This window comes from Streptococcus sp. E29BA (assembly GCF_041807805.1).
GTDB classification, from domain to species: Bacteria; Bacillota; Bacilli; order Lactobacillales; family Streptococcaceae; genus Streptococcus; species Streptococcus entericus.
Map to the genome: position 1 here is coordinate 1 of NZ_JBGTZA010000020.1, position 43,114 is coordinate 43,114.

Annotated in this window: 45 protein-coding genes and 6 pseudogenes; 45 read left to right on the forward strand and 6 right to left on the reverse strand. The window is 44.6% G+C overall.

Translation table 11 applies throughout. The features are described 5' to 3' along the window. Both ACERC8_RS06150 and ACERC8_RS06155 read left to right on the forward strand, forming a co-directional pair. Window positions 1–356: pseudogene (locus ACERC8_RS06150) on the forward strand (transposase); the annotation flags it as partial. After that, window positions 347–549: pseudogene (locus tag ACERC8_RS06155) on the forward strand (transposase); the annotation flags it as partial. The pseudogenes ACERC8_RS06150 and ACERC8_RS06155, both read left to right, overlap by 10 nt. A 56-nt stretch (window positions 550–605) precedes the next feature. Here the strand turns inward: ACERC8_RS06155 and ACERC8_RS06160 are convergent. Genes ACERC8_RS06160 through ACERC8_RS06170 form a run of 3 tightly spaced genes read right to left on the reverse strand, consistent with a single transcriptional unit; the run spans window position 606 to window position 2,398 of the window. Further along, window positions 606–1,181 (reverse strand): ECF transporter S component, encoded by a 576-nt coding sequence (locus tag ACERC8_RS06160; RefSeq protein WP_373659020.1) that lies wholly within the window; start codon window positions 1,179–1,181, stop codon window positions 606–608. Continuing rightward, window positions 1,159–1,719, reverse strand: a complete 561-nt coding sequence (gene coaC, locus ACERC8_RS06165; RefSeq protein WP_373659021.1) for a phosphopantothenoylcysteine decarboxylase — start codon at window positions 1,717–1,719, stop codon at window positions 1,159–1,161. Before coaC ends, ACERC8_RS06160 begins: the two co-directional genes overlap by 23 nt. Beyond that, window positions 1,712–2,398 (reverse strand): phosphopantothenate--cysteine ligase, encoded by a 687-nt coding sequence (locus tag ACERC8_RS06170; RefSeq protein ID WP_373659022.1) that lies wholly within the window; start codon window positions 2,396–2,398, stop codon window positions 1,712–1,714. The genes coaC and ACERC8_RS06170 overlap by 8 nt, the downstream gene beginning before the upstream one ends. Before the next feature lie 351 nt (window positions 2,399–2,749). On the opposite strand from ACERC8_RS06170, the gene ACERC8_RS06175 reads away from it, so the two are divergent. The 32 genes and pseudogenes from ACERC8_RS06175 to ACERC8_RS06330 all read left to right on the forward strand — a co-directional run bounded on the left by ACERC8_RS06175 (window position 2,750) and on the right by ACERC8_RS06330 (window position 29,279). Beyond that, on the forward strand, window positions 2,750–3,571 hold the full coding sequence (locus ACERC8_RS06175) for a pneumococcal-type histidine triad protein (RefSeq protein WP_373659023.1): 822 nt from the start codon (window positions 2,750–2,752) through the stop codon (window positions 3,569–3,571). Continuing rightward, entirely contained in the window at window positions 3,558–4,169 is a 612-nt protein-coding gene (locus ACERC8_RS06180) for a hypothetical protein (protein ID WP_373659024.1), read from the forward strand. Before ACERC8_RS06175 ends, ACERC8_RS06180 begins: the two co-directional genes overlap by 14 nt. 38 nt (window positions 4,170–4,207) lie before the next feature. Then, window positions 4,208–4,570: pseudogene (locus tag ACERC8_RS06185) on the forward strand (leucine-rich repeat domain-containing protein); the annotation flags it as partial. A gap of 471 nt (window positions 4,571–5,041) precedes the next feature. Further along, entirely contained in the window at window positions 5,042–6,280 is a 1,239-nt protein-coding gene (locus tag ACERC8_RS06190; RefSeq protein WP_373659063.1) for a pneumococcal-type histidine triad protein, read from the forward strand. A 2-nt stretch (window positions 6,281–6,282) separates the two neighbouring features. Next, window positions 6,283–7,374, forward strand: a complete 1,092-nt coding sequence (locus tag ACERC8_RS06195; protein WP_373659025.1) for a hypothetical protein — start codon at window positions 6,283–6,285, stop codon at window positions 7,372–7,374. Next, window positions 7,355–7,498 carry a hypothetical protein gene (locus tag ACERC8_RS06200; RefSeq protein WP_373659026.1) on the forward strand — a complete coding sequence of 48 codons (144 nt, stop codon included), beginning with the start codon at window positions 7,355–7,357 and terminating at the stop codon, window positions 7,496–7,498. Before ACERC8_RS06195 ends, ACERC8_RS06200 begins: the two co-directional genes overlap by 20 nt. 268 nt (window positions 7,499–7,766) lie before the next feature. After that, window positions 7,767–9,008 (forward strand): GTPase HflX, encoded by a 1,242-nt coding sequence (gene hflX / locus ACERC8_RS06205; RefSeq protein ID WP_373659027.1) that lies wholly within the window; start codon window positions 7,767–7,769, stop codon window positions 9,006–9,008. Next, window positions 8,998–9,639, forward strand: coding sequence for a cystathionine beta-lyase (locus tag ACERC8_RS06210; protein WP_373659028.1), 642 nt, complete (start codon window positions 8,998–9,000; stop codon window positions 9,637–9,639). The genes hflX and ACERC8_RS06210 overlap by 11 nt, the downstream gene beginning before the upstream one ends. Window positions 9,640–9,641: 2 nt before the next feature. After that, the gene (gene rnz / locus ACERC8_RS06215) at window positions 9,642–10,574 is read left to right on the forward strand and encodes a ribonuclease Z (RefSeq protein WP_373659029.1); all 933 of its coding nucleotides are present in this window, start codon (window positions 9,642–9,644) and stop codon (window positions 10,572–10,574) included. Further along, window positions 10,571–11,335: an SDR family NAD(P)-dependent oxidoreductase gene (locus ACERC8_RS06220; RefSeq protein WP_373659030.1), complete on the forward strand. Its 765-nt coding sequence runs from the start codon at window positions 10,571–10,573 to the stop codon at window positions 11,333–11,335. The genes rnz and ACERC8_RS06220 overlap by 4 nt, the downstream gene beginning before the upstream one ends. Before the next feature lie 247 nt (window positions 11,336–11,582). Next, window positions 11,583–13,790 (forward strand): single-stranded-DNA-specific exonuclease RecJ, encoded by a 2,208-nt coding sequence (gene recJ, locus ACERC8_RS06225; protein WP_373659031.1) that lies wholly within the window; start codon window positions 11,583–11,585, stop codon window positions 13,788–13,790. After that, window positions 13,791–14,645, forward strand: a complete 855-nt coding sequence (locus ACERC8_RS06230) for a metallophosphoesterase (protein WP_373659032.1) — start codon at window positions 13,791–13,793, stop codon at window positions 14,643–14,645. It begins immediately after the preceding gene. Continuing rightward, a pseudogene (locus ACERC8_RS06235) lies at window positions 14,638–15,238 on the forward strand (HD domain-containing protein). Before ACERC8_RS06230 ends, ACERC8_RS06235 begins: the two are co-directional and overlap by 8 nt. A 21-nt stretch (window positions 15,239–15,259) precedes the next feature. Further along, complete coding sequence (locus tag ACERC8_RS06240) at window positions 15,260–15,625, forward strand: TIGR02328 family protein (protein WP_373659034.1); 366 nt, start codon at window positions 15,260–15,262, stop codon at window positions 15,623–15,625. A 74-nt stretch (window positions 15,626–15,699) separates the two neighbouring features. Further along, entirely contained in the window at window positions 15,700–16,218 is a 519-nt protein-coding gene (locus ACERC8_RS06245) for an adenine phosphoribosyltransferase (protein ID WP_018367321.1), read from the forward strand. A gap of 115 nt (window positions 16,219–16,333) precedes the next feature. Continuing rightward, the gene (gene metA, locus ACERC8_RS06250) at window positions 16,334–17,278 is read left to right on the forward strand and encodes a homoserine O-succinyltransferase (RefSeq protein WP_018367320.1); all 945 of its coding nucleotides are present in this window, start codon (window positions 16,334–16,336) and stop codon (window positions 17,276–17,278) included. Between the two features lie 9 nt (window positions 17,279–17,287). Then, window positions 17,288–17,983 carry a DnaD domain-containing protein gene (locus ACERC8_RS06255; RefSeq protein ID WP_373659035.1) on the forward strand — a complete coding sequence of 232 codons (696 nt, stop codon included), beginning with the start codon at window positions 17,288–17,290 and terminating at the stop codon, window positions 17,981–17,983. 69 nt (window positions 17,984–18,052) lie between these two features. Next, window positions 18,053–18,736, forward strand: coding sequence for a tRNA (adenine(22)-N(1))-methyltransferase TrmK (locus tag ACERC8_RS06260; RefSeq protein WP_373659036.1), 684 nt, complete (start codon window positions 18,053–18,055; stop codon window positions 18,734–18,736). Beyond that, on the forward strand, window positions 18,726–19,520 hold the full coding sequence (locus ACERC8_RS06265; RefSeq protein ID WP_373659037.1) for a Nif3-like dinuclear metal center hexameric protein: 795 nt from the start codon (window positions 18,726–18,728) through the stop codon (window positions 19,518–19,520). The genes ACERC8_RS06260 and ACERC8_RS06265 overlap by 11 nt, the downstream gene beginning before the upstream one ends. A gap of 202 nt (window positions 19,521–19,722) precedes the next feature. Then, window positions 19,723–20,829 (forward strand): NAD(P)/FAD-dependent oxidoreductase, encoded by a 1,107-nt coding sequence (locus ACERC8_RS06270; protein ID WP_373659038.1) that lies wholly within the window; start codon window positions 19,723–19,725, stop codon window positions 20,827–20,829. A 45-nt stretch (window positions 20,830–20,874) separates the two neighbouring features. Then, window positions 20,875–21,744 carry a glucose-1-phosphate thymidylyltransferase RfbA gene (gene rfbA / locus ACERC8_RS06275; RefSeq protein ID WP_373659039.1) on the forward strand — a complete coding sequence of 290 codons (870 nt, stop codon included), beginning with the start codon at window positions 20,875–20,877 and terminating at the stop codon, window positions 21,742–21,744. Continuing rightward, a complete protein-coding gene (locus ACERC8_RS06280) occupies window positions 21,744–22,337 on the forward strand; it encodes a dTDP-4-dehydrorhamnose 3,5-epimerase family protein (protein ID WP_373659041.1) in 594 nt (197 codons plus the stop codon). Before rfbA ends, ACERC8_RS06280 begins: the two co-directional genes overlap by 1 nt. 1 nt (window position 22,338) lies before the next feature. Next, window positions 22,339–22,818: a phosphoribosylanthranilate isomerase gene (locus ACERC8_RS06285; protein WP_373659042.1), complete on the forward strand. Its 480-nt coding sequence runs from the start codon at window positions 22,339–22,341 to the stop codon at window positions 22,816–22,818. Between the two features lie 32 nt (window positions 22,819–22,850). After that, a complete protein-coding gene (gene rfbB, locus ACERC8_RS06290; protein WP_373659043.1) occupies window positions 22,851–23,897 on the forward strand; it encodes a dTDP-glucose 4,6-dehydratase in 1,047 nt (348 codons plus the stop codon). A 97-nt stretch (window positions 23,898–23,994) separates the two neighbouring features. After that, complete coding sequence (murA, locus tag ACERC8_RS06295) at window positions 23,995–25,266, forward strand: UDP-N-acetylglucosamine 1-carboxyvinyltransferase (protein WP_373659044.1); 1,272 nt, start codon at window positions 23,995–23,997, stop codon at window positions 25,264–25,266. Then, a complete protein-coding gene (locus ACERC8_RS06300; RefSeq protein ID WP_373659045.1) occupies window positions 25,266–25,454 on the forward strand; it encodes a DNA-directed RNA polymerase subunit beta in 189 nt (62 codons plus the stop codon). The genes murA and ACERC8_RS06300 overlap by 1 nt, the downstream gene beginning before the upstream one ends. Before the next feature lie 9 nt (window positions 25,455–25,463). Then, window positions 25,464–26,321: a DNA/RNA non-specific endonuclease gene (locus tag ACERC8_RS06305; protein ID WP_373659046.1), complete on the forward strand. Its 858-nt coding sequence runs from the start codon at window positions 25,464–25,466 to the stop codon at window positions 26,319–26,321. A gap of 64 nt (window positions 26,322–26,385) precedes the next feature. Then, the gene (locus ACERC8_RS06310) at window positions 26,386–26,883 is read left to right on the forward strand and encodes a phosphatase PAP2 family protein (protein ID WP_373659047.1); all 498 of its coding nucleotides are present in this window, start codon (window positions 26,386–26,388) and stop codon (window positions 26,881–26,883) included. 64 nt (window positions 26,884–26,947) lie between these two features. Then, window positions 26,948–28,492, forward strand: a complete 1,545-nt coding sequence (locus ACERC8_RS06315; protein ID WP_373659048.1) for an ABC-F family ATP-binding cassette domain-containing protein — start codon at window positions 26,948–26,950, stop codon at window positions 28,490–28,492. A gap of 3 nt (window positions 28,493–28,495) precedes the next feature. Beyond that, complete coding sequence (locus tag ACERC8_RS06320) at window positions 28,496–28,666, forward strand: hypothetical protein (RefSeq protein WP_373659049.1); 171 nt, start codon at window positions 28,496–28,498, stop codon at window positions 28,664–28,666. Then, complete coding sequence (locus tag ACERC8_RS06325) at window positions 28,667–28,924, forward strand: hypothetical protein (protein ID WP_373659050.1); 258 nt, start codon at window positions 28,667–28,669, stop codon at window positions 28,922–28,924. Continuing rightward, entirely contained in the window at window positions 28,914–29,279 is a 366-nt protein-coding gene (locus ACERC8_RS06330) for a hypothetical protein (protein ID WP_373659051.1), read from the forward strand. Before ACERC8_RS06325 ends, ACERC8_RS06330 begins: the two co-directional genes overlap by 11 nt. Before the next feature lie 41 nt (window positions 29,280–29,320). Here the strand turns inward: ACERC8_RS06330 and ACERC8_RS06335 are convergent, their stop codons facing one another. Beyond that, window positions 29,321–30,325, reverse strand: coding sequence for a LacI family DNA-binding transcriptional regulator (locus tag ACERC8_RS06335; RefSeq protein ID WP_373659052.1), 1,005 nt, complete (start codon window positions 30,323–30,325; stop codon window positions 29,321–29,323). A gap of 167 nt (window positions 30,326–30,492) precedes the next feature. Between ACERC8_RS06335 and ACERC8_RS06340 the strand changes: the two genes are divergently transcribed. Beyond that, window positions 30,493–31,665 (forward strand): galactokinase, encoded by a 1,173-nt coding sequence (locus ACERC8_RS06340; RefSeq protein WP_373659053.1) that lies wholly within the window; start codon window positions 30,493–30,495, stop codon window positions 31,663–31,665. A 279-nt stretch (window positions 31,666–31,944) separates the two neighbouring features. Beyond that, complete coding sequence (gene galT, locus ACERC8_RS06345) at window positions 31,945–33,429, forward strand: UDP-glucose--hexose-1-phosphate uridylyltransferase (RefSeq protein WP_373659054.1); 1,485 nt, start codon at window positions 31,945–31,947, stop codon at window positions 33,427–33,429. Window positions 33,430–33,522: 93 nt separating this feature from the next. On the opposite strand, the gene ACERC8_RS06350 is transcribed toward galT, so the two are convergent. Beyond that, window positions 33,523–33,738, reverse strand: coding sequence for a hypothetical protein (locus tag ACERC8_RS06350; RefSeq protein ID WP_373659065.1), 216 nt, complete (start codon window positions 33,736–33,738; stop codon window positions 33,523–33,525). On the opposite strand from ACERC8_RS06350, the pseudogene ACERC8_RS06355 reads away from it, so the two are divergent. Continuing rightward, window positions 33,694–34,301: pseudogene (locus ACERC8_RS06355) on the forward strand (helical hairpin domain-containing protein); the annotation flags it as partial. The gene ACERC8_RS06350 and the pseudogene ACERC8_RS06355 sit on opposite strands and share 45 nt — an antisense overlap. A gap of 39 nt (window positions 34,302–34,340) precedes the next feature. Here the strand turns inward: ACERC8_RS06355 and ACERC8_RS06360 are convergent. Beyond that, window positions 34,341–35,204 (reverse strand): helix-turn-helix domain-containing protein, encoded by an 864-nt coding sequence (locus ACERC8_RS06360; protein ID WP_373659055.1) that lies wholly within the window; start codon window positions 35,202–35,204, stop codon window positions 34,341–34,343. Window positions 35,205–35,420: 216 nt separating this feature from the next. On the opposite strand from ACERC8_RS06360, the gene ACERC8_RS06365 reads away from it, so the two are divergent. The 8 genes and pseudogenes from ACERC8_RS06365 (at window position 35,421) to ACERC8_RS06400 (ending at window position 42,949) form a co-directional block, all read left to right on the forward strand. Then, on the forward strand, window positions 35,421–35,573 hold the full coding sequence (locus ACERC8_RS06365) for a PhrA family quorum-sensing system peptide (protein WP_373659064.1): 153 nt from the start codon (window positions 35,421–35,423) through the stop codon (window positions 35,571–35,573). A gap of 172 nt (window positions 35,574–35,745) precedes the next feature. Beyond that, complete coding sequence (locus tag ACERC8_RS06370) at window positions 35,746–36,039, forward strand: hypothetical protein (RefSeq protein ID WP_373659056.1); 294 nt, start codon at window positions 35,746–35,748, stop codon at window positions 36,037–36,039. A 36-nt stretch (window positions 36,040–36,075) separates the two neighbouring features. Next, a complete protein-coding gene (locus ACERC8_RS06375; RefSeq protein WP_373659057.1) occupies window positions 36,076–38,250 on the forward strand; it encodes an ABC transporter permease in 2,175 nt (724 codons plus the stop codon). Between the two features lie 4 nt (window positions 38,251–38,254). Continuing rightward, window positions 38,255–38,905 (forward strand): ABC transporter ATP-binding protein, encoded by a 651-nt coding sequence (locus ACERC8_RS06380; protein ID WP_373659058.1) that lies wholly within the window; start codon window positions 38,255–38,257, stop codon window positions 38,903–38,905. A gap of 247 nt (window positions 38,906–39,152) precedes the next feature. Continuing rightward, window positions 39,153–39,491 (forward strand): annotated as a pseudogene (locus ACERC8_RS06385) (helical hairpin domain-containing protein); the annotation flags it as partial. A 409-nt stretch (window positions 39,492–39,900) separates the two neighbouring features. Beyond that, entirely contained in the window at window positions 39,901–40,197 is a 297-nt protein-coding gene (locus ACERC8_RS06390) for a lactococcin 972 family bacteriocin (RefSeq protein WP_373659059.1), read from the forward strand. Window positions 40,198–40,299: 102 nt separating this feature from the next. Next, complete coding sequence (locus ACERC8_RS06395; RefSeq protein ID WP_373659060.1) at window positions 40,300–42,315, forward strand: bacteriocin-associated integral membrane family protein; 2,016 nt, start codon at window positions 40,300–40,302, stop codon at window positions 42,313–42,315. A 1-nt stretch (window position 42,316) separates the two neighbouring features. Beyond that, on the forward strand, window positions 42,317–42,949 hold the full coding sequence (locus ACERC8_RS06400) for an ABC transporter ATP-binding protein (protein WP_373659062.1): 633 nt from the start codon (window positions 42,317–42,319) through the stop codon (window positions 42,947–42,949). Window positions 42,950–43,114: the final 165 nt, after the last annotated feature.

Below are 43,114 nucleotides of genomic sequence, written 5' to 3' on the forward strand. Positions count from 1 at the left end.
TTGACTAATCAGGAGGTTGTCACTAAACTGCTCGGCTATTCTCAAGAGCTAAAAGAACACTACGAACTTTATCAACTATTCCTGTTTCATTTTCAAGAAAAGCAAGCTGACCAGCTCTTTGGGCTGATTGAGGAGACGATTTCAAGCGTTAATCCTGTCTTTCAGACGGTTTTTAAGACTTTCTTGAAGAATAGAGACAAGATTGTCAACGCCTTGAAACTGCCTTACTCAAACGCTAAACTAGAGGCGACAAACAACCTTATCAAGGTCATTAAACGGAATGCCTTTGGTTTCAGAAACTTTGAAAAGACAAAACTCGCATTTTCATTGCCATAAACATAAANAGACTTTCTTGAAGAATAGAGACAAGATTGTCAACGCCTTGAAACTGCCTTACTCAAACGCTAAACTAGAGGCGACAAACAACCTTATCAAGGTCATTAAACGGAATGCCTTTGGTTTCAGAAACTCTGAAAAGACAAAACTCGCATCTTCATTGTCATAAACATAAAACGAGAGAAGACAAGAACTGTCCTCTCTCGGTGTTAAATTGGTCAACCCACTACAGTTGACAAAGAGCCGGTTTATTGATGTGTTTTAGTCAATTAGTGCTTTAGCGACCGCAATCTCGGCACTAAAATCACGGTTAAGGCAGTAGCGATGGCGACTTCGACCAATGAGTTGGTTGCCAGTACAGCCGCTAAGAAGCTCTGCACATTGCCTCCGAAGCGGTCAGGGAAGAGGAAGAAGATACCACCCAGCACAAAGAGGGTGTTGGTCATGCTGCCAACAGCGCCAGCCATGCCCAAGCCGATAGTGTTGTGAAGGGCTTTGTAAATCAGATAGGGAGTGACACCGATAAGAACCCGTGGAACAATCGCAATCAGAAGAGAGTAAAAGTTTCCATCATCAACAAACGGTGAGAAAATGTAACTGGCGGGCGTAACTAAGATGGTGTTGCGCACCACGCTCATGATGCCCATAAAGGTTCCGATCCCTGCGCCGACTTTGGGACCATAGTAGATGCTGGCGATAATGACAGGGATATGGGTCAGTGTCGGTTTTAGAGGGAGGGCGGGAATGGCTGCAAAGATGGACTGGCTGACAATTTCGATGACCAGCATGACAGCCATAAAAATAGCAATAGCAGCGATTTGTTTAGTTTCTTGACGTCTGTTCATGTAAAATCTCCTCAATCGTGTGAATAATATCTGATAGGTCAGCTAGGGCACCGCGCCCCACATCACCGCAAGCTAAAAGGGCAGAGCGAGGTGGAATTTCCCTGTATCCTTGTTGGGTCAGGACGGCCATGTTCTGTTGCGTGATGGGGTTGTCGTACATTTTTGTGTTCATGGCTGGCGCAAAGAGCTTTGGTGTTTCGGCTGGCAAGGCAAGCGCAGTGGCTGTCACCATATTGCTCGCCAGACCGTGTGCCAAATGCGCGATGGTATTAGCAGAAGCGGGAGCGAGGATAAATAAGTCAGCTTCCTTGGCTAAGTCGATATGGTTGATTCGGTCTGCTAATTTTTCAGTCATCACATCTACATGCACAGGTTGTTTAGAGAGAACTTGTAAGGTCAAGGGCGTGATAAATTGAGTGGCAGCCTCTGTCATCAAGACGTGGATCTCGTAGCCTAGCTTGGTTAATTGGCTGGTTAAATCCGCTGCCTTATAGGCAGAAATGGAGCCTGATATGGCTAATAAGAGTCGTTTAGGCATGAGTGGTCACCTTTTCTAAAATCAGCTGAGCGATTTGTTCTTTTGTCTCTGCTTCAAACACCTCGTCAGCTGTCAGCAAATAGCCGCGATGCTTGTCTTGGTTAATCTCCATTAAATCATTAGCCAGAATAAAATCAGCACGATTTTTCATCAGACTAGATTTCGCTACCGCGAAAAGCTCGTCACGACTAACATCAACCAAGAGCTTGAACCCCACTAACTTAATGTTCGGATTCCAATCTTTAATGTGACCGATAACCTTAGGCGTTTTTTTCAGAAGAAGAACTTGATAATCACTATGAGATGAGATTTTCGTCTCATTATTTTTTTTGGTCAATAGCTGGCGCAGATCTGATGTTTTTTCGACCTCTTCCAAGTCAGTCATATAGACAGGGGTGTAATCAGAGACGGCCATGCTATGAATGCAGACATCATGTGATTGAACCAGAGGCTTGAGCACGGTGATCAGGCTTGCCACGTCAGAGATGATTGTCACAGATAATTTGGGGTGAGCATCAGGCTTAACGGCTTGCTTGGTTGTCACAAGTGTCACCTCATGACCAGATGCTAAGCAGGTTTCTGCCATGATTTTTCCAAGCCAACCACTGGCATGATTGGTAATCCCTCTCACCTGATCAATCGGCTCTGTCGTGCCGCCGGATGTGATTAAACATTTCATATCTGTATTATAGCATAAGTCTTTTACTAGGCAAAATGTTTTGTAAAAAGCTTGCAAAAATCGGCTTTATACGATAAAATAAACTGGTTAAGCATAAAATTAACTGGTTTTTAATCGGTGTATCATCAAGGAGGCTATATGGCTAAGCATAAATGGCTAAAACTAACTGGGCTTGTCCTAGCAAGCCATCTTGTTTTATCGGCCTGCCAAACCAAGCAGGAAGCTAAAACAACATCTTCAACAACCTAGACCAGCTCTTCAACAAAACAAAAAGAGAGCAAAAAAGATAAACAAGACAAATCATCCGATAAGAAAAACACCAAAAAAGAAAAAGATATCCCGGGTGTAACAGTGCCGACCAGTGCCGGCTTTATCCTGACAGATCAATCAAAAATTCTTTCGCATACGAGAGACGGTATTGTCGTTGACCATAATGGGCATTCTCATTTTATCTTTTATGCTGATTTGCAAGGCACTAAATTTGCCCACCTGATTCCAGCAGGTACGGTTGTGACAGCAGCCCCAACTCAGCAAAAACCGCTAGGAGATAAGCAGCAGACTACAGCAGATCATCATTATGAGTTTAATCCAGCTGATATCGTCGCAGAAGATGCTCTGGGCTACACTGTTCGCCATGGAGACCATTACCACTATGTTTTGAAATCCAGCTTGTCAAATCAACAGCAGGCTGCAGCGACGACTCATGTTCAGACTACCCCGCTAGCACCGTCTACTGGAGGAAGAGCTGACCAGGCAAATCCATCCCAACAAGGTGGTATTGCAGGGATTGACTTTCCAACCAGTGATGGGTTCTTGTTTGATGGAACTGGCGTTCACGGCTGGACAGAGGCAGGGTTGTTGGTTAATCATGATAGACACCTGCATGTTTTATTGACATCAGATTTGGCTAGATCAAAATGGGCCTACCTTTTGAGGAACTCATCGACAGCCCCATCAATGCCATCTGTATTAGATAAGCCAACTCAACCAAGTTCCCCTATACTATCTGAGCAGCCAACAGTACCGAGTGGGTCTCCTCAAGAACCGAATGAGCATCATCAGGATGAGGTTGCGGTAAAACGTGCCTATTTGGCTCAAGCAACAGGGCTAAGTGAAAATCAGATTGTTCTACTTAAATACGCCAGATGGTCCAGGGTTCATGTACCCTCATGATGACCATACTCACTTTGTCCTCTTGTCTAAATTGGACATCACGAAATCTTATGATGACGGTCATGGCAATCAGGTGAAGCCAGCAGTTCCAGAGAACCCTCAAGTGCCAACGTCTCCATCTCTTCCAGCACAACCAAGCACACCAGAAATACCAGCACAACCGTCTGAACCAAAACCATCTGAACGTGATGAGTTGGAGGCCAAACGTCAGTATCTGGCTGAGAAACTTGGTCTTCGTCCAGAAGCGATTCAGGTGACAGATGGTCCAACAGGACGATTGTTTATCTATCCCCACGACAACCATCATCATGACATTGCTGTTGACAAGGTTGTGATCGGGGAGCCGATTGAAGATCCTCATGCGGATCCTCATGCTCACCAAGCTGTCGGTCGTGAGACCCTCAAGGCAATCGGTTTTGACGAGGAAATTATTGCAGATATCTTACATGCTGATGCCCCAACACCTTTCCCAGCAGATGAAACAGATCCTGAGAAGATGAAGGCCTGGTTGGCAACTGTAACTAGTTTGAACATCGGACAACGCCAAGACCCGCTCAAACGCTTTGGTCTGGACTTGATGCGTCACAAAATAGCTTAACCTCATTAGCTTTTCTCAAAGGTTACCCACAGTTAAAAACACTGGCACTTGCAGGGAACGATCTCACAGACATCAGTGCGCTAGATGATTTGCCAAACCTTGAGTTTGTGAATCTGGACTACAACCGATTAACTGATTTGTCTGCCTTATCCCAAGCTAACCATCTTAAAGTGCTGAGTGTGGAACACAATCAGTTGAAAGATTTGTCTATCTTGTCTAACAAGTCTGAATTGCAACGTATCTTTGTATCCCACAACAAAGGTCTTGATTTGTCTACGCTTCAGGCGCCAAATCTGGAAGAATTAACAGCAGAGCACAACGATTTGACTAATCTGAACTTTGTTTCAGGATTGCCATCGCTGGTTAGCTTGTCTGTAGGAAATAATGCGATTTCTGATTTATCAGGACTTGAAAAAGCAACCCAACTCCGCACATTAAATGTGTCGGATAACCAAGTGACCAGCTTGCATTTACCTGCTAGTCAAGCTAGCCTAGATAACCTTAACATTAGCAATAACTTGCTGACGACTTTGGAAGGTATCCAGAACTTTAGCGCATTGACAAGTTTGAATGCTGGTCATAATCATCTGAATACATTAGTGGTCAGCCAACCAAATAAAACCATTACCTTTATCGAAGTTAATGATAATCATATTCCTGCTGAAGAATTGACGCCAAACAGCCAAAATATCCCACAAGGCATTGCCCAGTATTTCCCAGCAGCAGAAGGTGGCAATACATCAAACAACACGCCTAACGAGCTAACAGAGCCAGCTGACGAAGTAGCTGCTAAAAGAGCTTACCTAGCACGTGAAACAGGTCTCAGCGAGGATAAGATTACCGTTTTGGAGACCAAGAATGGTCCAGGCTTCATGTATCCTCACGATGACCATATTCACTTCGTTTTACTGCGTGATTTAGACATCACTAAGCCTTATGATGACGGGCACAGCGACCATGATCAGCCGGCAGATTCGGAAAAATCGGTTAAACAAGATAAGCTAACTGAGCAAGAAAAACCAGCTGTCGCTCCTAAACCAAGTCGTCCAGAGAAACCGGCTGTTCCACCAAAACCAAGCCGTCCAAAACCATCGCCTGCTCCAACGCCTATTCCTGAAGAGCAAGAAACACCTGTGTCAACAACCGAAGCACCAACTAAAGAAGGTGTGGCTGGTATTGATTATCCAACTAGCGACGGTTTCCTCTTTGATGGCACTGGTATAGAAGGCTGGACTGATGCGGGCTTGATGGTTGACCATAAGGGGCATACTCATATTTTACCAAAAGACGCTATTGCTCGTTCAAAATGGGTACACTTATTGCCTAAGGAAACCCCTAAAGTGCAAGCGGAGTCTCCTGTTTTGTCTGAGAAGCAAGCAAAGCAAAGAGCAGAGTTAGCCCAACAACTGGGTCTACCTGTAGAGAGTATTCGTCCTGTGACCGCTGATGGCAAAGTTGTTGGTTTTGAATACCCTCATGAAGACCATACTCATATTGTCCATGTGACAGAAGAAGCGCCAACTAAAGCCCCTCTGACTGACGAGGAAAAGCGGGAATTAACGGCTTATATCCGTAAGGCTTATGGATTGCTCCAAGGGACGCCTGTTCATTTCCATGATTCCTTTGTTGTCTTTGCCATTCCTCATCCTCATCAAGACTACGATGCGAAGCGTGATTACTATACTGACGTGCTAGACCCACTTTATGATGCAGGTCACGTTCACCCCTACTCTGTATCACTGGATTTGTTAAACATTCCAGCTAAAACGGATAATTTGGAACTTGATTTTGAAAATGAGTTACAAGCTGCGGCTGAACGTTTGGGCGTACCAGTCATCCAAGTGAACATCAAGGATAAAAAATATTTTGTTCTACCAGGGAAAGATCACTACCACTACCTCAATATCTTAACGCCAATGGCTGGTTATGAGGCTTACATGGCCAATAAATTACCTGAAATTAAGGCAAGCTTTTCAGCAGGCGAGTTTTCAGCAGCACCGGTGACGGACGAGATTGCCCGTGTGCTGGAAGATGCCAAGTCCAAGTTTGGTGAAACAAGTGCAGACTATCGACGTATTGCACGAGCCTTGGATGACTCAAGGTTGACCTAGCAGTGCCAACAACATCTACACAAGCTTATATGGCAGCCTTACAGGATTTTGATAGCCGTTATATCAAGGGAGACAAAACAAAAGAAGCAGCACCAGTGGTTGAAGATGAGCTGACCGCACGTTATGAACAGCTGGTTGAGCAGTACAAGACATTAGGTTCAAGAACCTTACGTAGTTTTGGCTTACGTCAAGAGGAAGAAGTTGAAAAACTAAAAGCCCTAGTTGTCGCAAAAGACAAGGCAGGTTTAGAGCGTGTCGCAAATCACTTGTCAGCTATTGCACGCGTTGATAAGGCGCCTAGTGACCAAGGTCCGCGACTAGCTTATATGGACTTTCTCTTGAGACATATGGACGATGAAAAGGTTTCGCCACAATTGCGTCAACGCCTTCAGGAGAAAGTAAAAGAACTCTATGGTGTTCCGCGCGTGTTTGAATCTCATCTGGGAGAAACCTCTGCCTTGAAAGAAGAATTGAAAGCGGCTCTGTCGACAGAGAAAGCCCCAGTTCACACAGCTGATGCGGATGTTCCGAGTGGCTCAGTGTTCAACCGTAAAGACATGGCGTCATATGTCAATAATCTGCGTGATTTTCTCATTCGAACAAAAGTTATGACGGACGAGGAATTGTCAGAAGACTTTACTGAGGCCTTGCCGTTATTCCTTGAACAGCCTGCTAAACATCTTGAAGACGGCACTAACAAACCGGCTGATTCAACGGAAGCCTCACCATCATCGCCAACCCCAGACTTTCCAGCTGAGCCATCTGAGGAGAAACCATCTGACGTCGTTGATAATGATGTCGATGACGAGGAAGACGAAGAGGACATCTTTGATGGTGCTTCTGCTGAGGAGTTAGAAAAACTGTTAGCAGAACTAACTCGCCTGAAAGCAGAACGTGACGCCTTTGAAGAAAGTAATCCATCTAATTCAGATGAAATACCTGCTACAAAAACTACGCCAACCTCCCCATCAACTACTCAGCCTGAAGAACATAAAGCTGAGGAGACATCAACCCCAGACTCTCCAGCTGAGGCGTCTGAGGAAACCACAGCTGACGCCGTTGACAACGATGTCGATGATGAAGACGACAGCTGACGCCGTTGACAACGATGTCGATGATGAAGACGACAGCGAATGGGACGAGGACGAATTAGATGAATTTCTAGCTGGTTGGGAAGCCCTAAAGAAACAGCGTGAATCGATTCATTTTGAACCTTAGCCTAATAACAAAAAGATAAATGCAAGGTCATCATCGCTTAGAGACAAACATCAGGTTGGTGTTTGTCTTTTTCGCCATTAAAAGCACCTTGTAACGTAAAATTGCTATCATCGGAATAAGAGGTAGTTTTTGTCTATTTCTATCTCTCTGTTCAATCTTTAACGAATTCTTTGAAAATAGCAGACTCTGTTCAATCTTTAACGAATTCTTTGAAAATAGCAGAGCCCAAAAATATGGTATAATGGAAATGATGCAAGGAGGTGGGCAGATGATTGAGACGCAAGAAAAGACTGAGCAAGCTATTTTGGTTGGCGTAGAGTTACAGACCAGTGAGCATTTTGCCATGTCTATGGAAGAGCTGGCCAGCCTAGCCAAAACAGCAGGTGCGGAGGTGGTGGCGAGCTACACCCAGAAACTGGAGCGCTACAACAGCAAGACATTTGTCGGCTCTGGTAAGTTAGAAGAACTAAAAGCAGTCATCGAGTCCGAGGAGATTGACAGTGTTATTGTTAATAACCGCCTAACCCCTCGTCAGAATACGAATCTGGAGATGGAACTGGGGGTTAAGGTCATCGATCGTATGCAGCTGATTTTAGATATTTTTGCCATGCGGGCACGGAGCCACGAGGGCAAGTTGCAGGTGCATCTAGCCCAGCTCAAGTACATGCTGCCACACTTGGTTGGTCAAGGGATCATGCTTAGCCGTCAAGCAGGTGGCATCGGTAGTCGTGGTCCTGGGGAGAGCCAGCTGGAACTCAATCGTCGTTCCATTCGTCATCAGATTTCAGATATTGAGCGTCAGCTCAAGCAAGTTACCAAGAACCGTTCCACGGTACGGGACAAGCGTATCGCTTCTCAGGCTCTCAAAATTGGGCTTATTGGCTATACCAATGCTGGCAAGTCTACCATCATGAACGTTCTAACGGACAAGAGCCAGTATGAAGCCGATGAGCTTTTTGCAACGCTGGATGCGACGACCAAGAAAATTTACCTCCAAGACCGCTTTGAGGCGACCTTGACCGATACGGTTGGTTTTATCCAAGATCTGCCGACGGAGTTGGTTGCGGCGTTCAAGTCGACTTTGGAGGAGAGCCGACAGGTGGACTTGCTATTGCATGTCATTGATGCCAGCGACCCCAATCACGCCGAGCAGGAGCAGGTGGTTTTGGATATCTTGGCTGATCTGGATATGGCAGATATCCCTCGGCTAGCAGTTTATAACAAGATTGACAAGGTCACTGAGTTTACCCCCAGTCTTTTTCCTTACGTGACCGTGTCATCTCAGTCGGAGACCGCAGCCAGTGACCTGCGCCAGCTGATGATCGAGGCGATCACTGACCAGATTTTTGAGCCTTTTGCAGTGCAGGTTAAGCCAGAAGACAGCTACAAACTCTATGAACTGAGTAAGGTTGCCCTACTAGACAGCTACGACTGGGACAGTGACCAGCCCGTGACGGGCTACATCAGTCCTCAAAACAGATGGCGATTGGAGGCTTTTTATGACCAATGAGATTGACCTAGCCTTGACCTACGGTGGCTACACCAGTTTGGACAGGGTCTACCTGACCCGCCAGTTGCAGGGGCTGAGCAGAGTTGAGCAACTCAAAATCATCACCCCACCGCCTAGTGTGGTCAACGCTTATTTTGCCGAGCATTATCAGAAAACCTCGCCCAAAGCTGCCTGCGATTACCTGTTGGAGCTGAGTACGGCGCTCGACCTCTTTGAATCTTACCCCAGCTTTGCGGCAGAGGATAAGCCCTTTGTCCGTCTCAACCTGTCTGGACGTGCCTTTGGTTTTGCCTTTGTTAATGCCCAAGGGTTAGCGACTGTTTTTGCAGAGGACGAGGGGGAGGTGGTAGACCTGACCCTACTAGAGCTGGCAGAGCTCTTTCCCCATTTGGTGGTTTACCGAGAGGGTGATAGGGTCTATCTCGATACCTTGTTATGGGAGGAAGAAGGGGCAGAGCCCTTCACCTGCGACGGCGCATTCCTGACGACGGGTCACCGACTAACAGATGGTACCATCAAGCTGTCCAGTTACAACAGGCAAGAATTGCTGGACGTCGCCAGCCAGTTGTCAGGAAAACAGGTCTTTGGCTATACCCAAAGGCAATCCCTTATCTATGTGTTAGAAAGTTAAGTATGGAAATTCAATTTTTAGGGACGGGTGCCGGTCAGCCGTCCAAGGGACGCAATGTGTCCAGTCTTGTCCTCAAACTTCTTGATGAAATCAATGAGGTCTGGATGTTTGACTGTGGGGAAGGCACCCAGCAGCAGATTTTAGAGACGACCATTCGTCCTCGTAAAATAAAAAAGATCTTTATCACCCATCTGCATGGGGATCACGTCTTGGGCTTGCCAGGTTTCCTATCCAGCCGTGCCTTTCAGGCCAGCGAGGAGCAGACGGATATTGACCTCTATGGGCCTGTGGGGATTAAGCAGCTGGTCCTGACTAGTCTGCGCGTGACAGGTACTCGTCTGCCTTATCGGATTCATTTTCATGAGTTTGACGAGAACACCTTGGGCTTGATTTTGGAGACAGACAAGTTTACTGTCCATGCGGAAGCTCTTGACCATACAGTGTTCTGTGTCGGTTATCGCGTGACCCAGAAGGACTTAGAAGGGACCTTGGATGCGGAAGGTCTCTTGGCGGCTGGTGTGCCCTTTGGACCGCTCTTTGGTCAGGTCAAAAATGGTCAGGATATCCTTCTGTCTGATGGCAGGCAAATCATCGCTAAAAACTATATTTCTGAGCCTAGAAAGGGCAAGGTAGTGACCATCTTAGGGGATACACGCTTGACGGACGCTAGCATTCATCTAGGGTTGGGAGCGGATGTCCTCGTCCATGAGTCCACCTACGGCAAGGGAGACGAGGCTATCGCCAAAAAACATGGACACTCGACCAATATGCAGGCGGCCAGTGTTGCCAAGCAAGCCTTTGCCAAACGGCTCTTGCTCAACCATGTATCCGCTCGCTTTTTGGCTCGCGATGTTCGGCAGTTGGAAAAAGACGCTCAGTCGCTCTTTCCAGATACCCATGTGGTGCGTGATTTAGAGGAGGTAGAGGTTTTATGACAGGACGTGTGATTGTCATGACAGGGGCTAGCGGTGGCTTGGCTCAGGCGTTGGTGGCTCAGCTGCCAGCTGCTGACCAACTGGTTCTCCTGGGACGTAGTCGGGAGCGGCTCATGACCCTCTATGGGGAACGCCCCAAAACCCTCTGTCTGGGACTAGATGTTCGTGACAGCTCGGCTATTGTCCAAACCATCGACAGCATTTATGCTCAGTTTGGGCGCGTGGACATCCTCATCAACAACGCTGGTTTCGGTGAGTTTCAGGCTTTTGACGCTTACGAGGTGGCGCAGATCAAGGAGATGTTTGAGGTCAATACCTTGGCGACTATTCATTTTTCGCGGCTGATTGCTGGGAAAATGGCAGAGCAGTGTTCAGGGCATGTCGTCAATATTGCCAGCATGGCTGGGCTAATTGCGACAGCTAAGACCAGTATTTATTCGGCCACCAAGTTTGCGGTCATCGGCTACTCGAACGCCCTGCGACTAGAAGTGGCAGATAAGGGCGTTTATGTGACCACAGTCAACCCAGGACCGATTGCCACCAAGTTTTTTGAGACCGCAGACCCATCGGGCGACTACCTCAAGAGCGTTGACCGCTTCACGCTGTCTGCGGATGCAGTGGCTAGTCGTATCGTAGCCATACTGGGTAAAAACAAGCGCGAACTCAACCTGCCTTGGCTTTTAGCTCTGGCTCATAAATGGTATACCCTCTTCCCCACCCTGTTTGACTGGTTAACACGAAAAGTGTTTAACTATAAATAAGCCATTTTCACCTATACCAGTGGAACTGATTGGATAAGACATGACAATTCGCGAAAATCATTAAAAACCTGCCTTGGCAGTTTTTTATAATAGTTACTGATGCTGTCGTGTTCGTTTTTATCTGGTAAACAGTAGTTTTTATGTCATTAGCGTGACAATGCATACGAGCCTTTCCCTAGGTCAGGCAGTTTGTTTTTCGCTTGTTTTTTGATAAAATAAAGGAATAACGATCCAGAAAGTGACTGATATGATTTCTTCTAAATACACTTGGCAACTTGATGAACGATTGCCTGATGAGGGCTTTTTGAAGCTGGCAAAAAAAGAAGGTTTGGACAAGCTGGCAGCGACCATCTTGTTTAACCGTGGGGTGCAGACTTGGGAAGAACTAGTGGCTTTTTTGCAGGCAGATTTGAGCCAGTTACATGATTCTTATCTCCTAAACGATATGGATAAGGCGGTCCAGCGTATCCGCTCTGCCATTGAACAAAATGAAAGAATCCTCGTTTACGGGGACTACGATGCGGACGGGATGACGGCGGCGTCTATCGTCAAGGAGACCCTGGAGATGTTGGGGGCCGAGGTGGTGACCTACCTGCCCAACCGCTTCACGGACGGCTACGGGCCCAACCTGTCGGTCTACAAGTACTTTATCGAGCAGCAGGGCGTGTCTCTGATTGTGACGGTGGACAATGGGGTGGCGGGCCATGAGGCCATTGCCTATGCGCAAGGGGATGGTGTTGATGTGGTGGTGACGGATCACCACAGTTTACCAGCAGAGCTGCCAGAGGCTTACGCCCTTGTCCATCCTGAGCACCCTGGCGCTGATTATCCCTTTAAGTATTTAGCAGGTTGTGGGGTGGCCTTTAAATTAGCGACAGCCCTGCTTGAGACGGTTCCTGTAGAGATGCTCGATTTGGTAGCTATTGGAACCATTGCTGATATGGTTAGCTTGACGGATGAAAACCGCATCATGGTCAGGGCTGGTTTGCAGGTGCTCAAGGAAACTGAGCGACTGGGCTTACAGGAGTTGCTCAGGTTGGCTGATGTTGATTGGGCAAGTCTGACTGAGGAGACCGTTGGTTTTACCATTGCTCCCCAGCTCAACGCCTTGGGGCGGCTGGACGACCCCAACCCTGCCATTGAACTCTTGACAGGCTTTGATGATGAGGAAGTCCAGCAGCTTGCCCTTATGGTTAAGGCCAAAAATGAGGAACGAAAAAACCTAGTCGCTCGGATTTATGATGAGGCTAGACAGATGGTTGATCCAACGAGCCCTGTTCAGGTGCTGGCCAAAGAGGGCTGGCACCCTGGCGTTTTGGGCATTGTGGCTGGGCGCTTGCTGGAAACGCTGGGGCAGCCTGTCATCGTCCTCGGCATCACGGACGGTCAATCCAAGGGGTCGGCACGCAGTCCAGAAGCCTTTGACCTCTTTACGGCCCTCAGTCCTCATCCAGAGCTTTTTGTGGCTTTTGGGGGCCATAGCGGAGCGGCTGGCATGACCCTCCTAGTGGAGCAGTTACCAGCACTCAAGGCGGTCTTGTCTGAGGCTCTGGCAGAGCAGGTCATTGACCTTAATCAGAAACCACCCCTACCTGTGGCTGGTCAGCTCACCCTGTCTGAGCTATCGCTTGACACCATCAAAAGCCTAAGTAAACTAGCGCCTTTTGGTATGGATAACCGCAAGCCTGTCTTTCTCCTCAAGGATGTTAAGGTGACCCAGGCTAGAACCATGGGACAGGGGGGTGCCCATCTCAAGCTCAAGGTGCAGGAGGGTGAGACGGCCTACGATGTCGTTGCTTTTAACCAAGGGCAGCTGGCTCAGGAGTTTCAACAAGCTAGGGGCTTGGATCTCTTGGTTACCCTATCCGTCAACCGTTGGAACGGAGCCACTACTCTCCAGCTCATGCTGGAAGATGCTCGTGTTGACGGGGTTCAGCTTTTTGACCTGCGGGCTAAAACAGCTCTCCTGCCAACTGGTGTGCCTCTGTTGACGGCTGAGACAAGTAGCCCAGTCGTGGTGGTGGCTGATTTGCCAAACACCTTGGCAGACTTACAAGGGCTCTTTGAAGGGAAAACCTTTGAAGCCATTTATTTCAAAAACACCATCAACACCCCTTATTACCTGTCTGGTTATGGGACACGAGACCAGTATGCCAAGCTCTACAAGACCATCTACCAGTATCCAGAGTTTGATGTCCGCTACAAGCTCAAGGAGCTCAGCCATTTCCTCAAAATTGACCAGATTCTTTTGGTCAAGATGATTCAAATCTTCGAGGAACTTGGCTTTGTCAGCATCTCTGACGGTGTGATGACGGTCAATAAGGAGGCTGACAAACGACCGATTGCCGACAGCCAAATCTATCAGGAGTTGGTGGCAAACGTCAAGTATCAGGAGTTGATGGCACTAGGGACACCTGAGGAGATTTACCAAACCTTGACGAGGAAAGAGGACTAAATGGAAAAGATCGCTGTTTTATCAGACATTCATGGTAATAGCACAGCCTTGGCTGCTGTCCTGGCAGACGCCAAAGCTCAAGGGGCGACGGAGTACTGGCTTTTGGGTGATATCTTTTTGCCAGGACCAGCAGGAGATGAACTGTTAGAGTTCTTACAAGATGTGCCTGTGACGGTGTCCATTCGTGGCAACTGGGACGATGTGGTTCTAGCCTTGAAGGAGAGGAAAGCCACTGGGATTGTTGATGCTAAACAAGCAGAACATCTGGCGCTGTACAGACAAGGCCAGTACCTGCTTGAAACCCTATCGCCAGCAGGGCTCGATTACCTCAGCCAACAAAGGGCAACGGCGCATGTGACCAAGTCAGGTCTAAACATTCAACTCTCGCATAATTTTCCAGATAAGAATCATGGTGGAGGACTGTATTGGCAATCGCCTCAGGAAGAGTTTGATAGGCTTTGTGCAGATCATGCAGTGGCTGTTGCCATCTACGGGCATGTGCATGTCCAGACCATGCGCTATGCGACCAGCGGTCAGCTCATCCTAAATCCAGGCTCCATAGGACAGCCTTTCTGGACTTGGGAAGCCTTGCGACAAGACCAGCGTTCCCAGTATGCACTCCTGACCTTTGATGGACAAGGTTTGGCTGGTGTGGATTTCCGTAAGGTGGCCTATGATGTCAAAAGAGAGTATGCCATCGCCAAGGAGCGAGGTCTGCCCTACTTAGAACTTTACCAAGAACTGCTCGAGACAGGTGTCCTGCACACCCATGACAATGAGCTCCTAGCTCAGTACAACGACCGCTACGGTTATGAAGAGGAGGTTCGTGCTTATTTTAGCCGACAAGATGATTGACGAGGAACGTATTATCCAAGCGACAGCAGAGCATGTGAGAAGACTGATGGAGACAGAAGGTAGCGGCCATGATTGGTGGCACATTGATCGTGTTAGAAGAACGGCAGTGACCATCGCGCATGAAGAAGGCGCTGACCTCTTTATCTGTCAGATGGCAGCGCTCCTTCATGATGTCGCAGATCATAAGTTTAATGCCAGTCTGGCGACTGGCTTGGCAAAAGTTTCGGACTGGCTGGAGCGTCAGCAGGTTGATGAGCGTGACCAGCGGCATCTTTTAGCCATCATTGAGACACCAGTCAGAGACAAGGAAAACAAGTCCCTAGCCTAGAAGGGCGGGTAGTGCAGGATGCAGACCGCCTTGATGCGGGGCTATCGGTATCGCTAGAACGATGGCGTATTCTGGACATACGGGTCGGCTGATTTATCAGCCAGACGGCGATAAGGAGACGGCTATCCAGCATTTTGCTGATAAATTACTACACTTAAAGGCTCTGATGACCACGGCTTACGGTCGGAAAATGGCAGAGCAACGCAACACCTTTATGCTGACCTATCTGGAGCAGTTTCACGCTGAGTGGTCAGGTTTGCGTTAGAAAGGAAGGAGGAAAACACCTATGCGCCTATGGCACCAAGCCATCATTTCAAAACTTCCTCGCCAGCAACTCTTGGGACAGCACCGCGAGTGTGCGGCCTTGCGAGGGCGAGGCTGGGGTAAACCTCATGCCACGGTCAACTATGTTTTTGACCACAATCCCTATAAGCTCTACCAGTACCATGTGCTTATCATGGATGAGATGGTCGCTCGTGGCTACCAGCCTGACAGGGCTTGGTATGACCCTGCCTATCGCGGAAAAACCGCTACGCCCCACGCTCAAGTAGACCCCACCGAGCAGACCAGCCCTATCTATACCGAACACGATGAGGCCTATCTCTTTGACTGTCTGGATAACCTGCGTGAAAAGGGCATTGAATTGGAGTAAGTTAGTTTATTTCCCAAAAAGTGAAAAGAATGTGTTATAATTGTTTGTAAAACCATTTTTTAGAAAGTCAGAAGATGAAATTAGAGAACTATATCGCTAGCATTGAAAACTACCCTAAAGAGGGGATTACTTTCCGAGACATTAGCCCTTTGATGGCTGATGGCAATGCCTACAGTTACGCTATTCGCGAGATTGTTCAGTATGCGGTGAGCAAAAATATTGACATGATTGTTGGCCCTGAAGCGCGTGGCTTTATCGTGGGCTGCCCTGTAGCTTTTGAGTTGGGCATCGGTTTTGCGCCTGTCCGCAAGCCTGGTAAATTACCGCGTGAGGTCATCTCAGCTGATTATGAGAAAGAGTATGGTCTTGACACACTGACCATGCATGCTGATGCCATCAAGCCAGGTCAGCGCGTGTTGATCGTTGATGACCTTTTGGCGACAGGTGGTACGGTGAAAGCGACCATTGAAATGATTGAAAAACTAGGTGGTGTGGTTGCTGGCTGTGCCTTTCTGATTGAGCTAGACGGACTTGGTGGTCGTGAAGCCATCGGCAATTACGACACGAAAATTTTGATGAATTTTCCGGGATAAGCTCGGTTACGGGTATAGCTAAAAACTATAGCCCGTTCTAAAAAATAGATATTTGAAAGATTGAGCTCCCCACCGTATACTAGAAGTAGTATCTTCTAAAGAAAGTGAGGGGCTTATGCCAATTACACTCGATAAAAAGTTACCAGCAGTTGATATTCTTCGGGCGGAGAATATCTTTGTCATGGACGACAACCGTGCTGTTAGTCAGGATATTCGTCCTTTGAAAGTCTTGATTGTAAACCTGATGCCAACCAAAGAGGCTACAGAAACGCAATTATTAAGGCTTCTATCTAACACACCTTTACAGCTAGAGATTGACTTTCTCTATATGGCTAGTCATGAGTCGAAAAACACTGGTTTTGACCACTTGTCAACCTTTTATAAAACCTTTACAGATATTAAAAATAAGTTTTATGATGGCATGATTATCACTGGGGCTCCTGTGGAGACCTTGCCGTTTGAGGAGGTTGACTATTGGGAAGAATTATGCCAAATTTTTGAATGGCAAAAGTCGCATGTTTATTCAACCCTGCATCTGTGTTGGGGGGCTCAGGCAGCGCTCTATTACCGTTATGGTGTTGAAAAATCGCAAATGGCTGAGAAGTTGACGGGCGTTTTCTCGCAGGTAGTGTCTGATAAGCGTTGCCCGCTTCTGCGTGGATTTGATGACGAGTTTTTTGCGCCCCACTCACGCTACACCGAAGTTGATGAGGTGCAGGTTCTCAAACAGACCCCTCTACAGATTCTTGCTAAAGGGGTTGATGTCGGCTTATCTATCCTAGCGAGTTCGGACCTGAGAGAGGTTTATAGCTTTGGGCACTTGGAGTATGATCGTGAGACCCTAGATAAGGAATACCGCCGAGATATCTTATCTGGTAAAAGCTCTGCTATGCCTAAAAACTACTACCAGAATGATGATGCTAGCCAGCCGCCAATCATGCGTTGGAACCTGCCTGCGGCGACTTTTTTCAGTAATTGGATTAACTATGGGGTCTATCAGGAGACGCCTTATCATTTGGAGCAGTTGCAAGAAGAGTTCTTGGAGTCTGCGCAACTTTAGGAGGGCGAGATGACAGCTGTCACTTATTATCAGTCAGGGCATGTGGTGCTACCCAGTCAGTTGCTGTTTAACTACCACCACTTGTTTAACAACAGTGAAGACTTTCTTGTTTGGCAATTTTGCTACTTGCAAAACACGACCAATTTACAAGATTTATTACCTAGCCAGATTGCTCAGGCCATTGGTAAGACAGTTGCAGATGTTAATCGGTCCTTTGAGCGTTTGACTGAGGCAGGTCTTTTAGTCATTAAAATCATTGATATTGCTGGGGAGATTGAGACTATTTTTGACACCAGCCCAGCTTTTGAAAAATTAGATACCCTATTACATCAAGGAAAGCCACAGGGTTCTGAATCCGTGGACACCTTGCCTTTGTTTGATGGGTCAGAGTTGAAGTTACTTGTGGACGACTTTCAACGAGAACTGGGGCGTTTGCTCAGTCCTTTTGAACTGGAAGAGTTGGACAAGTTGCTTAAGGAAGTTCAAACCGATCCAGCTTTGATTAGAGAAGCACTAAAAGAAGCGGTGTTTAATGGTAAGACCAATTGGAATTATATCCAAGCCATTTTACGTAATTGGCGCAAAGAAGGTATCTTGACCGTTAGGCAAATTGAGGAGCGCCGCCGTGAGCGTGATCGTCACAAGGTGGAAGAAGTGGCGATTGATGAGGATTTCCGTTTGGCATCTAACCTCTGGGTGGATTAGTTCGTCACAGACTGATTGGCATGTTATGCTTTAATAGTCTTGATTAGAGAACAGTTTAGAAAGATAGCTATGACGATATTACTTTCAAAACGTTTGCAGCAAGTTGCTAGCTTTGTGCCGCAAGGTGCAAGGCTTTTAGATGTTGGCAGCGACCATGCTTACCTGCCTGTCGCCTTGATTGTTGCAGGGCAGATTGAGACAGCAGTCGCAGGTGAAGTGGTTGCAGGTCCATATCAGTCTGCTGTAGATACGGTTGGCTCAGCTGGACTGGAGGATAGGATAATCGTCCGTCTAGCGGATGGTTTGGCTGCTATGAAACCCAGCGATAGGATTGACACCATCACGATTTGTGGGATGGGAGGGCGCTTGATTGCGGAGATTTTAGACAAGGGCAGGGCTGAGCTGTCGACTGTCCGCCGCTTGGTGCTCCAGCCCAATAATCGTGAAGATGATCTCCGCCGTTGGTTGACAGCGCATGGCTATGCTATCGTCGCAGAAGACATCTTAGAAGAAAATGGCAAACGCTATGAAATCATCGTAGCAGAGGCAGGTCAGCAAGAGTTGTCTGAGTTGGATATTCGGTTTGGTCCTTTTTTACGGCAGGACCAATCTCCTATTTTCCTGCAGAAGTGGCAGCAAGAGTGTGCCAAACTGGAAGAAGCTCTTGCAGGTATTCCCATCCAACATGAGGAGACCCGCTCTGCTATTTCCCAAAAAATCCAAGCGATCAAGGAGGTACTGCATGAAAGCTAGTGAGGTGATTGCTTGCTACCAAATCTTTTGTCCGCCTAGTCTGTCTATGGAGGGCGATGTTTCAGGTCTTCAGATAGGAACTCTGGACAAGGATATCCAGCGGGTCATGGTGGCTTTGGATATTCGAGAGGCGACGGTGCTTGAAGCGATTGAAAAGAAGATTGACTTGATTATCGTCAAGCATGCGCCGATTTTTAAGCCCTTAAAACACTTAGTGGCAGATGATTTGCAGACTCAAATTTATTTGAAGTTAATCAAGCATGACATAGCGGTTTATGTCAGCCACACCGATATTGATGTCGTAGATGGTGGGCTCAATGACTGGTTTTGTGAGATGCTGGGCATTCAAGTGACAGATGTTCTGCATGAGACAGCTGACGGTCAGGGGATTGGTCGTGTAGGTGTTATTGAACCTGTGACCTTAGAGGAGTTGGCGCTCAAGGTCAGATCCGTCTTTTCATTAGATAGTGTTCGGCTAGTGACCTATGCACACGATAAGCAGCGTTACATCGAGCGAGTAGCGATTTGTGGCGGTAGTGGCGGCAGCTTTTACAAGGAGGCTCTTGCCAAGGAGGCTGATGTCTATATTACAGGAGACATCTATTACCATACAGCTCAGGAGATGCTGACAGAAGGGCTCTTGGCCATTGATCCAGGGCACCATATCGAGGTTCTCTTTGTCCAGAAAGTCACAGCGCTACTGGAGAGCTGGAAAGCAGATTTGGATTGGTCGGTTGATGTCTATCCATCAACAGTCTCTACCAATCCATTTAGACATTTGTAAGCTGAGGCTAGGACGAAGGTTCTAGTCTTTTTAGCAATGTTCGGTAGATGCCCAAGATGTGGTAAGCTCTTCCGATTGACACAGCTTGGATGATCCGACTAGGTCTTTCTGAGATGGGCAACGAACTCTTTTTATTTATCGAGTTCGAACGCACTCCCTTGTGGTATAATAAAATAGAAATCGCATGAAAAAGGAGAAAATGATGAAAGTTGCCGTTATTGGTGCAGGGATTGTCGGATCAACAGCCGCCTATTACTTGTCAAAAGAAGATGGGATAGAAGTGACCGTTTTTGATGAGGGGGTCGGTCAGGCGACCAAGGCTGCAGCAGGGATTATCTGCCCTTGGTTTGCCAGAAAACGTAATAAAAATTGGTACAAAATGGCGCGTTTAGGGGCTGATTTTTACCAGAACTTGGTAGCTGATGTAACGGCCGATGGCTATGACAGCCGTTTTTACGAGCAGGTGGGGGTTGTGGTCATCAAGTCTCGTCAGGATTTTTTGGAGGAGACTTTAGCTTTAGCCTTGACAAGACGAGAAGAGTCGCCTTTGATGGGGGATGTTAGACTCATCAGTCAGGAAGAGTTGGATCGTCATTATGAGGGGATTGCTGGCTTTGACCAGTACCTCTGGGCATCTGGTGCTGCTCGTGTAGAGGGGTCGGAGCTGACCAAGACCTTACTGGCAGCTAGTGGTGTGTCTGTCGTGACGAAAAAAGTTGGCTTTACTGTCTTGTCTGATGGTCGCTACGAGGTGGATGGGCAGGTCTTTGACCGCTTGATCTTGGCTTGTGGGGCTTGGTTGCCTTTTATTTTGGAGGAACACGGTTATACGGTGGCTGTTCGTCCGCAGAAGGGGCAAATCATTGATTATCAGTTTCGTGAGTTGGACACAGGGAGCTATCCTGTCATCATGCCACACGGTGAGGGAGACATTATTCCGTTTCGTGAGGGCGAGTTATCTGTCGGGGCCTCGCATGAGGATAAGATGGGGTATGATTTGACCTTAGACCCTGAGGTGCTTGCGGGACTGGAAGCCAAAGCTCTGCCATTTTTTCAAAAAATTGCTGGCGCAGACAGCAAGAGCTACCGTGTCGGTATCAGGGCCTACACGCCCAATTATGCGCCCTTTTATGGGCAAGTGCCGGGGCTTTCAGGCGTGTATGCCGCTAGTGGGCTGGGGTCGTCTGGCTTGACGACAGGTCCTTTGATTGGACGTGAGCTGGTGCATTTGCTGATGGGAGAGACAGGGCAGCTCGACCCTAGTGACCATCCGATTGGGACGGTGGTGGTAAGAGCTGACAAATCTTAAAAAGTGTGGTATAGTAAAGAAGATTACATGACAAGGAGCTTACCGATGAAAGGTATTATTCTGGCAGGTGGGTCAGGGACTCGCCTCTATCCGTTGACAAGAGCCGCTTCCAAGCAGCTTATGCCGATTTATGATAAGCCGATGATTTACTACCCATTGTCAACCTTGATGTTGGCTGGGATTAAAGAAATTTTGATTATTTCGACACCTCAGGATTTGCCTCGCTTTGAGGATATGTTGGGAGATGGGTCTGAGCTGGGAATTTCCCTGTCTTATGCGGTGCAACCAAGTCCAGATGGTCTGGCTCAAGCCTTTATCATTGGTGAAGAGTTTATCGGAGATGATAGTGTTTGCTTGATTTTAGGAGACAATATTTACCACGGTAATGGTCTGACCAAGATGTTGCAACGTGCGGCTTCTAAAGACAAGGGTGCGACCGTCTTTGGTTACCAAGTCAAAGATCCTGAGCGCTTTGGCGTCGTCGAATTTGATGACAATATGAACGCCATTTCTATCGAAGAAAAGCCTGAACAGCCAAAATCAAACTTTGCGGTGACTGGGCTTTACTTCTACGATAATGATGTCGTGGAAATCGCTAAGAACATTAAGCCAAGTCCTCGTGGTGAACTTGAAATTACAGATGTCAATAAAGCTTACCTTGACCGTGGCGATTTGTCTGTCGAGCTGATGGGGCGTGGTTTTGCTTGGTTGGATACAGGAACGCATGAGAGTTTGCTAGAGGCATCTCAGTACATCGAGACGGTGCAACGCCTGCAAAATGTCCAAGTAGCAAACCTCGAAGAAATTGCCTACCGCATGGGCTACATCACAGATGATCAAGTCAGTGAATTAGCGCAGCCATTGAAGAAAAATGAATACGGGCAGTATTTGCTCCGTTTGATTGGAGAGGCTTAATGACGGAACAATTTTTTGATAAAGAATTAGCCTGCCGCAAGATTGAAGCTATTCCAGGTCTCTTGGAATTCGATATTCCAGTACGCGGGGACAATCGTGGTTGGTTCAAAGAAAATTTCCAGAAGGAAAAAATGGTGCCCCTGGGCTTTCCAGAGAGCTTTTTTGCAGAAGGTAAGTTGCAGAACAATGTCAGCTTTTCCCGTAAGCATGTCTTGCGTGGCCTTCACGCTGAGCCTTGGGACAAGTACATCTCGGTAGCAGACGGCGGTAAGGTTCTGGGGACTTGGGTTGACCTTCGTGAAGGGGAGACTTTCGGTAATACCTACCAGACCATCATTGACGCCAGCAAGGGGATTTTTGTGCCTCGGGGTGTTGCCAATGGTTTTCAAGTTTTGTCAGACTTCGTTGCCTATAGCTATTTGGTCAATGACTACTGGGCCTTGGAGCTCAAGCCTAAGTATGCCTTTGTCAATTATGCAGATCCAAGTCTTGGCATTGAGTGGGAGAATCTCGCAGAAGCCGAAGTCTCAGAAGCTGATAAAAACCATCCGCTACTCAAAGACGTCAAACCTTTGAGAGCTGAGGATTTGTAAGATGTATCAAGAATTTTTAATGATTGCCAGAGAATTAAATCAGATTGGTATCGTTCCACTTCTGATGGGGTCGGTTGGACTAGAGCAAGTGACTGGTCGGGATTGGCAATCCAGAGACTTAGATATTCATGTGCCGAGTGATCTGCGTGGCTGGGAAGCTCCTGATGAGGGACGGATTTATCGCTTTGATGAGCTGAATGCCATCATGGAAAGGCTAGGTTATCAGTTGGTTGACCGCCACGAGCATGAGTTTCAAAAAACTGGAAAATCTGTTGAATTTGGTGGGCTACATTCGCTGCCGAACTTTGCTGGTGTAGACCTAGAAGAAGTAGAAGATGAGGGCGTTCATTATTATTTGCCAAACGTGGAACAGTACCTCAAGATTTATCTGGCATCCTCAAAAGATAGCTACCGTGCTGAGAACAACAATCAAAAAGATTTTGCAAAAATTGCCTATCTGAAATCGATAGTAAATCGTTAGAGTAAGTCATTCTAATAAAAATTGGAGAAAACATGTCAACATTTAAACACATCATCGTCACAGGTGGAGCTGGTTTTATTGGCTCAAACTTTGTGCATTACGTTTACAACAATCATCCAGATGTCCATGTGACGGTCTTGGATAAATTGACCTACGCGGGTAACCGTGCGAACTTGGAAGCCATCTTAGGTGACCGAGTGGAGTTAGTGGTCGGTGACATCGCAGATGCCGAATTGGTGGACAAGTTGGCTGCAAAGGCGGATGCTATTATCCACTATGCAGCTGAAAGTCATAACGATAACTCCCTCAATGACCCATCGCCGTTTATCCACACCAACTTCATCGGGACGTATACCTTGTTGGAAGCGGCTCGTAAATACGATATTCGTTTCCACCACGTATCAACTGATGAAGTTTATGGTGATTTGCCATTGCGTGAGGACCTGCCAGGTCATGGCGAAGGTCCAGGTGAGAAATTCACAGCGGATACCAAGTATAACCCTAGCTCGCCTTACTCCTCTACCAAGGCAGCGTCTGACTTGATTGTCAAGGCTTGGGTACGTTCATTTGGCGTGAAGGCGACCATTTCCAACTGTTCAAACAACTATGGCCCTTACCAGCACATTGAGAAATTTATCCCACGCCAGATTACCAATATCTTGTCTGGTATCAAGCCAAAACTCTACGGTGAAGGGAAAAATGTCCGTGACTGGATTCACACCAACGATCACTCATCAGGTGTCTGGATCATTTTGACTAAGGGACAAATCGGTGAAACCTATCTGATTGGTGCCGATGGTGAGAAGAACAACAAGGAAGTGTTGGAGCTGATTTTGGAGAAAATGGGTCAACCGGCTGATGCCTATGACCATGTGACCGACCGTGCAGGGCACGACCTTCGCTATGCGATTGACGCTAGCAAGCTCCGTGATGAACTGGGTTGGACACCAGAATTTACCAACTTTGAAGCGGGTATCGAAGAAACCATCAAGTGGTATACCGATAACCAAGACTGGTGGCAGGCAGAAAAAGCAGCTGTTGAAGCCAACTATGCTAAGACTCAAGAAGTGATTAAGTAAGTAAAGACGGGAAACCGTCTTTTTACATGCAGGAAAATGTTAAAACAATGGAAATCATGGTATAATAGAACTGAATTAATGTCTAAGGATGGAGAATATGGAACAAATAATCATCGACGGCGGTCAAACTCGTTTACAGGGAGAAGTGACGATTGAGGGAGCAAAAAATGCAGTTTTACCGCTGTTAGCTGCAACGATTTTGGCCAAAGATGGTCAAACTACCCTGCGTCATGTCCCTATTTTGTCAGATGTGTTTGTTATGAATGACGTGGTTAGAGGCTTAGGTATCACGGTAGACTTTAACCAAGAGCAAAATGAAATCACAGTAGATGCGACAAACTTTATTGACCATACCGCTCCGTATGAGTATGTTAGTCGGATGAGAGCCTCTATCGTTGTTCTTGGACCAATCTTAGCACGTTGTGGCGAAGCCGTTGTATCAATGCCAGGGGGCTGTTCTATCGGCAGTCGTCCTATTGATTTGCACTTGAAAGGCTTAGAAGCGATGGGAGCTGAGATTACTCAGTTTGGTGGAGACATTACCGCTAAGGCGGCCAAACTCAAGGGAGCCAATATCTACCTTGATTTCCCGAGTGTTGGAGCCACTCAGAACCTAATGATGGCGGCAACCTTGGCTGAGGGCAAGACAGTCATTGAGAATGCAGCGCGCGAGCCTGAAATTGTCAATTTAGCTGTCTTACTCAATAAGATGGGGGCAGATGTTAGAGGAGCTGGTACGGAAACGCTGACCATCATAGGAGTGAAACATCTCCACGGAGCAGAGCATGATGTGGTTCAAGATCGCATTGAGGCTGGTACATTTATGGTAGCAGCAGCGATGACAAGCGGTGATGTCTTGGTAAAAGACGCTATCTGGGAGCATAATCGACCCTTGATTTCTAAGTTACTGGAAATGGGTGTTGAAGTGACAGAAGAAGCAGGGGGCATACGAGTTCGGTCAGCTGTGCAAAACTTGAAACCTGTCAGTGTTAAAACCTTGCCACATCCAGGTTTTCCAACCGATATGCAAGCCCAGTTCACAGCACTGATGGCTGTTGTCAAAGGAGAGTCATCAATGATTGAGACTGTCTTTGAAAACCGCTTCCAGCATCTCGAAGAGATGCGCCGTATGGGACTTCACACAGAGATTTTGCGAGATACCGCCCTTATCCATGGTGGAGGTAATTTGCAAGGTGCTAAGGTCATGTCAACCGATTTACGAGCCAGTGCCGCTCTCATTTTAACAGGTCTAGTTGCAAAAGGGCAAACAACGGTGACTAAATTAGAACACTTAGACCGTGGCTATTATCAATTTCATGAAAAACTAGCAGGTCTTGGAGCCTCTATCCGTCGTGAAGGAGGTGCTTAGTGGAAACTGGCTGGAAATATGTTGTCAAGCGTCTAGGGATGATGCTGTTTGTTGCCCTTCTTTGCTTGCTTTTTCTGTCACTTGGCTTGATGATTGGCTATGGTGCTCTCGGTGATGGTGACAATGCCACAGCAATTTTATCCCTTGAAAAATGGCGAGAGCTCATTGGTAAGTTTACTGGACAATAAGGAGTCGTCATGTCATCACCAAAAAAATTAAAATCATCGTTGACCTCCGTACTAGTTCTAATCGTTGTCACCATTCTTGGCTTATCCAGTGGTCAGCTTGATTCATTCAAGCAGTTACTTGGAGATAACTCATCGGGATTAGTGACAAAGACTTGGTCTGCTGCCGTTGACCCACTAGAAGAGGATCCAAGCAAAGCGTTGGCAGAGTCAGTCTTGACTGACCGGGTGCTTGAGCAGTTAGGAAATGATATTGCTTGGAATGGCGTTGGCGCATTTGTCATCAATGGTAACAAGACCAATCTCAATGCGGCTGTTGCTAGCTTGCCTTATGTCAATAATGAGACAAAGACTATTCAAGGTCGCACAGTTCCTTGGCGAGCCAATGCCTTGCTAAACAAGTCAACCCGCCAGTATCGGGATCGGAGTAGTACAGGTCAGGGAGGAAATGACTACCGGCCACCAGCTTGGCATCAACGCCATGATTTACCTGGGGAGTATGACCATGCCGTGGATAGAGGACACCTCATCGGTTATGCTTTAGCAGGAGGTTTGGCAGGGTTTGATGCCTCAACGAGCAATCCCCAAAACATTGCAACGCAGACAGCTTGGAGCAACCAAGCCAATGATGATGGCTCAACTGGACAGAATTACTATGAAACTATTATCCGAAAAGCTCTGGATAATAATAAAACAGTGCGTTATCGGGTGACACTTATTTATGATGGTGAGAATCTACCTTCAAGTGGTACCCATCTGGAAGCCAAGTCTTCTGATGGACAAGTGGAGTTTAACGTTTTTGTTCCCAACGTTCAGGAAGGATTGACCTTTAACTATCATAACGGTCAGGTCTATCTAGATAAAGTTTAATAACAGTCCTAGACTAGAACGCTCACAAAGCACACGAGAAAGAAGACAATAGACAAATAAGGCGATGTCAACAAAAAATTATAAGCAATTTTATGAGCAAATCGCTGCTCCATGGCAACATAACCCAAACATTCTTGAGCTGAGCAATCGGTTATTGACCTACTCTATCTATTTGCTCTACCCTGCGGTATTGCTTTATCGCTTTTTTGGAGTTGGTTTTGGGGCAATAGCAGAGCTAATCATCTGGCCAGCTGTTGGATTTTTACTTGTTTCTGGGCTTCGGCGATTGTTCAATCAGCCCAGACCCTACGAAACTTGGAACATTCAGCCCTTGATAAAAAAAGACACTAGTGGTCAATCTTTTCCCAGTCGACATGTCTTTTCAGCTACAGTGATTGGGACGGTATTTTTGTCCGTTCAGCTTGGATTGGGGTTTTTTGTTCTGTCTTTGGCTGCCTGTCTGGCAATGGTCCGAGTGGTCGGTGGGGTTCATTATCCCAGAGATGCCATCGCAGGTTTTTTACTGGGGATTTTGCTAGGCCTACCTGTTTTTTTCTGGTAAAACATGATAAAATAGACATTAAGCTAGGTGTTGCTCAGCTATTTTTTAAGGAAAAAGAAAACACATGAGTATTTTAGAAGTAAAGAATTTAAGCCACGGTTTTGGTGACCGAGCGATTTTTGAGAACGTGTCCTTCCGCCTGCTCAAGGGTGAGCATATCGGCCTTGTCGGGGCAAATGGCGAGGGGAAGTCGACCTTCATGTCCATCGTGATGGGCAAGCTCCAGCCAGACGAGGGCAAGGTTGAGTGGTCCCGTTATGTGACGGCGGGTTATTTGGACCAGCATGCGGTCTTGAAAGCAGGAATGACGGTTCGTGATGTCCTAAGGACAGCCTTTGATGAACTCTTTAAGACCGAAGCCCGCATCAATGAAATTTATATGGCAATGGCAGATGAAGGTGCGGATATGGATGCCTTGATGGAGGAAGTCGGTGAGCTACAAGACCGTCTGGAGAGCCGTGATTTTTATACCTTGGATGCCAAGATTGACGAGGTGGCACGAGCCCTTGGGGTCATGGACTACAGCATGGATAAGGATGTGACCGAGCTGTCTGGTGGCCAGCGTACTAAGGTGTTATTGGCTAAATTGCTGCTTGAAAAACCAGACATTCTGCTCTTGGACGAGCCGACCAACTATCTGGATGCTGAGCATATTGACTGGCTCAAGCGCTACCTGCAAAACTACGAGAATGCCTTTGTCCTCATTTCCCACGATATTCCTTTCTTGAATGATGTCATTAACATCGTCTACCACGTGGAAAACCAGCTCTTGACCCGCTACTCTGGTAACTATTACCAGTTCCAAGAGGTGCACGCCATGAAGCGTGCCCAGCTGGAGGCGGCTTACGAGCGCCAGCAAAAGGAAATTGCTGACTTACAGGACTTTGTCAATCGCAATAAAGCGCGTGTTGCCACCCGCAACATGGCCATGTCCCGCCAGAAAAAGCTGGACAAGATGGATCTCATCGAGCTACAAGCAGAAAAGCCAAAGCCGAGCTTTGACTTTAAGATGGCTCGTACACCTAGCCGCTTTATCTTCCAGACCAAGGACTTGGAAATCGGCTACGATCGTGCCCTGACCAAGGCACCGCTCAATCTGACCTTTGAGCGCAACCAGAAGATTGCCATCATCGGTGCCAACGGTATCGGGAAATCGACCCTGTTGAAGAGTTTGCTGGGCATTATTCCTCCGATTGCTGGCGAGGTGGAGCGAGGCGAGTATCTGGAGTTGGGCTACTTTGAGCAGGAAGTGGCTGGTGGCAATCGTCAGACCCCGCTAGAAGCGGTCTGGGATGCCTTTCCAGCGCTTAACCAAGCCGAAGTCCGTGCTGCCCTTGCCCGCTGTGGCTTGACCAGCAAGCACATCGAGAGCCAGATTCAGGTCTTGTCAGGTGGTGAGCAAGCCAAGGTGCGTTTTTGTCTGCTCATGAACCGTGAAAACAATGTTCTGGTGCTGGACGAGCCGACCAACCACCTGGATGTGGATGCCAAGGACGAGCTCAAACGCGCCTTGCAAGCTTATAAAGGCTCCATTCTCATGGTCTGCCACGAGCCTGATTTCTACGAAGGTTGGGTCGATGCCGTTTGGGATTTTAATGAGATGAGTTAAGTGATGCCAAACGAGATTTACGGTGCTATTTTAGATAGTGGTGAACGGGCTTATACCTTAATGAGTGAGGTCTTTGCTCCTCTGAGTCTAAAGCTTGAAGACTATAACTGGCTGGTATCACATTATTGGATTTATCATATAGATGAAATTCCCTGGGATAAGGATTATACATAGTTGACCGGTGAACAATTGAGACAGGTCTTTGAAAAGTATCCAGCACATCAATGGATTTGGGCTGTTCTATCAGGTAGTGAAGAATTGTGGCAGCTGCCTCTAACTTGCCTTCATCCCTTAGCTCGCCATGAGATAGTTGCTTGGGACTCTACCCTGACCTTGGTTAAAAGTGTTCAGAAAGAAGTGGTTGACAGTTTTCGAGAAGCCTTCCCCCTGAGTGACGATTTGAAAGATTGCATAACATCTTATGAGCTGTGAGGAGGAGAAAACAGTAATGAGTGTTGAGGATAATTTAGTGTTATTAAAAGTGACTAAAGCGCATCAGGGAGAAGGTTTATTTCCTACTTTTTCAATCGGAACACCCGTCCACCACATGACCCCTTGTGGGAAGTATCCTAACTGGTTTTCTTGTGACATAGCGGGGCACAAAACCTATATTCCCAATCATTTCGTGGTTGCTAATCGTTTGATCGTTGATTACAATCCCACGGAGTTAGTTGTCGCAGTAGGTGATCAGGTGGCAATGCTAGAATGCCATGACCAGTGGGCTCTTGTTGACCATGATGGACAAATAGGATGGTTACCAGTGGAGATATTGCAAAAGAATGACTAGACATAAAGAATCCCTCGCTAAACTTTAGCGAGGGATGATGCTTATAAGCTGCTGTCTCTAATGGTTAATTTTGTTGCTAACTTAATCAGAGTTGGAATGGCGTGGCTGGGTTTTACAAGGGCTTGGTGAATCATATCCACAGCAGTTTTCCCCATTTCTTCAGTGTAGACGGTAACGCTGGATAAGGCTGGATAGACCTGCCTAGTAATTGGCGTGTCGTTAAATGAGATGAGGGAGACGCGTTCTGGAACGGCAATCTGGTGCTCTTGGAGCGCCCTTAGGGCACCGAGTGCCATGGTGTCATTCGCGATGAAAAAGGCTGTTGGGAGTTGATCGCCTAATTCTTCGATAGCTGCTGACATCAATTGATAACCAGATGGTGCTGAAAATTCGCCAACATAGACATATTTTGGTTGGTAGATGCCAAGCTCAGTCATGTAATTTTTGAAGGTACGAAAACGCTGATCGACTAGAGTTAACTCCCCGTCAGTGGTTTGTTCCTCACCAGCTAGCATACCAATGCTGCTCAGCTTTTTGTCTAAAAAGTAATCCAAAACACGCACTACCGCATGATCAAAATCAGTGGTCACACAGGAATAACCTACCTCGAGCGTATCGCTGTCCACAAAAATTAGATTGGGGCAACGGCTTTCGAGGTCCTTAATTTGCTTAGGGCTAAATTTTCCAAGAGCAATAATGGCAGCAATGTCTTTGTCCAAAGCGTAAATATCATTGTTAAAAAAGCGTAAAATATCATAGCCTAGCTCTTCAGCCCGTCGTTCAACGCCTAAACGAATGGCGTAGTAGTAGAGGTCATTGAGTTCCTCTTGTTCACTGTACCATTGCAAAATGGCGATGGTCTTTGATGAGGTCAAAGGTGAAGAGGCTGGTCGAAGGTGTTTGGTGTAGTTCAGCTCGTTGGCAACAGCCAAAATCTTTTCACGTTTTTCATCGCTGACAGATAGGTTGGGGTCTTGATTAAGAACGCGTGAAACAGTAGCTGTTGACACCTGTGCTTTTTCTGCAATGTCTTTGATAGTTGTCATGTTCATTCTCCTTGGCAAACTTTTAGTCATATTATAGCATAAAAATAAGCAATCTTTAGTAAAATTATATCACAAAAACATTTTTAGTAAATGTTTAGTAAAAACTTGTTTTTAATTGATTGCTATGCTATAATAACAGTGACAGAATAAACAAAAGGAGTCTCACGATGAACACTATAGAACTAAATCAACAATTCACAGATATCTTTTTCACAGAAGCAGATGCAACCTTTTTTTCACCAGGACGGATTAACCTGATTGGTGAGCATACGGATTACAATGGTGGACATGTTTTTCCTGCGGCTATTACGCTGGGAACTTACGGGGCAGCTCGCAAGCGAGATGATCGAAAAATCCGTCTTTATTCCGCTAATTTTGAACATCTTGGGATTATTGAGATTGATTTGGACAACCTGACGTTCAACAAGGCAGACAACTGGACCAATTATGTCAAGGGAGTTATTAAATTTTTGCAAGAAGCAGGGCATGCGATTGAGACAGGCTTTGAAGCCTTTGTCTATGGTACCATTCCAAACGGTGCAGGACTGTCCTCATCGGCATCGCTGGAGCTCTTGATTGGCATCATTGCTGAAGAGCTCTATGGTCTCAAGCTGGATCGTCTGGACTTGGTCAAAATCGGCAAGAAAACCGAAAATGAGTTTATCGGAGTGAATTCTGGTATCATGGATCAGTTTGCCATCGGGATGGGAGCGGATAATCGCGCCATTTACTTGGATACCAATACCTTGGATTATGAGCTGGTGCCACTGGACTTGGGTGACCACGTCATCGTTATCATGAATACCAACAAACGCCGTGAATTAGCGGATTCCAAGTACAACGAACGCCGTGCGGAATGTGAAAGAGCTGTCGAAGAGTTCAATGCTGTCTTGAACATCCAGACCCTTGGTGAGTTGAGTAGTACGGAGTTTGACCAATATGCCTACCTCATCAAAGATGCCAACCGCATCAAACGGGCTCGCCATGCGGTGTCTGAAAATGAGCGCACGCTTCGTGCTTTAGAGGCTCTCCAAGCGGGCAAACTAGAAGAATTTGGTCGTCTGGTCAACGCGTCCCATGTCTCCTTGGAGCATGATTATGAGGTCACGGGGCTAGAGTTGGATACGCTAGCTCATACCGCTTGGGAGCAAGAGGGCGTGCTTGGGGCTCGCATGACAGGAGCTGGCTTTGGCGGCTGTGGCATTGCCATTGTGAAAAAAGATAAGGTAGATGCCTTTACGGAAAATGTAGGTCGGACCTACACCGAGATTGTTGGTTATACCCCATCATTCTACATGGCAGAAATCGCTGGCGGCAGCCGTGTCCTATCAAGGAAGTGAGAGTAGGACAGAAATCGTGATGTTACCGCCGATTTCCCCTCGTGTCTTCTTTTTATGACTCGGGCTGAAACAGTCTCTCAGACTGTTTCACTCCTACCTCCGCATAGCTCAAACAGCCTGGGAATAGGCTGTTTGAGGTTGGAAATTTAGCGAGTGAAACTTACCACAGACGCAAGGGTTATCAAAGCCTTAAGGCGAAGATAACCCAGTCAACTACTGCGTCTTGTTTATCTGATAAAAATTGGTTACCAACTGATTTTGAAATAAAGGAAAAATATGATGGCAAAACTAATCAATACCTTTGTAGAGCAGGTCATTGAGAGCTCTCATTCTGTCTACACAAAGATGGACAGCATTTATCTGGTCAATCGGGTTCTCGCGCTTGTCGGAGAAGAAGAAGCTGATCGTGAAACAGCTGCCGCAGAGTTGATTGCGCTCAAGGAAGAGTTGGTAGATGTGGCGGTTGAAAATGGCCGTTGCGGCTCGCTTTTTGAAGAGCGAGACTGCCTTGGTGCGGAGCTGATGAATGTCATCACACCACCGCCAAGTGTGGTTAATGAACGCTTTTGGACAACATATGCGGAGCAGCCAGAGCAGGCCATTGCAGAATTCTACGACCTGTCCCAGAAAAATGACTATATCAAGCTGGATGCCATTTCTAAAAACATCGCCTTTGAGACGCCGACGGCCTATGGGAACTTGCAAATCACCATCAACCTATCCAAGCCCGAGAAAGACCCTAAAGCGATTGCGGCGGCGAAACTCCTCAAGCAGTCTAGCTACCCATTGGATCAGCTGGCTATGGAAAATGAGGGTTATCAGGGTCGCCTTGACCACCCGGCTCGTGCCAATCACCGGATTATCCGCGTGGATCTGGGGGAGGAGCGGTGGGGATTTCAGTATTCGCCCTATGCTTATTTCAACGAGCACTGCATCTTTCTAAACACCGAGCATGTGCCTATGGTCATCAGTCGCACCACCTTTGAGCAGCTCTTGGAGTTGGTAGAAATTTTTCCAGGCTACTTTGCAGGCTCCAATGCCGACCTGCCCATCGTAGGCGGTTCTATCCTGACCCACAACCACTATCAGGGTGGTCGTCATACCTTTCCTATGGAAATGGCAGAGCTGGATCATCAGTTTGCCTTTTCAGGATATGAAGACATCACAGCTGGTATTGTCAAATGGCCGATGTCGGTGATTCGTCTGACAGGAGCGGACAAGGAGCGGTTAGTGGATTTGGCGGATAAGATTCGACTGGCTTGGTCAGGTTATTCTGATCCAGACTTAGATATTATTGCTAAAACAGGCGATGAACCACATCACACGGTGACACCGATTGCGAGACGGCGTGGGCAACTGTTTGAGCTAGACCTTGTCCTGCGTGACAATCATACCTCAGATGACCACCCAGACGGGGTCTACCACCCCCATAAGGATGTCCAGCACATCAAAAAAGAAAATATCGGTCTCATTGAGGTCATGGGCTTGGCGATTTTACCTCCACGATTGAAAGAAGAACTAGCAGAAGTTGAGAAGTACCTGCTTGGTCAGGACAATCAGCTAGCAGACTATCATAAAGATTGGGCAGACCGTATCAAGGCGACACAGCCAGATCTGACTAAAGATACGGTCACCACCATCGTCCAAGGAGCTGTTGGACAAGTCTTTGCTCGTGTACTGGAAGACGCTGGCGTCTACAAGCGAGATAAGGAGGGACAATCAGGTTTTTTGCGGTTTGTGGAGAGTGTTGGAGTAACTGGATAATAAATTAAGTTAAACAGTACAATAGGGCATCTCCTGTGATTGACTTAAAATCACAAGGGATGTCCTATTTTGACGTTGACTAAATATTTTTAATCATTTTGGCCAGAGATCCTTAAGTGTCTCCATCAGTGGTGTTAGTCGCTTCTTTTCTGAAATGAGGTGGGTCATATAAAAGGGGAGACTAGCACGTTCATCGGTAATCAAAAGCATTTTGCGATTGTTATTCTTAATCGAATGTCCAGAGAGATTGGTCGAGAAGTATGCCAGAACTTGGATATTCATGAGAGCGATCAGGACAAGACCTACCATGTCTTTATCCGAGAGACCGCCCAGTTTTCATCTACAATAAAGAGAACTCTGACCTCAACCGCTACATGCGAGGACGTGAACTAATCCGCCAACTCACTCACGACAGCAAGTATATCCCTAGACGCAGACGACCGAATATGACCAGTCTTAAAGAGAAAATAGCAGAGCTTAATCTTCTTATTGAATTAGACCTTAACAACCAATCTTACCAGGAAGTCAAAGACGAACTCATCAAAGAAATTGCCCAGCTGGATTTGACCATCACGGATTTACAGGATAAGGTCGCTCATCTCAACAAGGTAGCAGAGGTTCTGCTTAATCTCAACAACTCCGACTCAGAAAACAGACGGCTAGCCAGGTATGATTATGCTAAGATGAATCTGACCGCAGCTATAACACTTGAGCAGCTAGAGCTAGAAGTAAGAATGTTTCAAAAAAATCTTGGAGAAGCCATTGATTTTTACGAATATAAAGTTAGAAGATTAGAGAAATTTTCCAACATACTTGATAAAACAAAGTATCAAAATATCACCAATTTAGAACATGAAACTAAATCAATCTAGTTATTTAACGTTTAAGAAGAACTTAAAAGTCAAAATCAATTAAGTAGCATCTAATTCCTTTAAATAATTCTCTATTTTCATAAGCATTAAGGGATTGTTATAAATCTTGCATAACTCTCGTGCTTCTATATAATAATTTTTGACTTGTTCTTTGTCTAGAAATTGAGCTCCAGCATTTCCGACAAGAATGAGTAGGGGAGCTAGTTGGTAGCTTGTTTGCCGCTCTTTACAGATCTCGATCGTTTCAAGAGCTTCTTGGACGGCTTCGTTATATTTTTCCTTTGACACTAAATAGTGAGCGTAGTTGTAGCGAACTCTGATGTAACCAAATAAAAACTCTTGATGATCTAGATTTTTTGTCTGATACAACTCCATTAAATGAGAGTAGTTTGCTTTATATTCTTGTTCACGGCCAACGAGGGAGTAGAAATTAGATAGTGTGTTCAGTGCCTTTAAGTAAATTAAAGTAGTTGAGGATACTTTTGATAATATATTTTCCAAGTGGGAGATGGCCTCAAACTGAAGGTTATATTGGTAGAAGTCAATGATAGCTTTAATCCATTCAAGGTAAGTTCGGTCTTCTAGTGTTAGAAAGGTGCTTCGGCCAACCTCTATTTTATAAAGATATTCTAAATCGTCATAATTCCTATCGTCTAGTAGACTGGAAGATAGGTGTTTGAAGTTGGACAGGTTAGACTTGATTTCAATTTGTTCATTGAAAAAGTAATCTAATGGGACTTCAAGTCGCTGAGAAAGTTTAAACAAAAGGTCAGCGGATGGAATGAAGTGTCCCCTCTCAATCTTACTGATCTGGCTCTGTTCGCAAATCCCTTCTGCCAGGGTTTGTTGGGAGAGTCCTAGTTCTTTTCTTTTTAATCTGAATTTTTCAGCGAGTATACTCATAAAAACAATATTTCCTTCTATTTTTCTGAATCCAGTATATAACATTTAGTTAAAAATGGCAAATTCCCATGAAATAACATTACTGTTTATAATAATAAAAAAAAAGTAAAAAAACGCATAAAAACAATTGACTAAATAAAATGTATCTGTTAAGATAAAGACAAGGAAACAGAAAGGGGTTTCACAAATGAAGAAAAATCGTGGAATTCACGTGGAATTCAAAAATTAGCTATATTAGTATTATTAGGGTTTTTTACGTTTAGTAATACAATTCCTTACCAACAGTTTATTCAGAAGAATAAACGATTGGAGATTCGAGTAGAATCACAAAAGAAGTCTGATGGTCTTGATGTTGGGAAGGCTGATTAGTTGATTAGTTGATTAAATGATAAAGATACTATTAACTTTATAGTATTTCTGTTTTATCTAATTTTTAATTAGAAAGAAGGGATTCCAATGTACTAGGATGTGATTTGTAGAAACTTTTAAACACAGTCGTTGCTATTGTTAGATTTTAAGTGAAAGAAATGGGGACTTTACGATGAAAAAAAGTATTAAAAAAATGGTTACAACATCTTTACTTACACTGACTTTGGCGGGTGCAGGTAGTTCTATCGTTTCAGCTGCAACAGTTTGGTATAATGGTACTGCAGTTTATTGGGATTATGGTCGTACCGCTGGTCTTTGGAGCTATTCACACGTTCAATCTGGTGTTTACGAACATTCAGCAACTGCGAATGGAGCATTCTCAGGATGGAAACGACCTGGGGTTGAAGCACGTGCATCTAAATACATCGGAACTGATACTGCCGAATGCTATTGGAATTGTCGGTAAGTGCATATGATTTACAAAAACATGTTATTAGGTAAGATGAAATACTTAATCCTGTTTTTGGTTGCCATTCAGAGTACTTTATTTACTCTGATGGCAATTTTTTTTACAGGTTTACAGTATCAAAATTCATGGAGGAGCTATAATCATAATTCAGGGACGTTAACTGTTTATCTTCAAAGACTAACAGAAGAGCAATCGCAAAATGTATTTAATTATTTTTTAGAGCAAAGAGATTTGTCTATTTGGACAAAACGTTTTGAAAGTAGTGATACAGGCGAAGGGGTAAATAGGATTTATATAGATGTCCTTGGTAGTCCGACTGGTTTTTCAGATTTTATCAATAGTGGTGGTAAAACAGTTGTATCACAACAACAATTTGGAGAGTTATTATCTCATAAGGATAATTATATGACTATTGGACTTGATAAAGGCTCCAATAATATGCTTTACGAATTACCAGATTTACTATTTACTACACCAGTAGTCATTGATCGATTAGATTATATCTTCCAAAATACAAATACAATCAGTGGAATCTATTATATTAATGGTCTTCATGAAGCTACAGCACGGGATACTTTCTTGATAAATCTTTCAACAATTACAGGCATCTCTGTTGAGGATTTAACGAAAGAAAGGTTTGGAAGTAATACCGACGAAGGAATTTGGGCAATAGTACTAGCCATTAGTATCTTGGTAAATGCACTTATTTTACTTATCCTATTCTTGCTTTGTGTTCTTCAATCCTTTAAACACTTTGGAACGTTGATTCTATTAGGTTGGGATAGAAAAGAATTGTGGTCAGCTTTTTTCAAGCCTTCTTTACTATTTTCTATTTATATTATTCCTCTTGTATCTTTAGGTATTTGGTTTGTGTCAGGCTGGTTTACTTTTGGACTATCGTCCTTAATTCCAGTTTTTGAAGGATCAAGTCTTTCAGTTTTATTACTTCTGTTGACACTAGTTATTCCAAGTATTATTGTTTATTCGGTTTCTCCATTAGCTGCAATCCATAAACGCTTGCCAATGAAACCACTAATGGCAATTAGTTTGTTATTTTATGCTTTGGTGGCTGGTCTATTAATTACAGTTAGTCATTCTTTAGATGCACCAATGAATCAGTTTATTGATAATATAAAAGTATCTAGAGAATGGAAAAATGTGGAAGACATGTATGTTATCTCAGGTTTTGTTGAGGGAGATGATATAGGAACTTACGCAGGAACAACGAACTCTTTCGAGAGTAGTATGTATCAGTTTTATCAACGAATTTCAGATATCCCAGGTGTTTACATTGCGCAAGGTGAATATCTTGGTCAGGAGTATCTTGATACAATCTATGGTACCTACCAACATGTCCCAAGAAAACCATTTTGGTACTTAAACTACTCATATAACTATCTACAGGACCTAGGTATTAAGTTAAGTGATGAAGAGCTACTAGAAGTAAGCAATGGCACTCGCTTATATCTTTTACCTGACACACTCAGTATAGAAGAGATTGAAGTGATGAAGGCTCATTTGCAAGAAAGTGTAAAAGTAAAACCAGGGGATTTACAAACTAGATTCACAGAAAACCCCAAGTTTATGTTTAGAGTCTACCATCCATCTGAGTCAATATTTACTTGGTCAACTTCTATTTCTCAGGGTGTTACTAGTAAAGAGCCAGTTATTTTTGTATCGGCACCAGAAAATTTATATTTTATGGAGTCAGCAAACCTAGCTGTAAGTGGTTATGATGGTATTTTGAAGGTCCGTGATCAGGAAACAATGAATCATGTGACATCCATTTTAGAAACAGATTTTCCTGATTTAGCAGACAATAAGTTGACGTTTACAACGGTCAAGGATTTTATTAATGGACTGCAAAAAGATTTGAGTTATACTTTCTATCTTTTCGGTACTATAATAGCTATTATCATCGTTACAATGATGGCTATTTTCTGGAGTTTTGTCTTGGTTTATCGGCTATTATTTGAAGAGAAATTGTATGTTCAATACTTTATGGGATTCTCACCATGGAAGAGATATATTGGTGTCCTTTCTCTTGTTGTTGGTTTTTCTATAGTAGAATTATTAGCTTCTATCTTACTCGGATCTAAGTTGGGAATAGTAATGACACTAGCTACATTTGCTTTTCAATTGATGCTTCTTTACTTCAGTCTGTTTCGTAAAGAAGGAGAGAGTATTTTAAAATCATTCAAGGGGTGATCTAATGTCTATGATTTCAGTACAAAATGTATCTAAAAAGTTTGGCTCAAGAGAAATTTTTAGAGGCTTGAGTTTTGATGTTGAAGAAAATGAGTTTGTGGCTTTGGTAGGGCCTTCTGGTTCTGGGAAATCAACTATACTCAATATGATTGGGCTCTTGGATAATGTTGATAGTGGCAAAATTTTAATCAACGGGAAAGTTTTGCCTAAAGTGAATTCGCAATCGGCGGTTCATTATCGAAAGAATGTCATCAATTATCTATTTCAATCCAATGCCCTCATTTCTACATCTAGCGTGAAAGATAATTTGATGCTTGCCATGACTTTTACGGATTTCTCTAAGCAAGAGAAGGAGCAAAGAATTAAGGAAACTCTACAATTCGTTGGTTTAGAAAATCGATTAAATAGCAAAATCAATGAATTGTCTGGTGGTGAACAGCAGAGAATTGCGATTGTGAGGGCTATTTTAAAGCCAGGCGATATTGTCCTAGCTGATGAACCTACTGGCTCGTTGGATCCTGAAATGTCACAAAAAGCATTTGATTTGATTCGAACTTTGAGAGATCAATTTGGCAAAACAATTTTGATTGTTACGCATAATATGGAGCAAGCAATGCAGTGTGATCGAGTTATTTCACTGGAGTCAGTTTTGTGAGTTAATTCAGTTATCATTACCAATTGAGATAGATTTTTTAACCTATGGAACATTGAAAGGGGGCAAACATGAAAACATTTGAATACTATGTTATACGACGACCAAGTTTGCATAGTCATTTAGAATTATAAACTCATGTATTGGTTGAAAATTATATCGATGACGTCCTCTGTCTGCATATAATTACTAACAATGAATTAAGTGTAGAACACTTTATAAATTCTGTCTAGTTTAGTGTAACCGATTCAAGTTAATCAAAGACATTGCCCAGCTGGATTTGACCATCACGGATTTACAGGATAAGGTCGCTCATCTCAACAAAGTAGCAGAAGTCCTTCTCAACCTCAACAATTCCGACCCAGAAAACAGACGGCTAGCCAGATATGACTATGGCAAGATGAATCTGACACCAGCCATTAAACTGGAGCAGCTGGAGAAAGGGATTGAAGAAAATCAAAATTCTCTAATAAAATGGATAGACGACTACGAATATAAGGTTAGGAGATTAGAGGAATTGGTAAACATAGTTGATAAGCAAAGACATCAAAATCAAACAAATTATGAAAACAAAAATATATCACTTTAGAAGGGATGTTCTGCAAAAAAAACAATAAAATAAGCACAAAAATCCTTGACAAACCAATTTAAATATGGTATTGTAAAATCAAGTAAGAAAGAGCTTACAAAAAAATAATAATTAACTATAATTTCAATTACTTTTAATCTTAATAGAATCAAATACTAATACGAATATTCCCGTTAATATTATCTAAATTGTTAGTGAAAAATTAAGTTGAAAGGGAAAATATTTGTTTGTATAGTGGATTCTAGATAAATTAATAGATATTAAAGTAAGAACTCTGTCTGTAGAAAGGAACGTGCAGTTAGAAAGGAGGAAAAAATAGGATACTATAATTCAGACTGAGATTTCTAATTAAAATATTTAGTTGCATTTCGCTCATTTTCATAATATTTCATTTTAGAGGAGTAATACTATGTTAAAAATTAGAAAAGTAGTTGCATCATCCCTTGCCGTTTTGGCATTTAGTTTGGCTCTTCCTGTTTTGGCAGTTTCTCACCTTGGTGGCGAGTGGACCTATGGAGGCCATCATGATCCAAATAATTGGGGAGCATTTTCGAATTATTATCATGGTTCACAGTATCACTGGGCCTATGTTGGAAGTAAAGGACGTAACAATCAAAAAACAACTTATGCAGGAGCACATAGTGCGGCCTATGCGTTTGTTAATACAAATTTTGGGGAGCCAGTTACATTTGATGCGGGATGGTAAAGAATAATTGAAGAAGATTCTTTTATCAATAGTTTAGTAAGCTTGTTAGTTTGTAGAGGGCAGGGGTATTTCTGCCCTCTATTTTAGAATAAGGAATGCACTATGAAAAAACTATTTATACTCATATCCAATCTGCTTGCTAGTTTGTTCTTTGTTTGGGTATTTACCATTTGGACGGATACATATGTAACCCATTATTACCCCAACGTTGTTGTACGTGATTCTTCCCCTGAAACAACTTTTCAGCATGTTGCTACACGCTTGGAAAAACTAGCAGAAGAAACGGATAGCTTTATTGCGATTCAACACCAAGTTCCTAACTCAGAAGGTACTACAGTTTTTTCTTATACGACCTTTGGGGACGGAAAGTTGCCTGATGGGCTTCAGGAGAGAAAGTTTGAAGACGCTCAAAGTAGCAGTGTTGAAACAAACTATTTTATCTTCGATGGACACCTAGATATTCACTTGCTAAGGGAGGAGCTAAGTCAACTTGGCTTGACTAACATGCACCTGACAACTCCGTCTAAACTATCTACGTTAATGGCTATCTTTAGTAACGGATTTCAGTTAATCAGTCTATTGATTTTCATCTTAACCTTTGGAGCACTGACTTTAATTAGCCAAATTAGCCAATTACGGTCGTCGGGCATTCGCCTCATTTCAGGAGAGAAACGGTGGTCCATTTTTCTTAGGCCCGTGGTTGAAGATTTGAAAGGGATAGCTGGCGGTTTCAGTTTAGCTGTCGTGCTCACTGTTGTTTTGCAAAAAATTCTGTCGCTTCCAACGGAATCTCTAATGACCATAGGAGCAGGCTTGCTCAGTTATAATCTCATCTTGATGTTAATCTCTCTATTTTTCGCCCAACTCTTCGCAGTTGGGATAAAAAAGGTACACCTGATGCAGATTATAAAAGGGCAAGTGCCTGTCAGAGGAATCATTAGTTTGATTTTAATCGGTCAACTATTAGCGGTTATTATTGTGACGCTGGGAATAGGGAGTAGCTTAAAGTATTCCCAAGCCTGGCAACAGCATCGGATTGGACAAGAGGTTTGGAGTCAGGAAAGGCAACTGATTATCCTATCAATCAGCCGTGAAGGACTGAGTCCTGGTTTTGATGAACAAGCTCAAAGGCAACTCAGAACTTGGTACCAACTGATGGATCTGGCTGTTTCAGAACAAAAGGCTTTCTTATCTAGACACCAGTTAATTGACCGTACTTTGCAAAATGGCATGGCTTCCTCCAAAAATTTGACAACCTCTACAGAATGGCAGGATTATAGCCCGAATGGCAATGTCCTTATCGTCACACCGCAATACTTGGAGCGTCAAAACATTCCTGTAGATACAACTATTGAGCAAAAGATGAATCACCTTGATGTAGGGGAGTTTGTCTTGTTGTTGCCTGAACACCTTCGTTCAGAGGAAGAACATTATAAATCTGTTTTTGAAGACGACTTAACCAGTCGCATGTCTAGTCAAGATGAACGACAGCAAATGACTGCTACGGTAGGTTATTTGGAATCAGGTCAGGATCGTTTTGTGTATAATACGACCCCTATTTCTTACCAGCAGTTTTTGAAAGATCCAATCATCATTGTTATAACACCCCAATCAACTGGTCCACAGTCCATTTGGTTTTGGGTAGACGCAGTACAGAACTATGTTCTCTTTAATCAATTGTCTGATGCCCAGGAGCTTATCCAGAGACAAGGTATTGAAAATTGGGTCTCAGAAATGCCATCAGGATATAACAACTACATCACATTATCGAATAATATCCAGAGGGAACGTTGGGTAATGTTGGCGGGAGCGGTGCTTGGGATTGCAACTTCGATTTTGCTGTTTAACACCATGAATAGGCTCTACTTTGAAGAATTTAGACGTGCCATCTTTATCAAACGGATTGCAGGTCTTAGATTCTTAGAAATCCATCGTACTTACCTCTTGGCTCAACTGGGTGTGTTTTTACTGGGATTTGTGGCGAGTGTATTCCTTCAGGTAGAGGTAGTGGTTGCTTTTTTAGTCTTATTGCTCTTTATTGGTGTATCTCTTTTACAACTACATGTCCAAATGCAGAAAGAAAACAAGATGTCCATGCTTGTTTTGAAGGGAGGTTAATATGATTGAACTTAAACGGGTAAGTAAGTCTTTTGGAGAAAGAGAGTTGTTTTCGAATCTTTCAATGACATTTGAGGCTGGGAAAGTCTATGCCTTGATCGGTTCAAGCGGTAGTGGGAAAACAACCTTAATGAACATGATGGGGAAATTAGAACCTTATGATGGGACGATTTTTTACCGAGGTAAAGACTTGGCCAGTTATAAGTCGAGTGATTTTTTCCGTCACGAATTGGGTTACCTCTTCCAGAACTTTGGCTTGATTGAAAATCAAACCATAGAAGAAAACCTTAAACTAGGTCTCGTTGGTCAAAAGTTGAGTCGGTCGGAGCAACGATTGAAACAGAAGAAGGCCTTAGAACAGGTCGGTCTGTCTTACCTTGACCTCGATAAACGTATTTTTGAGTTATCTGGCGGAGAGTCGCAGCGGGTTGCTTTGGCAAAAGTTATCTTAAAGAATCCACCCTTTATTTTGGCAGATGAACCGACGGCTTCCATAGATCCGGCAACCTCTCAGTTGATTATGGAGATATTGTTGTCTCTTAGAGATGATAATCGGCTAATCATTATCGCGACCCACAATCCGACAATCTGGGAAATGGCTGATGAAGTGGTCACTATGGATAGTCTGAAATAAAAATCCCCTGTTTCAATAGCATTTTAAGTTACCGAAATATTATCTTGACTTGATACTTGAAGTTAATTTAGGATTGAAGTTTATTAATTCTGGCTCTTTGTCAACTGTAGTGGGTTGACCCACTTAACACCGAGAGAGGACAGTTCTTGTCTTCTCTCGTTTTAT

Bases quoted from the DNA above. Each gene is read 5' to 3' on its own strand.
- ACERC8_RS06335 (WP_373659052.1), bottom strand. From the start codon at position 30,325: ATGACAACTATCAAAGACATTGCAGAAAAAGCACAGGTGTCAACAGCT.
- ACERC8_RS06330 (WP_373659051.1), top strand. From the start codon at position 28,914: ATGAGCTGTGAGGAGGAGAAAACAGTAATGAGTGTTGAGGATAATTTA.
- ACERC8_RS06280 (WP_373659041.1), top strand. From the start codon at position 21,744: ATGACGGAACAATTTTTTGATAAAGAATTAGCCTGCCGCAAGATTGAA.
- ACERC8_RS06180 (WP_373659024.1), top strand. From the start codon at position 3,558: ATGTACCCTCATGATGACCATACTCACTTTGTCCTCTTGTCTAAATTG.
- ACERC8_RS06265 (WP_373659037.1), top strand. From the start codon at position 18,726: ATGAAAGCTAGTGAGGTGATTGCTTGCTACCAAATCTTTTGTCCGCCT.
- metA (WP_018367320.1), top strand. From the start codon at position 16,334: ATGCCAATTACACTCGATAAAAAGTTACCAGCAGTTGATATTCTTCGG.
- ACERC8_RS06370 (WP_373659056.1), top strand. From the start codon at position 35,746: ATGAAAAAAAGTATTAAAAAAATGGTTACAACATCTTTACTTACACTG.
- galT (WP_373659054.1), top strand. From the start codon at position 31,945: ATGGCAAAACTAATCAATACCTTTGTAGAGCAGGTCATTGAGAGCTCT.
- rnz (WP_373659029.1), top strand. From the start codon at position 9,642: ATGGAAATTCAATTTTTAGGGACGGGTGCCGGTCAGCCGTCCAAGGGA.
- ACERC8_RS06170 (WP_373659022.1), bottom strand. From the start codon at position 2,398: ATGAAATGTTTAATCACATCCGGCGGCACGACAGAGCCGATTGATCAG.
- ACERC8_RS06360 (WP_373659055.1), bottom strand. From the start codon at position 35,204: ATGAGTATACTCGCTGAAAAATTCAGATTAAAAAGAAAAGAACTAGGA.
- ACERC8_RS06340 (WP_373659053.1), top strand. From the start codon at position 30,493: ATGAACACTATAGAACTAAATCAACAATTCACAGATATCTTTTTCACA.
- rfbB (WP_373659043.1), top strand. From the start codon at position 22,851: ATGTCAACATTTAAACACATCATCGTCACAGGTGGAGCTGGTTTTATT.
- ACERC8_RS06260 (WP_373659036.1), top strand. From the start codon at position 18,053: ATGACGATATTACTTTCAAAACGTTTGCAGCAAGTTGCTAGCTTTGTG.
- ACERC8_RS06380 (WP_373659058.1), top strand. From the start codon at position 38,255: ATGTCTATGATTTCAGTACAAAATGTATCTAAAAAGTTTGGCTCAAGA.
- ACERC8_RS06390 (WP_373659059.1), top strand. From the start codon at position 39,901: ATGTTAAAAATTAGAAAAGTAGTTGCATCATCCCTTGCCGTTTTGGCA.
- ACERC8_RS06245 (WP_018367321.1), top strand. From the start codon at position 15,700: ATGAAATTAGAGAACTATATCGCTAGCATTGAAAACTACCCTAAAGAG.
- ACERC8_RS06305 (WP_373659046.1), top strand. From the start codon at position 25,464: ATGTCATCACCAAAAAAATTAAAATCATCGTTGACCTCCGTACTAGTT.
- ACERC8_RS06320 (WP_373659049.1), top strand. From the start codon at position 28,496: ATGCCAAACGAGATTTACGGTGCTATTTTAGATAGTGGTGAACGGGCT.
- murA (WP_373659044.1), top strand. From the start codon at position 23,995: ATGGAACAAATAATCATCGACGGCGGTCAAACTCGTTTACAGGGAGAA.
- ACERC8_RS06315 (WP_373659048.1), top strand. From the start codon at position 26,948: ATGAGTATTTTAGAAGTAAAGAATTTAAGCCACGGTTTTGGTGACCGA.
- hflX (WP_373659027.1), top strand. From the start codon at position 7,767: ATGATTGAGACGCAAGAAAAGACTGAGCAAGCTATTTTGGTTGGCGTA.
- recJ (WP_373659031.1), top strand. From the start codon at position 11,583: ATGATTTCTTCTAAATACACTTGGCAACTTGATGAACGATTGCCTGAT.
- coaC (WP_373659021.1), bottom strand. From the start codon at position 1,719: ATGCCTAAACGACTCTTATTAGCCATATCAGGCTCCATTTCTGCCTAT.
- ACERC8_RS06350 (WP_373659065.1), bottom strand. From the start codon at position 33,738: ATGGTAGGTCTTGTCCTGATCGCTCTCATGAATATCCAAGTTCTGGCA.
- ACERC8_RS06160 (WP_373659020.1), bottom strand. From the start codon at position 1,181: ATGAACAGACGTCAAGAAACTAAACAAATCGCTGCTATTGCTATTTTT.
- rfbA (WP_373659039.1), top strand. From the start codon at position 20,875: ATGAAAGGTATTATTCTGGCAGGTGGGTCAGGGACTCGCCTCTATCCG.
- ACERC8_RS06400 (WP_373659062.1), top strand. From the start codon at position 42,317: ATGATTGAACTTAAACGGGTAAGTAAGTCTTTTGGAGAAAGAGAGTTG.
- ACERC8_RS06255 (WP_373659035.1), top strand. From the start codon at position 17,288: ATGACAGCTGTCACTTATTATCAGTCAGGGCATGTGGTGCTACCCAGT.
- ACERC8_RS06285 (WP_373659042.1), top strand. From the start codon at position 22,339: ATGTATCAAGAATTTTTAATGATTGCCAGAGAATTAAATCAGATTGGT.
- ACERC8_RS06230 (WP_373659032.1), top strand. From the start codon at position 13,791: ATGGAAAAGATCGCTGTTTTATCAGACATTCATGGTAATAGCACAGCC.
- ACERC8_RS06270 (WP_373659038.1), top strand. From the start codon at position 19,723: ATGAAAGTTGCCGTTATTGGTGCAGGGATTGTCGGATCAACAGCCGCC.
- ACERC8_RS06240 (WP_373659034.1), top strand. From the start codon at position 15,260: ATGCGCCTATGGCACCAAGCCATCATTTCAAAACTTCCTCGCCAGCAA.
- ACERC8_RS06395 (WP_373659060.1), top strand. From the start codon at position 40,300: ATGAAAAAACTATTTATACTCATATCCAATCTGCTTGCTAGTTTGTTC.
- ACERC8_RS06375 (WP_373659057.1), top strand. From the start codon at position 36,076: ATGAAATACTTAATCCTGTTTTTGGTTGCCATTCAGAGTACTTTATTT.
- ACERC8_RS06190 (WP_373659063.1), top strand. From the start codon at position 5,042: ATGTATCCTCACGATGACCATATTCACTTCGTTTTACTGCGTGATTTA.
- ACERC8_RS06220 (WP_373659030.1), top strand. From the start codon at position 10,571: ATGACAGGACGTGTGATTGTCATGACAGGGGCTAGCGGTGGCTTGGCT.
- ACERC8_RS06200 (WP_373659026.1), top strand. From the start codon at position 7,355: ATGATGAAGACGACAGCTGACGCCGTTGACAACGATGTCGATGATGAA.
- ACERC8_RS06210 (WP_373659028.1), top strand. From the start codon at position 8,998: ATGACCAATGAGATTGACCTAGCCTTGACCTACGGTGGCTACACCAGT.
- ACERC8_RS06310 (WP_373659047.1), top strand. From the start codon at position 26,386: ATGTCAACAAAAAATTATAAGCAATTTTATGAGCAAATCGCTGCTCCA.